This window comes from Clostridium pabulibutyricum (genome assembly GCF_058242705.1).
Map to the genome: position 1 here is coordinate 1 of NZ_JBZAYZ010000017.1, position 57,671 is coordinate 57,671.

A 57,671-nucleotide genomic window follows, 5' to 3' on the forward strand; every position below is an offset into this window, starting at 1 on the left:
AACTGAAACATCTAAGTACCCGGAGGAAGAGAAAGAAAAATCGATTTTCTAAGTAGCGGCGAGCGAAAGGGAAAGAGCCCAAACCAGGAACTTGTTCCTGGGGTTCGGGCGGACATAACCGGATAATAGGAAAGTTGAAGAGAGCTGGAAGGCTCCGCCAAAGAAGGTAAAAGCCCTGTAGGCGAAAGCCGAAAAATCCGAGTCCGTACCAGAGTACCACGAGACACGAGAAACCTTGTGGGAATGAGGGAGGACCACCTCCTAAGGCTAAATACTACCTGGTGACCGATAGTGAAGCAGTACCGTGAGGGAAAGGTGAAAAGAACCCCGGAAGGGGAGTGAAATAGAACCTGAAACCGTGTGTCCACAACCGATCGAAGCACTTTAACGTGCGACGATGTGCTTTTTGTAGAACGAGCCAGCGAGTTACGGTATGCAGCAAGGTTAAGCACTTAAGGTGCGGAGCCGGAGGGAAACCGAGTCTTAATAGGGCGGGAAGTTGCATGCTGTAGACCCGAAACCGAGTGACCTATCCATGGCCAGGTTGAAGCGGAAGTAAAATTCCGTGGAGGACCGAACCACGTTGGTGTTGAAAAACCATGGGATGAGCTGTGGATAGCGGAGAAATTCCAATCGAACTCGGAGATAGCTGGTTCTCCTCGAAATAGCTTTAGGGCTAGCGTCGTGAATGAGTAGTGGAGGTAGAGCACTGAATGGGATAGGGGCTGACAACAGTTACCGAACCCTATCAAACTCCGAATGCCATATACTTGAATCACGGCAGTCAGACTGCGAATGATAAGGTCCGTAGTCAAAAGGGAAACAGCCCAGATCATCAGCTAAGGTCCCAAAGTGTAAGTTAAGTGGAAAAGGATGTGGGATTTCTAAGACAACTAGGATGTTGGCTCAGAAGCAGCCACTCATTTAAAGAGTGCGTAACAGCTCACTAGTCAAGAGGTCCTGCGCCGAAAATGTCCGGGGCTAAAACTTACCACCGAAGCTATGGACCCGAAAGGGTGGTAGAGGAGCATCCTGTACGGATTGAAGCAGCACCGGAAGGAGTTGTGGACTGTACAGGAGAGAGTATGCTGGCATAAGTAGCGAGAAATAAGTGAGAATCTTATTGGTCGAAGACCTAAGGTTTCCTGGGGAAGGTTCGTCCGCCCAGGGTTAGTCGGGACCTAAGCCGAGGCCGAAAGGCGTAGGCGATGGACAATCGGTTGATATTCCGATACCGCAGTCATGCGTTTGACAGATGGGATGACGCAGAAGGATAGGATGTGCACACTGTTGGATGTGTGTCTAAGCACTGAGGCAGGTAGAGCTGGAAAATCCGCTCTATCAATGCTGGGGTGTTACAGGGATCCAATTTTGGAGAAGTATCCGATTTCACGCTGCCAAGAAAAGTCTCTATGGAGCAGGGCTGCGCCCGTACCGCAAACCGACACAGGTAGGTGAGGAGAGAATCCTAAGACCATCGGAAGAATTGTTGTTAAGGAACTAGGCAAATTAACTCCGTAACTTAGGGATAAGGAGTGCCCCGAAAGGGGCCGCAGAGAATAGGCTCAAGCAACTGTTTATCAAAAACACAGGTCTCTGCTAAAGCGAAAGCTGAAGTATAGGGGCTGACGCCTGCCCGGTGCTGGAAGGTTAAGGGGAATACTAAGCCGCAAGGCGAAGGTATGAACTTAAGCCCCAGTAAACGGCGGCCGTAACTATAACGGTCCTAAGGTAGCGAAATTCCTTGTCGGGTAAGTTCCGACCCGCACGAATGGCGTAATGATTTGAGCACTGTCTCGACAACAAATCCGGCGAAATTGTAGTGCAAGTGAAGATGCTTGCTACCCGCGATTGGACGGAAAGACCCCGTAGAGCTTTACTGCAGTTTAGCATTGAGTTTCGGTATTGTCTGTACAGGATAGGTGGGAGGCATGGAAACCAGGGCGCTAGCCTTGGCGGAGCCATCCTTGGGATACCACCCTGACAGTACTGGAATTCTAACCGGCGGCCATCACCTGGTCACGGGACATTGTTAGGCAGGCAGTTTGACTGGGGCGGTCGCCTCCAAAAGAGTAACGGAGGCGCCCAAAGGTTCCCTCAGAAGGGTCGGAAATCCTTCGAAGAGCGCAAAGGCATAAGGGAGCCTGACTGCGACACATACAGGTGGAGCAGGGACGAAAGTCGGGCTTAGTGATCCGGTGGTACCTCGTGGGAGGGCCATCGCTCAACGGATAAAAGCTACCTCGGGGATAACAGGCTGATCTCCCCCAAGAGTCCACATCGACGGGGAGGTTTGGCACCTCGATGTCGGCTCGTCGCATCCTGGGGCTGAAGTAGGTCCCAAGGGTTGGGCTGTTCGCCCATTAAAGCGGCACGCGAGCTGGGTTCAGAACGTCGTGAGACAGTTCGGTCCCTATCCGTCGCGGGCGCAGGAAATTTGAGAGGAGCTGTCCTTAGTACGAGAGGACCGGGATGGACTGACCTCTGGTGCACCAGTTGCTCCGCCAGGAGCACAGCTGGGTAGCTATGTCGGGAAGGGATAAACGCTGAAAGCATCTAAGTGTGAAGCCCACCTCAAGATTAGATTTCCCACAGCGTAAGCTGGTAAGACCCCTTGAAGAACACGAGGTTGATAGGTCAGAGGTGTAAGCATGGTGACATGTTAAGCTGACTGATACTAATAGGTCGAGGGCTTGACCAAATAAATTATGATACTGCTGTGCAATTTTCAGGGAATAGAATGATCCCTTGAAAACTACATAATCTGGCGGCAATGACGTGAAGGCAACACCCTTTCCCATTCCGAACAGGCAGGTTAAGCTTCATAGTGCCGAAAGTACTGCAGGGGAGGCCTTGTGGGAGGATAGGTAACCGCCAGGTAAAGTTTTATGGATCTTTAGCTCAGTTGGTTAGAGCAACCGGCTCATAACCGGTAGGTCTGGGGTTCGAGTCCCTGAAGGTCCACCATATGGGGGTATAGCTCAGCTGGGAGAGCATCTGCCTTGCACGCAGAGGGTCAAGAGTTCGAATCTCTTTATCTCCACCATTAAGAAGTGACTAATATATTTATTAGTCACTTCTTTTATTTTAATAATAAAAGAAGTGATGTACAATTGTTTTCATATAGAATAAGACAATTTTATTGGGATTTATTTTCTAAAATGACTGATGAGGATTTAAAATTTGCGCAGGAGGTTTTAAATTTAAATGAATTAGATTTGTTTAAAAAACTATCTATATCTGAACAAAAACATTCAGTAAGAGTTGCCTATGATGTGAGAAGAATTTGTCAAAGAGAAAAACTGGAAAGTGATGAACTTTTGAAAGCTGCTCTTTTGCATGATATAGGAAAAATATTTAAGAGGCTTAATATAATTGACAAATCTTTATTTGTTCTTTTTGATAAATTTTCATTCGGAAGTGTAAGAAAGCATTTTGCAGATGATTATAGAATATCAAAAATAAGCGTATTTTATAATCATCCTTCGCTTGGTGCTTGTATTTTAGGTAAAATAGGATGTAGCCCGCGTGTAATTTATCTTGTTAAGAATCATAGCAATAAAAATATTGAAGGTGATAGACAGCTTGATATACTTCAATACTGCGATAATACAAATTAATGGCAATTATATGGTAATTTTAATGCAGACTGTTTTGTCTTTTATGATATAATTGTATTTAGGCTATGTTTTTGAATTTGGAGGTAGATATGAATGCAATTCAAAGAAGAGATAATATAGAAAGTATACTTACAATTAGTACAAAACCTTATAAAGGTCATATTCTGGCAGAAAAGCTTGGAGTTACGAGACAGGTTATAGTAAGGGATATAGCTATTTTGAGAGCTGAGGGAAAAAATATAATAGCTACACCTGAAGGCTATCTTATACCAAAATCTCAAAGCAATAAAATAAAGCAGGTTATAGCAGTTTCTCACAAACCTGAGGAAATGGAAGATGAATTGCTTATAATAGTTAAGTTTGGTGCGGTAATTGAAGATGTTATAATAGAACATCCTATATATGGTGAAATTAAAGGTATGCTAATGATAAAATCACTTTATGATGTTAAGAATTTTATAAATAAAGTTAATGAAACTAAATCAGAACCTCTTCTGGTTTTAACAGGTGGCATACATCTGCATACAGTTTCTGCTGACAGCCTTTCTATTTTTGAGAATATAAAGCGTGAACTTGGATTGAAAAATTATTTAATATCCGATTAGAATACATTTATAGTATAATGTTTCAAATATATAAAAAAAGAGGTGAATTGTATGAAAAGAAAAAAAGTCATAAGCTTGACAGTATTGGTTGTTATATTGGCTGTTATATTTACATTCTTGAGCAGAATTGTTAATCTTATAGTCAATATTGAATGGTTTAGTGAAGTTAAATATCTTTCAGTTTACTTTACACAGATAAAAGCTATGTTGAAGCTTATGATACCTACTTTTATAATATGTTTTTTATGTATATGGTTCTATTATAAAAGTATTAAATTAAGTATAATGAAATATAGACGTGTTATTGAAGTGAATAAGAAAAAGGAAAATATTCAGAAAAAGATTGCTTTGTTTATTGATATTATAATATCGATTTTCGTTTCTTATGGATTTTCTTCAATATATTGGTATAGAATCTTGCAATTTACGAATTCAGTACCTTTTAATACCAAAGATCCTATTTTCCATCTTGATATATCTTTTTATGTATTTAGATTGCCACTTATCGAATCAATTTACAATGCTTTTGTAAGTCTTATTGTTTTTTTGATGGTACTTACCTTTCTTGTCTACATATTCTTGAATATAAAGGATAAGTTTCTTACAGGAGAGGATTTTAGAAAAAACTTTAAAAATGGATTCAGTGGAATTGACATAAAAAGTGGTATTACGAGATTCGCAGGCAAACAGCTTGCAGTTCTTGCTGCACTTATAATGCTCTGTGTTGCAGTTGGCTATGCTCTTAGAGCGATTAAACTGGTATATAGTACAAGAGGAGTTGCTTTCGGTGCAGGTTATACTGATATTCATGTAAGTCTTATCTTTTATGGAATAATATGTATAGTGTCAATAATATCTTCTATTGTTATATTTATAAATGTAATGAAGTTGAAGATAAAACCTATAGCTGCATCTATAGCTATAATTATAGTTCTTGTGGTAGCTGAAAATGTAATTGCAACAGTGATGCAAAACTTTGTTGTTAAATCCAACCAGAAGACATTTGAGCAGCCTTATATAAAAAATAATATTGATTATACAAGGAAAGCGTTTAATATTGAAAACGTAGATGCAGTTCCATTTGAAGTTAAAGATACGCTTACTCAAAACGATATAAAAAACAATATGGACACTATAAATAACATAAGAGTAAATTCATATGAACCTACTCTTGAGTTTTATAATCAAGTTCAGATTATAAGATATTACTATAATTTTAATAATATCGATATAGATAGATATAACATAAATAAAAAACTTACACAGGTATTTCTTGGTGCCAGAGAGATAAACAGCAGTTCTGTAGATCCACAAACATGGCAGAATAAACATCTTATTTATACACATGGATATGGAGCTGTAATGAATAAGGTTAACTCTGTAACATCTTCAGGACAGCCGAATTTTGTTATAAAGGATATGCCTCCTCAGAATTCAACAGATATAAAGATAGATGATCCAAGAATATATTATGGAGAAAATACGAAAGACTATGCAGTAGTTGATACGAAAATAAACGAATTTGATTATCCAAAAGGCAGTGACAATGCAACAAATAAATATGATGGTAGTGCTGGAATAAAAATGAACTTTTTTAACAGACTACTATTTTCATTAAAGGAGAAGAATATTAATTTCTTGCTTTCACGTGATATAAATAGTGAAAGTAAAATACTTATAAATAGGAGTATAAAAGAGAGAGTTGAAAAAATAGCACCTTTCTTGAAATATGACTCTGATCCATATATGGTTATAAGTGGTGGGAAATTGTACTGGATACTTGATGGTTATACTACATCTGACAGATATCCTTATTCACAACCTCAAAGCAATGGAGTAAATTATATAAGAAATTCTTTTAAGGTTGTTGTAGATGCTCTTAACGGAACGACTAATTTTTATATAGTTGATAAAACTGATCCTATAGTTGAAAGTTATTCAAAAATATTTCCCGGGTTATTTAAGAATGTAAATGAATTATCTTCAGATTTGAGGAGTCATTTTAAATATCCTGAAGATTTATTTACAATACAGTGTAATGTTATTGGAAAATATCATGTAACTGACCCTAGTGTATTTTACAATGGTGAGGATATATGGGAAGTAGCCAAGAATCAGAAGGAGGTCAATGGACAAAAAAGTTCTATGAATTCACCTTATGTGGTTATGAAGCTTCCGAAAGAGAAAAAGGAAGAGATGATTCTGATCCAATATATGAATATAAGAAATAAAGACAATATGGCAGCGCTTTTTGGTGCAAGAATGGATGGAAATAATTACGGAAAACTTGTATTGTATAAATTTCCACCTGAAAAAACGGTATATAGTCCGTATTTGTTTAAACAGCAGCTTAATCAAGATACTACAATATCACAGCAGCTTTCGCTTTGGAACAAAGATGGTTCAAATGTGCAGTTTGGTGATACTATAATAGTGCCTATAAATAATTCGCTTTTATATATAGAGCCTGTCTATTTAAGAGCCAGTGGTAAGGATAGTATCCCTGAAATGAAAAGGGTAATAGTTTCATATGGTGATAAGATACTGCTTTCCCAAAATATTGATACGGCAATGTCTGAAATGTTCAATTATAATCAGAATAATTCAGAAGAAACTAAAAGTGACAGCAATAAACCTCAAAATAAAGGTTCAACTTCAAAAGATCAATCACAAAAACTGAAACAAATCCGGGAGTTATATGACAATGCTATAAAATCTCAGAAAGATGGTGATTGGTCGAAATACGGTGATTATATAAATCAACTTGGGAAATTAATAAATGAATTGAACAATTAGTAAAGTAAAAGGCTGTCTATATTTTATTAGGCAGTCTTTTAAATTCCAAATAATATCTATGATTAGTCAAGGAAAGGTAATATAATATAGTTGTTGATATAAACTAAATTTGTTTCTTTGAAAGGAAGTTTATACTATGGATTATGATGTACTTATTTTAGGTGGAGGTATTGTTGGATGTGCTACTGCCTATGAGCTTTCAAAATATAGTTTAAATATAGCTCTAATAGAAAAGGATTATGATATAGCGGATGATGTTGCTCTTATAAATTCATGTGTTGTTTATGATGGCTCAGATTGTCAAAGTACATTGATTTCAAGATTGGAATCAATGGGAAATAGTATCATAAGGGAAATTGCGCCTAAGTTCAATATAAATTTTAAGCAGAAAGGTTATCTTATAATTCCTGACAATGAAAATCAGCAGGATAAGATACCAAGTATGTATACGAGAGCAGTAAACCACGGAATAAAAAATATAAATATGTTGGATAGAAAACATATTAAAAGTTTATATCCTGCCTTTAATATGGAGTCAGGTTTATATTCTCAAAATACAGGTATTATATCCCCGTATGATCTGGCAATAGCCTATGGAGAAATAGCATTTGATAATGGAGTTAATTTTAAGCTTGGTGAAGAAGTGATTGATATAGAACCTATGGCAAAAGGGTTCAGAGTCATAACAAATAAAAACAAATTTACATGCAGTATGGTACTTACTACTATACCAGGTGAAAATTATAGTATAGGAAATAATCACAGTAAGTCAAGAAACAAAAAATATATATATTATTTTTTTATAGATAATATTGGGGAGTTTTATAAAAGCGATGATATATTGTCTATATTGATAGGTCATAATAACAAGATATCAATCATTCCTACTGGAAATAATCAGGTAATGGTAGAGATAAGCAGTCAGAAGGATATTAGCTATGAAGCTGGAATAGGGCTCATAAAAAAATATATAGGGCAAATTGATGAAAATAATGTAAGTATATTTTATAAATCGAAATACTATGATGACGAACTTATTATAGATGACAGTTTAATTGATAAAGGTTATATAAAAGTTCTTGAAAAGCATAAGGGGCAGATTACAATAACTCCGTCTATTGCTAGGATTATTTGTGAGACTATAGTAAATAATTTTAAATGTACCCGCAAGAAGGATTTTGTTGATAAGAGAAGAGAATTTTATAGGTTTAGAGATATGACTAATGATAAAAGAAATGAAATTATAAAAATGAATAAGAAATATGGAAAGGTCATATGTTATTGTCAGAAGATAACTGAAGGTGAAATTATAGATGCTATAAGAAGGCCACTTGGCGCACGTACTATAGAAGGTATAAAGAGAAGAACAGGTGCATCCTCTGGAAAATGTATGGGGTCCCAGTGTATGTATAAGGTCGCTGGTATACTTTCACGCGAGATAAATAAGAGTATGATAGATGTTGTAAAGGATTCTAGAAATTCAAATATAATACTTGGAAGGGTAAAGGAATTTGATAGTATTTAAAGGGAAGGGATATTTTTGAATATTTATGACGGCAGCGGGGATGGGTTAAAAAGTAGCGAATGTGAAACAGGTGTATTTACATCGATAGTGAGAATAGAGGGAGCGGAATGTAATGTTATACCTGTAAAGAGTATAAGAGCTATAGATAAGGATTTATGGATAGAATGTTCAAAGGCGCTTAGCAGACTTCATATAGGTGCACCTGTGAATATGGGGGATATTATATGCAAAAATCTGCTCAACACTGGAGTTGATATAGTTGCAACAAGGACTATATACAAGAAAAAATATTGAGGATTAAGCACTATTGATTAAAATTATTTGACTATGGATTATATATATAATATAATTAGAAATGATGTACGTATGGATTTAATTAATTTTGCGTCAGTAGCTCAGTTGGATAGAGCAGTTGGCTACGAACCAGCGTGCCGGGGGTTCGAATCCTCTCTGACGCACCATAAACCGTTGAAAATACTAAGTTTCAGCGGTTATTATTTTGCTCATTTTTAGAAAATTGTCCCCATTTTGTCCCCAAAGTTTTTAATAGATATTTATTTCATGTTGAATATGGAATTTATTTTATCAATTGCTTTGAATTTTTCAGGCGGCATGACGTGAGTATAAATATTAGCGGTTATATTTATATTGCTATGGCCTAATAACATTTGAACTGTTTTTAAAGGTACACCATTTTCAAATAGACGTGTAGCAAAAGTATGTCTCAAGCTATGAAATTTTTTATATGGTATATTGTATCTTTTTAATAACCTTTCATAAGAACGTCTTAAATTGCGTGGATCTGTAGGCAAACCTAATTCAGTACAGAATACGTAATCATTTTTTGTATATGCTGATCCTGCCTTAATTCTCTCTTCTTTTTGCTGCAATCTATGTTTCTTTAATATTGGCACTAAGTTTTCAGGGAAAGGAATAGTTCTTACGGAGTTTTTAGTCTTTGGAATTTGTTCTATAAGGTGATACTGCCTCTTGTTACCTTCAATAAGTGTTACACCCTTTATTGCCCGTTTAACTGATAAAGTGCATTTCTCAAAGTCTATATCACTCCATTTAAGGCCTAGTATTTCGCCTTCACGTAATCCAGTACCTAAGTCCAGAAGAAACAAAGCTTTTAATCTATGACCCTGTACTGCATTTATAAACTGATTTTGCTGATCTAATGTAAATACAGTTATATCATCCTCTTTGTTTTCATCTACGGAATTGCTTTCAGGTATAGTTATAGATTTCCCTACACAGTAATTTCTTACAATGTACCCTTCATTAACGCAATAATTAAAAAAAGCCTTAAGTAATTTATTTAAGTTTCTGATTACACTGCTGCTTTTACCTGAATTAAATAGATCATTGTAATAACGCTGTATATCAAGTGATTTAAGGTCTTTTAACCTTATAGGGTATAATGGTGAATTGTTGACATAAAGTCTGTAAACGCCCTCATATCGTTCAAAAGTAGAAGGCTTTACGGTATTTTTAATCTTTTCAAATAGCCATAATTTACATACATTACCAAGGGTAAGTTTATCGTAGTCAGTGGCTAGACCTGCATTTAATCCATTTTTATATTTTTCTAGCTTATTCTCAGCATCTTTTTTACTTTGGCCATAGAATGTTTTTCTAATTCTTTTTCCATTGGAATCTCTACCTAGATCAACACGAAGTCTATAATATTTTTTACCGTTACGGATACAGTTTGTTTTATTTGCCATAGTATCACTTCCTTTCAATCCATAATTTTTTGGTATGAGGTGGGCAGAAAATTCTGCTGTCCTTTCATTTAACAATTTTTAGTTTAAACGACATTTCAAATGTTACTTAAACCATTTTATGTAAGCACGGATTTTAAATCCGACCTTTGAGTTATCCAATATTTGCTACCCTATAATATCGGAGTACGAATATCATACAACGAATTTCGTCGAAAGCAGTTACACCTGAGTTTATCGGATAATTCCGAAAAACCTATAACAAGGTAGCCTTTAACGCCCTAGTTATGCAATTCGCCTTTAAAGACGAATACGATATTAGCGTAGTCGCAGGGTATCATTTCAAATGTAATCCTTATGGAAAATTTAGGTTTACTCATTTGAAATGAGAAAACTTAATACTAAGCTCAAAAGTGAGTTCAGTATCCCTCAAAGTGAGGTATACTTATTGATATATTTTGTAATTTATTAGGTTTATGCGTTTCAAACGTAGAAACCACCACCATTTGGTTGGCCTAGTTCAAATTGAACGGAGTGCCGTATATTTGACGGTGGGAAATCCCATGTTCAGAAATGCAAATTTCGGACAGCAGGAATACTATTTATGTTGTTCATCATGTACAGTTTTATTTCTTAAATTCTTTAAATATAATATTTCTTTTTCAATTTGAACTTTGGTTTTAGGGAATATATCATCAGAGTAATTCTTTATATCATCATCAGAATAATCAAGCTGTTTCAATAGTTCCTTGAATGTCTTAAATGCTGCATAGTCTTTATCAGTGTAATTTTGTAAACCTCCAAAGGCATCAGAATTATTCATAAGTTCAAGTTGCTTATAATCGTCAATACTTTTTATATCTTTATCATCTAAAAATGTATAATTGGCCTTTTTATATAAATTTGAAATATTTTTATCAAATGGTTTTTCAATATGTAAATCGTTTAGAATATTTAAATATGTTTTATATCGATTTTTAGCATCATCAGGGAAAATATTAAATGCCTTTTCTTTGTCTTTAATTGGCAATATTGTTCCTACAGTATTATCAAATTTAAAAAAACAAAATCCTAACTTATTGAGTATTTTTTGATTTGAATCAAAATCATTATATGGCAACGTAGAATTTACGTATTTTTTAATTAATGAATAATAATCAAGTTTTGTATTTTTTTTATAAAAATTTATTATTTCATTATAAAAGTTATGAGGATGGAAAATAATTTCTTCGATTAAACTACTTTTCATTAATTCTAAATCATTGCTACGAGTTAATTTTTCTAGTGGATCATAGTGGATATCAGCATAAATTGAACAACTTATTAAGTCAATATATTTAAATGGGGCATAAATTGCAATAAGTTTTAAATCTTCTAAAGTAGGTAACTGTTCTCCATTGACTATTCCGTTTAATCTTTTTATATCAATTTTAGTTAAATTAGATAGGTCTTCTATGTTTGATATTTTAGCATCATTTATATGATCATTAACATAATAATATAGCTCTTTAGTTATTGGTGATAACTCATCCTCACATACTTTTACTAAGTATTCTAGTGATACATTAAATATTTCGGATATTTGAATTAATGTATCATGATCTGGTGATCTATCACCTATTTCATATCCTGATATTGTTGGCCTACTTTTATGAAGTTCTTTAGCTAACTTTTCTTGAGTATATTTTTTGTTTTTTCTTAGAAATTTAAGGATATAGCCAAATTCCAAGTTAATCACCCCTATAAAATTGTAACATATAGCGAACAAAAAATAAACAAACAAATAATTAGTTAAAAAATATCGTACAAACCTATTGAAAATGTTCGTCAATGAGTCTATAATAAAATTAAAGTTCAGTTAACGAACACAAATAAACATATAAGGAGTATGATTTTAATGCTAGAAGTTAATCAAAATAAGTTTTTATTAGCATTAGCAAAAGCTGGAATGACAACCACAGATTTAGAAGCCAAGGCTAAAGTAGGAAGGACTACTATATCAAAGATTGCAAATGGCAATACTAAAATAAGACCGGCATTAGTGGGCAAGCTTGCCAAAGCTTTAAATGTTGATGTAGAACAGATTGTTGATTTTAAATAGTGAGGAGGAATAAGATGTTAAAGTTTATACCACCAGATGATTTGAAGAAAATAGACAGGCTGTTAAACAAATAGGAGGTGTGATTATGGACAAACCAATAAAGAAAAATAAACATGAAACATTGAACAGTCAAGAAGTAGCGAAGATGGTAGGGAAAAGACATGATAATTTAGTTAGAGATATTGATGGTTATGTTAGTATTTTAAGTCAAAACTCAAAATTGAGGACTGATGATTTTTTCATAGAAGATAGCTATACAGCAGGCACAGGGAAAAATTACAGATGTTATCAAGTTACTAAAATGGGATGTGATTTTATAGCCCATAAGTTGAATGGAGTTAAAGGGACAGCTTTTACAGCAACGTATGTAAAAAGATTCTATGAGATGAAGCAAAAACTAATTGAGGTTAGACTAAATTATAGGGTTAAACGTGAAATATCAAAAATTGAAAGGAGGTCTTTGACGGACAGTATAAAAGAACTTCCACCGTCTCCACATAAGGAATTTAAATATAAACACTACACAGATTTATTTTATAAAATAATCTTTGGTAAAAATGCACAACAATTAAGGGCACAATTTGGAATAACTAAAAAAGAACACTTGAGAGATTACTTTACACCTAATGAACTTCACAGAGTAACAATGTTAGAAAAACAAGCTGGTACATTGATAGATTTGGGCCTATCGTACCAGCAGATTAAGAAAATATTAATCAATAAGTATTGTATCACGGCGTAAGGGGGATTGTAAATGGAAGAATACAAGGTTTTACAGAGTAAACCAAGCCCTAAGAAGGTGATGGATATTGACGAGTTTAGAGCTGAATATGAGTTAGGAAAGTCGGCGGCGTATACCCTGGCTCACAAAAAGGGGGCACCTGTAATATTCAATGGCCGCAAGATATTATTTATTCGTAGCAAAGTTGATGAATTCATGGAGAGTTTAATTGGGAAGCAAATATAAGATACAGAATTTTCAATCAGTAGGTGATGCACATGGGTAGGAAAAAGAAAAATCTATATTTACGGCCATATCAATATGCAGGGGAACAGCATCCTAGAAATGCAGGCATATACATAAGCTTGGTAACCAGTCCTGCATGGTATAGCCTAAAGGATAGTAGCAAACATTTATATATACAATTAATAGCAAAAATGAATGTAGGTGATCCGTTTGTATTCTTTTATAGAGCTGAACTTAAGAAGATACACATAGACAACAAAACATATATAAGAGCACTAGATGACCTGACATTCCATGGATTTATTAAGGTTGCCGGATATATGTATATGAATAAATTTAAGCCTACAGTGTGTGTCAAGCCTACGGATGCATGGAGAAATTGGACAGGTAATATCAGTGCTGATGAATTTATAAAAAAATATATACCGCATGAAAATACCAGGACAGGTAATAAGGTTTTTGATTTAAAGCCCTTTAAAACGGGCAAAGTTATAGACTTAACTGAACAGTATAAAAAATAAAAGATAGGGTCAAAATTCCTCACACTAGTATGAGTCAAATTTCCTCACACTGGACTTAAAAAAGGGGAAAAAAGTTACCAGCTTAGGACAAAAATCCTCATACTGGTTTTATGGGTTAGCTTAACCATATCAATGCTTACAGGGTATTCTAATAATGATTATCCATCGGGACAAAATTCCTCACTTATTAATATATTACCATACCAGTGTTTTTAAACTAGCACTTTTATTACAGAAGTTCTATAAATAACTGACCAACTTACTTACTGTAGATTTAAGAATTAATTATAGATTAGGAGAGTGCCTTTAAGTGAAGAAGCACTTTATAAATATATAAAGAGATTTGATATATTTACTAAAAATACTTTAGGGGAGGATTGAATATGCCAGAAAGCTAGAGAAGATAGAGAGGGCTAAGGCTAGGGAAAGGCAATTAAGTACCTTAAAGCAGAACGATACCGTTAGGCAGAATTCTGCACAACGGGAAGAGGGTAAATCATCAGAGATAGTAGCTAATAAATCAGGCTTTGGCAGTAGAGATACTTTTAATAAAGCTAAATATATAGCAGACAATGCAAATAATGAGATGATAAAGTCTCTTGATGAAGGAGAGTTAAGTATCAATAAAGCCTACAATCAGCTTAGACAATATGTCGGAAAAAAGTCTAAAAAGAAGGTAAAAATAATGATGTCACACCTATTGTTATGATGTGTTTGGAGTTCTGAGAAATAAAGAGTATTTAGGAGAACTTCAGTCGGCTTATAAAGCAAAACAGAAATCCTATGAATATTACAGTAGTTACTATGAAAATTTTAAGAGTAACTACAGAAATAATAATGATAGTAGTTACTCTGCTATTGGATATGGTACCTACACAAAAGACGAAAAAGTTAAGCTTAAAAAAATATATAAAGTATTGGCATTGAAGTTCCATCCGGATATGAATAACGGTGATGCCGATATGATGAAATTTATAAATAGACTAAAAGAACAATGGGGAATTTGATTAAATTATTGAAGAAAAAGGAGGTGAGTAAAAATGAGTAATATAAGTGAAAAAAAGGAAAATTTATTAAAGAATATAAAGTTTGTTGAAGAAGTTCTTCACAAATATGGAGTGGATACTTTGACTGGGGAGGAAGCTGAAAGATTTGCAGATAGTGTAGTAAATCGTGTTAAGGAGGAATTGAAACATGGAGACAATACCAAAGTCAGAAGCTGAAAGGTTGTCAAATAGTGTCATGGAATATATTAAAAAGGCTAGATTTTTTAGAATTAGAGTAGATTTACCTTGTATCACAAATTCTGAACTGGAAAAGGAAACTGCGATTGAAGGGCTTAAGAAAGGATTTACTGTACTAAGTACATCAAAGGTAACTGGAAAAGGCTCACATAAACGAATTTACGTGAACCTTAGAGTAAAGAACTAGAACTATTTGATACAAAAATTCAGAGCCTTTGATGAAAATCAATACAAACTGTAAGCATAAATATTTACTTACAGTATTAGAATACCATAACAATAGTACTGAATCAAGGAGGTGTTAATATGTCAGTGCCAGTATTTTTAAGTTATATGGACTATTGCAGAATCAGGCATAAGAAGCCAACTTTGAAAGAGCTGCATCAATGGAAGAGGAAATATAATTATAGATAAAAATATATAATAAGGGGGGTTGATATTGAATTAATGTTATAGTACACTAGTATTATAGAAGAATATGTTAAGTACCCTACTTCTAAGAAGTGGAAGCTGTAAAAGGCACGGGAAGTTTGAAAACGGAGATATTCCGTTAGTAGATTTCTTGTGCCTTTTTTATGTTGTGAAAGGAGAATGTATGAACTTATTAGATAAATTGTTCCATAGAAATAAAAATCCTGCTGATAAACAGAATACCCAGAGAGTTGAAGTTATGAGCGGTAGCCCTGCAGTGTTTACACCATTTTCGGGAGATGCCTATTCAAATGATTTATACCGGAGTGCAGTTGATAGTATAGCAAAGAATTTTTCTAAGTTAATTCCAAGTCATGTAATTATGAATGGAGAGCAGCGTAAAGATGGGGATTCAAGGCTTAACTACATACTGCAGTCAAGGCCTAACCCTTATATGTCAACCTTTGATTTTCTATATAAAGTATCAACACATTATTTTTTATATAATAATGCATTTGCTTATTTGTCTTTTGATGATAAAGGGAGCCTTGAGGCTATATATCCATTGAGTCCCTTACAGGTAGAATTCCTTACGGATGCAACAGGGGCATTGTATTGTAAATTCTTATTTTCAAGAGGCAAGGCATTTATATTCCGTTATGATGATGTGATGGTATTAAGGCGGTTCTATAATTCAAATGACCTTCTAGGTGACGATAACAGGGCAATAATGCCGACACTTGATTTGGCACATACTCAAAACCAAGGTATGGAGAATTCAATAAAGAATTCAGCACAAATTAGAGGGTTATTAAAATACAATCAAGTCCTATCAGGTGAAAAACTAAAAGAGTCGAAAGAGGCATTTATAAATGATTATTTGAGTATCGAAAACAACGGGGGTATTGCTGCACTGGATACTAAGATGGACTATCAGCCTATAGAAAACAAACCTGTATTTATAAACGGCCAGCAGTTAACTGAGATTAAAAATAGGATATACAGTTATTTGGGTATAAGTGAAAATATTGTAAATTGCACATATTCAGAAGATGAATGGAGTGCGTTTTATGAATCCACAATAGAACCACTGGCAACACAGATGAGTCAGGAGCTTACAAATAAGTTATTTACACAGCGTGAACAGAGTTTTGGCAATAGTATAATGCTTGAAAGTGATAAACTTCAGTTTACATCAAATTCAACTAAGGTAACGGCATTAAAAGAATTGATGCCACTGGGATTACTTACTATAAACCAGGCATTAAAGATATTGAACTTACCAGGTATAGAAAATGGCGACACCCGTTACCAAACTTTAAATGTAGCTGATACAAATATTGTTAATCAATACCAGATGAAGGGAGGAAACAACAATGCAGGAGAACAGGGAAATCAGGTCAGCCGAAATCAGGACGGACAAGGCACAGAACAGCAAGAATAGTATACTTCTAGGTACTCCAATAGTGTTTGATAAGCCCACAACTATAAACGGGCGATATGGCAGTTATACGGAGATTATTAAAAGGGATGCTGTAAGTGAAAATTTGCTTAAAGATGTTCCACTTTTATACAATCATGACGTAAACTCAATCCCACTGGCCAGAAGTCCTGAAACCATGGAACTGAGGAAAAGCGGTGTAGGTATCGAAATGAGGGCTACACTTCCAGATACACCGAAGGCAAAGGAAATATATTCAAGTGTGTCACGTGGTGATATAAAGGGCATGAGTTTTGCTTTTAAGGTTCCTAAGGGCGGAGATGAATATGATTCTAAGACCAATACCAGGACAATAAATAAGATTGAAAAATTATATGAGGTTTCAATAACTCCATTTCCAGCATATCAGGAAACAAGTATTGAAGCACGGATGGAAGATATATTCAAAAGAAATACATTAGTCCAGGAAGCAAGGGCCAAAGTAAATGACATTTTAAGGGTACAGCTTAAAAGTAAAGTAAATCAAATTTTAGGAAAGGATGATAAATGATGAAATTTGCAACAGTACAGGAAGCATTTAATTATTATAATTCAAAAGATGTTGAGGAAATTGAGAAAAGGGCAGCAGAGATAGGAAAGTTAATAGATGATAATGAGGATGCAGATATTCAGTCATTGAATATTGAGCTTGATGGATTGAAGCAGGCCAAAGAAAACATAATTGAAAAAAGGAGTAAATCAAATAAAGGTTTCAACCCTGTAACAGGAATGAGATTCAGTAAAGGTGTTGATATTCCAGAGGGGATCGATTTATTTAAAACAAAAGAGTATAGAAGTGCATTCTTCAAGGAAATGTTAGGTCAGAAATTAACTGAAGCCGAAAAAAATATATATGAGCGTGCAAGAATGGAAAAAAGGGCAGATACTTTCAATGCAATGAGTAATAGTGCGGCAGTACTTCCAACCCAGACACTTAATGAAATAATTGAGAAGGCAAGAACGCAGGGCGGATTGATATCGGCAGTAAGGCAGTTCAATATACCATCTAATCTATCGGTTCCAATAGGAACACCAGGCACAAAGGCAAACTGGCATGTAGAAGGTGTGGCAGTTGAATCTGAAAAAGTAGATACGGTATCAGTTAGTTTTTCAGCATATGAAATACTTAAAGTATTTAGTATGTCAGCAATAGCAAATAAAATGAGCATAGGAGCATTTGAAAGCTATCTTGAAACAGAGCTGACTAATTGTGTGATGGATACACTAAATGAAGCCATGGTAAGTGGTACAGGCTCAGGACAGGGCACTGGATTAATTACAGGTATTACATGGGATGCAACCAATAGTTTCACATATGCAGATAAGCCGGCATATACAGACTTTACTAAAATGTTGGGAATGTTAAAAAGAGGATACGGGGCCAATGCAAAGTTTGCTATGAATAACGCATCACTATATAACTTGGTATATAGCTTGGTAGATAATAATGATAGACCTTTATTTATAGCAGATGCACAACAGCAGCAGATAGGATATATACTGGGTAAGCCAATAATTATAGACGATTATATACCAGATGATACTATACTCTTAGGAGACTTTAATTATATGGGATATAACTTACCACAGGGTGTACTGTTAGAAGTATCCAGAGAGTCAAGCTTTAAATCTGGATTGATAGACTACAGGGCACTGGCAATAGCAGACTGCAAACCATTGGTACCAGAAGCATTTCTCAAACTATCAAAGACAGTAACACCTTAGTATATAGATGTAATGGTGTAGTACATAATACAGTACTGCACCTTTTTAATTAGGAGTGTGATGTATATATGAATATACTTACAATGGATGAAGCACATAACATATTGAGGGTTGATGGTAATGAATTAGATATAGAGATAAAGGCATTGATAGATGCTATACCACCATACCTAGAGGCAACAACCGGCCGGACATGGACAGATGATGATACAATACATCCAATGGCAAAGACAGCAGCACAGTTCATATTGATGTTGTGGTTTGATCCAATGGACAGGGATATAGATAAATTAAGAAAGGCAATAGATTCATTACTGACTGCACTGGAAGCAGTGGGAAGAAGTATGAATAATGGCTAGAGAATTTAGCAAAGCATTTTATCACAGTAAGGAATGGGTTAGATGTAGGGATGGATATATAAGGAGCAGACATTATATATGTGAGAGGTGTGGGAAGCCTGCAACAATAGTTCATCATAAGAAATTCATAAATCCGGGGAATATAAATAATCCAGAAATAACGTTAAATTGGGATAACCTAGAAGCCCTATGTATAGATTGCCATGACCAGATACACAATAGAAATCATCAAATAACCACAAAAGAAACTGTATTTGATGAAAATGGGAATCTTATCAAGTCCCCCCAGGTCAGTAAAAACAACAGCTGACGCGGAGACCACATGGCCCCCATTTCTTAACCTCTCTCATGTATATCCACGCGAAAGGTATAATAAATTATATAAAGAGTTATTTAATACTATATAATAAGGAGATAGATTTTAATGGAAAAAGATAAAGTTATAGATATCTCAACTGATATGAAAAAACTTAGAGCGATATTGAGGAAGTTACCCAAAGATAAACTTACAGTCGCAGAGCCACTATTTAAAGAGTTGGAATTTATGCAAAGGACTCTTGAATCATTAAAGAAAGAAATTGAAACTATAGGAGTTGTAACTGAATTTAAAAACGGCAGACAGGATTTTTTAAAGGAGAATCCAGCATTAAAGAGCTATACAGCATTGATACAGAAATACGGTAATATATACAAACAAGTTATTAGTTTATTGCCTAAAGATGATGGCGAGTCTAAAGATGAGCTAATAAATTTTATAAAGAAGTGATTACATGAATTATGTACAACAATATTATGAAAAAATTAAATCTAGAAAGTATATTGTATCAAAGAGAGTGGAAAAGCAATATAAAAGACTTGCATATGATATTGAGCACCCAGTTAAATATATATTTGATGAAAATAAGGCTAATAGGCCTATAGAGTTTATAGAAGGATTTTGCAGACATTCAAAAGGTGAATGGGCAGGAAGAACAGTTAAATTAGAACTGTTTCAAAAGGCCTTTATATCGGCTTTATTTGGGTTCATTGATAAGGACACAGGGTTAAGGCGTTATCGTGAAGCTATGTTTTATGTGGCCAGGAAGAACGGTAAAACAACAATGTTGTCTGGTATAGCCTTATACATGCTTATGGCAGATGGCGAAGGCGGTGCGGAGGTATATTCGATAGCATCTAAAAAAGACCAGGCCAAGTTATGTTTTGACGAGGCGTTAAACATGGCAAGGCAGAGCCCTTATCTATCAAAGCATTTAAAGAAGCGTAAAACTGACTTGTATTTTCCCCTTACAATGTCAAAGTTTCAAGCACTGGGGAAAAATTCAGATACCTTAGATGGATTAAATTCCCACTGTGTTATTATTGATGAACTTCACAGCATCAAAGACAGGAATATATATGAGGTTATGAAACAGTCACAGAGTGCCAGAAGAGAGCCTTTATTAATCATGATAACTACGGCTGGGACAGTAAGAGAGAGCATATTTGATGATATGTATGAATATGGCTGTAAAGTAGCTGACGGTACTATTGAAGATGATACATTTCTTCCCATACTTTATGAATTGGACAGTAAAGAAGAATGGAGAAATCCAAAATGCTGGCCTAAAGCTAATCCAGGTTTAGGAGTAATTAAAAAAGTTGATGATTTAAAGATTAAAGTTAAAAGGGCAAAGAGTAATCCTAATGATATTACGGGAATACTTACAAAGGATTTTAATGTAAGGTGTACCGTATCGACTGCATGGCTTACTTTCGATGATATAAACAATGAGGAAACCTTTAATATAGATAAATTTCATGATTGTTATGCCATAGGTGGGGCAGACCTTAGTATTACTACGGATTTAACAGCGACTACACTTCTAATGATGAATCCGGAAACTCAAAAAAGATATGTAACTCAGATGTACTGGCTCCCAAAAGAAAGCTTTAATGAAAGGGTTCACCATGACAAAATACCATATGATAAATGGCTTGAGCGTGGCCTATTGAGGTTATGTGAAGGCAATAGTATTGATTATAGGGATATTACAGCGTGGTTTCTTGAAATGCTAAATGACAAGGAGATAACTCCATTATGGATATATTATGATTCTTACAGTGCTAAATACTGGGTTGAGGAAATGAAGAATAACGGCTTTAAGATGGAAAGGTGTATCCAGGGTGCAAAGACTTTATCACTTCCAATGCAGCAGTTAGGGGCAGATTTACAGGCTAAGAAAATCAACTATAACAATAATCCGATATTGAAATGGTGTATGACAAATACAGGAGTTGAAACAGATAGAAACGGAAATATAGTACCTATAAAAAATCAGGCTGCAAAGATGAGAATTGATGGACTAGCATCATTACTGGATAGTTATGTAGGGCTGTATGAGCATTATGAGGAATTTTTAAGAGCTATACAATAGGAGCTGATCTTATGGATAATATGAAAAATAAAAAAATAAGTATATTGCATTATGTGGAGGGCACGGATGATGATGGTTTCCCGGTACAGCAGTGGGAGCCATTAGCAGAGAATATATGGGCTTATTATAGAAGTGCATCAGGAAATGAATTTTATGCTGCGGCAGAGGTTCAGCAGAAAGTTGAAGCTATATTCCAGATAAATTACAGAGATGATATTGATGCAAGCATGAAGATTTTATATAAAGATAAGGAGTATAATATAACACGTATAGATGATTTTGAAGGGAATAAAACAGATTTAAAAATATATGCTTATTATACAGAAACAAGCGGTAATTAAAAGGAGAGGATAAAAATGGATATTAATAAGGATCAGAATTTAAGAAATCTGGATGAAAAATTGGAATTGATAGTGAATGAATTTTCAGAAAATATACAAGACATAACGGACAAAGTCATATGTGAGAAAAGACCTGCTAATGATAATGAGTTACAAAATACGTATGCAAACATATCTGATGCTTTAACTAATTTTCAAAAGAATATTATTAGTTATTTAGAAGTTAAATATAAAAAAGAATCTGCTAATGGTTATGATTTACAAGATGTATGCAGGAGTGTATCCTATGCTTTAACTGATTTTAAAAAGACGGTTATTAGCTATTTAAGAAATAATGAATAGGAATAATGAATATGGTTTTAACTGAAAATGAAGCCTTTTTACTTGCATCAGGATACACTTTTGATGTATCGAATGTAAGGATTAAGACCATTTGCCATAAGATACTGGATATAAGGGATATGAAGGTTAAAGACATATACATGATAGCTGACTATGAAGAAGCATTGGAATTATATAGGCACTATAAGAAAGGTTATATGCGTAAAATAGGTCTCCATAGGAAAACTGAATTCGTAAATAATACTTTAATGGTTCAACTTGATAAGGAAAGGTGTGGTTAAAATAACCATACCTTTTTATTTGTATATTAGGACAACGCAAAATTGCACAGTCCTCAATTTTGATTGATTCGAGTAAAAATTCGAACCAACCTACTATCAGTCAGTCAGTTTACCCCTTTAAAGGGGAATTGCATAAAATCAGGGGTTCAGTATCTACATGGGTAGGTTATAAACTAGAGCTATGTGTACAAAATTTCACACAGCTCAAGGGTTCAGTATCTACATGGGTAGGTTATAAACGAATTTAAAGCCATTCATCTGAATGATGAAAGCCTAAGTTCAGTATCTACATGGGTAGGTTATAAACCTAGACAACCAGGGAAATTTTTCGCCCGTTAAATAGTTCAGTATCTACATGGGTAGATTTAAAACTTCCAACTGGTTGGCGATTTGACGTTTCCTTGCGAGGATACGTGGATTTAAAGCTTAGCAAGACGGGCAGAAAATTCTGCTGGTTATTTAACCGGCTTAAAATTTAGCTGGTTGTGATATATATGATGACGGCTGAAAATTTAGCTGTCCTCTTTTTTTATCTGTATAATTTTTAAATTCTATGGTATAATATCAGTAATAAGAGGGTGGATTATGAATTTAGTCTGCTTTATAAAATTTACATTTTGGAAATAATAGATAGTTTGAGCAAAGGGCTATCTATTATTTTATATTGACTTTAATAGTGTGTATTGTATAATTAACTTAAGAATAGAGATAATAAAAACAGGATGCTGTCAACATCCTGCAGTATACAACTCAGTTGCTAAGGCAACTAGTAAAGCGAACTTATAAAAAAGTGGCCATACCAATCGCGTCGGTGGGCTACTTTTTTATATTATTTATTAGCACGATAATTAGATTTATCAAAGCTATCAAAAACGATAGAGCAGCAAAAACTACTATAAACATTTCGCACATATGTATCACCTCCCTTCTTAAAGGGATGGCAATACCAGTTGCCCACACACAACTTATTGAATTGTACATTTCACATTATATCATAGAATGTGGATGCTGAAAACGTAAATTTATTTATGTAGGTGGGTAGCAAAATGCGACGTACCTTTAAAACGAATGTAGAGCCATTTTAAGATAGGGTTTATATTAAGACATGTAATTATACTTCTAGACATGTAAAAGTTAATTATACGGGGAATATGGAGCATGAAGGTATATGAATATGAAATAATATATCTGGGGTTAAATATTTTGTGTATACGGTGTTTTGCCGCCTACCTAAAAACATTGATATTACTGAAGTTATGTATATAAAAAATTGTCCCCATTTTGTCCCCAAAGTTTTAGATAAACATAAAAAATAATGATATTTAACAATATACTATAAGACATAAACCATTGATATTAAGCCATTTTGAAAAATGATGGAAAATATTAATTTATAAAAATCGAACCAGCGTGCCGGGGGTTCGAATCCTCTCTGGCGCACCAGAAAGCATTGAGAACACTGATTTTCAGTGTTTTTTTATTTTTGCCTATAAAGTATCTTTTCTATTGCATCATCAATGGAAGTAATCTTTTTAATACGCGGATTGCGGATTATATGACCTTTTGAAATTACCATAGAGGGATGGGATAGTACGCCGATATATTTTACAATGTATTCAAGCTCACGACAGGTATCGTATTGTGAGACAAATGGACAAGAAGCGCGTTACCTAAGCCGACCTGGATTCCATTTGCGTAGGCTTGCACATTTATGGCCTTTCCACGGGGAGTCGCAAACCTGAGAAAAACTTCCGTATCCATGACCTCCAGTTACCGTTATTGCCGGTCCTGAGACAATGAGTCTTGGCCCGAAAAGTTTGCCACTGTTAATTTTATCGCGTATTTTTACGTCGGAATAAAAAAGGTCACCAACTGCTCTAATTGTTGTAACACCGGAATATAATTCAGTCATAACATGCTCTTGTACCATTTTATCTAGAAGTATACGGCCAAGTTTTGTGCCCAACAACTTTACGAGATGCTTCTGAGAACTTCCCCCTCCTATTGCTTTCATTGGTTTGCCGCTGCCAAATAAATGTACGTGGGCATTAATAAGACCTGGCATAACATACTTGCCGTTCAAATCAATTACGGAATAGTCGTCGGGTATTCTCACTTCCTTAGAAGATAAAATTTTATATATTTTATTGCCGTCTATCAGGATTGTCATATTTTATTGATTGGAAACAACAGAAAAGTGGAAAGTTGATATTCTTGCTGCTTTATGGCAAATCTTTGTACAAGTTAAACCATGCTAAAATTATACCTACATATTTAGCTCGACTGGTTCGTATATAGATTGTCCACACAAATTTTCATGAAATATGTGCTATAATAGATAAAGATTATATAGATTTTAAAATTATTGAAGGGATGTGAATTATTATAGATTGACACAAAAAAATAGGTTAAAGGAAATTGACATATTAAAGGCAATAGCATTTATTTTTATAATAGAACAGCATACATTAGGGGATGCTTCCAATTTAATATTATTACATAATGCTTATTATTTTTATTTTAACAAGCTTTTTTTTATTATTGCCAAGTCAGGTGTACCAATATTCTTATGCATTAGTGGTATATTATTGTTTTACTCATACTCGCAGGAGTTTGATGTAATAAAGTATTATAAAAAGAAGATACTTTATTTATACATACCATATGTAATTTGGTCACTTGTATATGTGATATACAAAGGCAATTATAATTATATATTTATGCAAATACTGACTGGAGGAGCATCGTATCATCTATGGTATATGGGAATGATTTTGAGGCTGTTTATATATGTTCCAATTATTCTTTGGATAGCTAAAAAGATACATAAGCAAAATATATATTTGAGGATAATGGTGTTTATAATATTAATGCTGGTTTTTTATAAAATTTTAAGATGCAATTATTTAATAACCAGTACTCTTATTAAGGTTTTATTCAATAATCCTACAGAGCTGCAAGAAAGATTTATAAATATAACGCCTATTATTTGGATAGGATATTTTATAATTGGTATATATATAGCCACTTATTATGAAAAGTTCAGAACTATATTACTAAAATTAAAGGGTTTTGTTATTAGCTCATTTTTATTATTGATTTCATTAAAATTAATATTGGAGATAAATCCTGATGTTTTTAAGATAGACAATAATATCTCGGTTTTACTGTGGTTAGGTTGCTGTGTAAGTACTATTTTATTTTTATATATAATTTCTTTGAAGCTGGTAAATAATAAAAGGTTGTATAATGTGTTTAAGTTTATCAGCAAGTATTCTTATATAGGATACATAATTCAAATCATAGTAATTAAATATACATACCGTATGTTAAACATATTCACAACAAATAATACATTACTTCACATAATGCTTTGGATTTCAGTTTCATTTTTATCACCTTTAATAGTTAAAGTAATAAGTTTAATTCCACATACCAGTCTTGTAACAGGAATAAAAGTAAAAAAGACTATAAAAAAAGAGAAAATTGGAGTTAGTATTTTACTGAAGTAAATAGCAAAGTTATTTTGATCTTATAAATTTTTAGCTTTTGGATGTAAATAAAGCGTAAAAAATTACGAATTTATTAGTGGATGAGATGTATTCAAATATTAAAGTTTAAGGGGAGAATAGTATGATTAATATAAACGCAGTCGAATTTATAAAAGAAATGTGTAACACTCAGGCGGATCTAATACCGGGTGGTGTTATATACATTACGAGTGACGGAGATACATATAAATGGAAGAAAGCATCTTCTGAATTTGATATGGATATATTTCAGATAGGTGAAAAACTCAATCGGGATGCTATAGCTGTGAAAGCCATGCAGCAAAATAAGACTCTTGTACAAAATGTACCACGTTCTTTGTATGGAATAAGACTTAAAATTATAGCTGAACCTATAGTAGATGATGATGGAAAAACGATTGGAGTATTTTCTACTGTATTTCCGATTATGCATCCTTTAATGAAAGCTTTTGATGATTTTGCACCTATACTCACTGAGATGTTTTCAGATGGTGCCGTTATGTTTACTACAGATCTCAATAAGTTTATTAGTGTACAAAATTCAAAAAAGTTCCAGCTCCCCCAATTGAAAATTGGAGAGGCTTTTGGAAAAGATATGAATGCATACAAGGCAATTCATGATGAAAAACCGATTTCTATAGAACATGACGCTTCGATGTATGGTGTTCCAGTTTTATGTAATTGTTATCCACTTTTTAGTGATGATACAGGAAAGATTATAGGAACATTTGGAATGATAGTACCTAAGGTGGCGGCAGAAGATTTAAAGGGTATGTCTAAAAATATTGAAGACAGCTTAACTCAAATATCTTCTACAATAGAAGAACTTTCTTCGTCTGCTTCAACAATACATGAAAATGAGAAAGGTTTAAACAATACAATAAGTGAAATAACCAAGCTATCTGAAAACATAAACAATGTATCATTGTTTATAAAAGAAATAGCGGATCAGACTAAGATGCTTGGATTAAATGCTGCGATAGAAGCTGCAAGGGCTGGTGAAGCTGGAAAGGGGTTTGGTGTCGTGGCAGATGAGATAAGAAGTTTGTCGGATCAGTCAAAGAGTACAGTTTCGAAAATAAAAAAATTGACAGATGATATTGCGGCAAAAGTTAAGGAGTCAGGTGAAAAAAGTCAGGAGTCACTCTCCTCAATTCAAGAACAAGCTGCAGCTACACAGCAAATAACAGCTAGTATAGAAGAAATAACTTCTATGTCGGAAAGATTGAATGAAATTTCGTTAAGACTGTAATAATAATATAGTAGAAAAAAGTGGGTTCTTAATTAAAGTTTGGAACCTATTTTTTCTCCCATTAATACCTTTGTTTCAAAACCAGACTTGGTTTGTTCAAGTATGTCAGCATCTATTTTTATTTTATTTTTTTCAAAAAACAGTATTATTGTTGAACCGCCGAATTTGAAAAAACCTTTTTCTTCCCCCTTTTTTACATATTTATGTGGATTGTAGGTTTGAATTATTGTTCCAACGCAGGTTGCACCTACTTCTACATACAATATATCACCGAAGTTTTTTGAATGAAGTATACTCCACTGACGTTCATTTCTGCAAAATAGATCAGGTACCCTTACTAATGCAATTGGATTTACGGAGTAATAATTTCCATTTATTGTTTTTGGAGTGCTGCAAAATCCGCTGTCTATAAAATGAAATCTATGATAATCCACAGGTGAAAGCCTCAATGTAATTATAGAACCATTTTCAAATTTTTTAGAGATGACTTCGTCGGAAACAAGGTCTTTTAATTTATATGTAATTCCTTTTACTTGAATAATATTATCCATGTCTATATTTTGATGTGCTGATATACGTCCATCGCCTGGTGAGATCAGATGATTTGGGTTTTCTTCAATTGGCCTTGCATTTGGTTTAAGTTTTCTTGTAAAGAATTCATTGAAGTTTTTAAAATCAGTTTCATTTTTAACTGATTCATTCATATTTATTTTGAAGTTCTTAATAAATGGATGTATTTTTTTTTTGCTTAAACGAGAGTTACAATATTCTCCGTATAATTTGGAAAATATTTTTTTCTTTATTATAAGTTCAAGCAACTTCATTCCTACAGGAGATGAATATGTCCATTTCAAATAAGAATATCCTGCAATATTTTCATTTTCGTATTTTTTTAGATTTCTATTATAACATTTAATCATATTTTAACTCCTGACTCAATAAACTATATCCATATTATAGTTCCATGCTTTTTTCAGGTCAATATTTGTTTATACTTTTGTATAGTATTAAAATAGGCAATAATTATTGAGATATTTTCATATTATGAGTATAATTATACTGACTGGTCAATTAATTTATAATAGAAACCTGGAGTGGTATTTATGAATAATACTAAAACTATAATTTTCAAATCTTCAATAAAAATTTTTTCCCAGAATGGCTATGATGGAGCTACAATGGATGCAATAGCTGCAGATGCAGGAGTTGCAAAGGGAACATTATATTATCATTTTAAAAGTAAAGAAGAGATATTTAAGTATATAATAATAGAGGGAATGGATATTATAAAAGATGAAATAGAGAAAATAGCTAATAATAAGCAGGATTCCCTGTCAAAATTGAAGGTACTTTGCAAGATACAGCTTGGGCTTGTATATGAGAGAAAAGAGTTTTTTAAGGTAGTAATGAGTCAACTTTGGGGACAGCAGGGCAGACAACTTGAATTGAGAGAGGCTGTAAACAATTACATAGTATATATACAGAAGTATCTTGAGAATGCGGTAAAAGAGGGTACTATAAAAAATGGAGATACCTGTTCTATGGCATATACACTGTTTGGGACCATATGTTCAGCTGCAGTCTATGAGTTGATAAATGAAGACAAACAGCACATTAATAAAGATAAGAAGAAATACACAAATATGATAGATAATATTATAAATTGTGTACTTTGTGGAATTACCGAGTAAGCGACCGGATACTCGCTTGAGAAGGTATCCGGTTACAGCTTATCTGATTTGATTATGGATATCAGTATTACAAAGGTTAATAATACTGATATTGCTATTCCTATAAGCCCGATTACTGGGAGGTTATATAATCTTGGATTAATATTTGAGTTTAAAATTAAACAGGATCCCATAAATATAGAGCATGATATGAATGAAAGAGAAAGTCTGTTTGTCATTTTATTGAATTGTTTTATATAGACATCTATTTTGTTTATTTTTATCTGGACTTTTGCTCTTCCGTTTAAAATTCCATTTATCAAAGATACTAATTTTGATGGAATTTTAAATGAATCTTTTGTAAAGTTGTAGTAATTTATTAGAATGTCATCAGGATTTAGGCTGTCTAGAATATAAGATTTACTGCTTCCCTTTACGAAAGGTATTGCTATATCTAAAATTTGAATATCTGGAGCTATTTCACTTACAAGACCCTCCACTATAATAAAACTTTTGGTTAGGAGAATAAGATCTTTTGGAAATTTTATATTGTTGTTTTTTGCGCAGTTGAAGATATCCAGAATCATTGAAGATATTTTTATGTTTTTAAGAGATGTAGATAAATAATTATCCATAAGAGTGCTTATGTCTTCATACAATCTATTTTTATCTACAAGCCCATTTTTTATGCCTATGGACATTATATTTGAGACAAGTTCATCCATATCTTTATATACTATTGAAATTATTATTTTATTTAATGAAGTTTTTAATGATGGTGATATATTTCCCATTATGCCGAAATCAAGAAAGCATATTTTTTTATCATGTATCAGTAAATTCCCGGGATGAGGATCGGCATGAAAGAAACCATCTGTAAAAACCTGTTTGAAAAAAGATTCAGCAAGTTTTTCGCCGGTATCTTTTAGATCGTATCCATTGTCTTTTAATTTCTTTATATCGTTTATTTTAAACCCGTCTATCTTTTCCATGGTTATGGTTTTGCTTTTTGACAAATTTTCAATTATATAGGGCACATGACAGAAGGCGACATTTTTGTTCAACCTTTTGAATTTTATCATGTTTTCAGCTTCGAGGTTAAAATCAAATTCCCTGTTTGTTGAGTATTTTAATTCATCGAGTACTTCTTCCGGATCTATTATGGAATCTTGAAATTTATTTTTAGCAATGTTTATTATTTTGTACAAGATTGTTATATCTATGTTCATTTTTTGTTTTATATTAGGTCTTTGAATCTTTACAATAACATCTCTTCCATCTTTAAGAACAGCATTGTGAACTTGTGCTATTGATCCGGATGCGAAAGGGTGCCTTTCAAATTCAAGGAAGCAGTCATCTATATTTTTGTTGAAATCACTGAAAAAGACTTCGTTTATAGCTTCAAATTTTTCGGGAGGTACATTATCTTGTAGTTTTGACAGTTCATCAATAAATTGTGAAGGTAGTATGTCAGGTCGTGAACTTAAAATCTGGCCTATTTTTATAAAGGTAGGTCCGAGTTCCTCAAAGGCCATTCTGAGATTTTGAGGTGAGTTTTTTCCTCGTGTCCTTATAAATTTAAAACCATATTTACTTAGTACCTTCACAATTTCTTTAAATCTTTTTGATGTTTTTTGTTTCATTCTTTATTTTACAACTAACAAATATAAGTTAGTTGTCTTTGAGCTTTTCCTCTATTTTTGTCAATCTTTCATTTATTGATGATATGTCGTCTTTTGAAGCGAAGTTCAAATCTTTTAAAGTTGAAAAAAGGTCTTCCTTGGTAAGTGGTTTTATCTGATCTTTTTTTGTTGATATGCTTTTCTTTAATTCTTCCGAAAGTTGCCTGCCTTCATCTACAGTCAGTTTGCCCTTTTCCACCATTTCCTGAATCAGTTTTGAAGCTTTTTCGTAGGTGCATGCGGCTGAACCAACACCTGCTAGAAATAAGTTTTTTAGTTCATTTAACATAAAACAAAACCTCCCTGATTTATTTTTTTATACTGTATATAAATATATTATGTTTTTATTGAATTATTATCATAAAAAATTGACAACAAAGACAATCTATAATAGAATATTAAGGTAGTCTTTGTTATGCACTCGTAGCTCAGCAGGATAGAGCAGCGGTTTCCTAAACCGCGTGCCGGAGGTTCGACTCCTCTCGAGTGCACCATAGTTAAAATTGTAATAGTGTATTTGTCTGTGATTAATCCTGTAAAATATATTTTATGGGATTTTTTATATGATAATTATATTTTTAGTTTAAATGAAAATAATATGAATTTCAATGTTATGATAAAAAGTTTACATTATGATAATATGTGGTGAAAACATGGATTTTATTAATGAAGCAGTAAATGAAGCATATTTGGCATTTGACATGGATGAAGTTCCTGTTGGGGCTGTGATAGTTAAAGATAACAAAATAATATCAAAAGCTCACAATATTAAAGAAAGTTCAAAAGATGTTACCTGTCATGCGGAAATACTTGCAATAAGGAAAGCTTCAAGAATTATAGGAAACTGGAGGCTTGATGGATGCAGTATGTATGTGACATTAGAGCCATGTCCTATGTGTGCAGGAGCCATAGTACAGTCAAGAATAAAGCATCTTTATATAGGTACGTTTAATCCTACATGTGGTGCTTGTGGTTCGATTATAAATATTGTACAGAATAGAAGATTGAACACTTTTATACATGTAAACTGGATTTATGACGAGGATTGTAGCTCTATTCTCGAGAAATTTTTCAAAATCAGGAGATTAAATTCGTAAATTAATTTGATTTATTTATAATGCTTTTGTATAATAAACTAGTGAGTGTTTTGGAGACGTATCGAAGTGGTCATAACGAGCCTGACTCGAAATCAGGTTGTCCGCAAGGGCACGTGAGTTCGAATCTCACCGTCTCCGCCATAAAAAAGGATGCCGCATTAACATATTTTTATGTTAATGCGGCATCTTTTTTTATAAATGAAATCAATGTTGAAGTATGCATACTTATTTGACACAATTAATATGCTGTAATATAATTGATATATCAATTATATTACAGTCAATTATATAAAGAAGAGGGTTGTTGCATGGAAGTTTCTTTTGATCAAACAATTGGTTTGAAATCAAGCAGGATGAACAGAAAAATGATAAGATTTTTGAACAGAAGTCTTGAATGGTATGAACTTACACTTGAACAATGGGTTGTTTTATCAACTTTGGCAGAGCAGGAGAGCATTAATCAGAAAACATTATCGATAAAAGCTGGAAAGGATCCAGCTTCACTTCTAAGAATATTAGATATTTTAGAAAGAAAAGGTTTTATAGAACGAAGGCAGTTTCAAGGAGACAGACGAGCGTCCTCTCTTTTTATCACAGATGAAGGTAAAAAATTACGAAATGAAGTAGCACCATATATTGAAGCACACTTTAAAAAAATTACAAATAATATTTCAGAGAGGGACATTGAAATCTATGAACAGGTTTTAAAAAAAATAGACCATAATCTCGATGAATTAATGGACGAGCAAAGAATCTAGCAATTTTTTAGTATTTTTAAACGCATTTTAATGGAGGCTATAAAGTAATGACAAGTTCGAAGACTATTTACGCTACAAACAAAAAGTCCTATAATATAGGGGCAATTAGTGCAGTATTAACAGTATCGGGATTTTTCTGTATGTTGAATGAAACAGTACTTAATATGGCACTTAAAAGTATTATGGTTCAATTCAATGTTTCGGCAATCACAGCTCAGTGGCTAAGCACTGGATATATGTTGATTATGGGAGTATTCATTCCTATATCGGCATTTTTTATTCAGACAATAAAGACAAGGCAGTTGTATATTGTATCCATGCTGATTTTTATTTTTGGAACATTGGTTTGCGGGTTTGCACCATTTTTTTCAATAGTTTTAATTGGACGTTTGATTCAAGCGATTGGTACTGGAATGTTGATTCCTAATATAGTAAATACAATTATTATAATCAATCCGGAAGATAAACGTGGAAAAGCATTAGGAATCTTTAATCTCGTAATGTTTTTTGCACCGGCGGTTGGTCCCGTCCTCTCAGGCGTTATTGTTCAATATCTAAATTGGAGATGGCTTTTTTTCATCATTTTGCCTTGTGGTATTGCAGCCATGATTATGGGAATTATTCATCTTGAAAATGTAACTGAATTATCAAAGCCAAGGCTTGATATTATTTCAATTCTGATGTCTACTATAGGTTTCGGTGGTTTGATTTATGGAGCGAGCAATCTTGGGTCGAATGATATGGCATTAATTTTGAGTCCACTGCTTGTTAGCATTGTTTCATTAATTTTGTTTTCTTTAAGACAGTTACGCCTTGAGGAGCCAATGCTTAACATGGGAGTTTTTAGATATCCGATGTTTACGATTGGAACGTTGCTGATTATTATTATGCATATGGTTAATTTTGCGATTATGCTGCTACTTCCTCTTTTTATGGAAGGAGCGATGGGATTAAGTGCATTTACGGCTGGATTAATTATGCTTCCAGGTGGAATTGTTAATGGAATTGCAGCTCCGATTTCAGGAAGTATTTATGACAAGTACGGGCCAAAGGTTTTGATTTTTCCGGGCTTCTTGATTTCTGCAATTGTATTTTTCATATTTTCACATGTAATAACTGTTTCAATTTCGATTTCTATGATTATAATTTTACACTGTATATCTTTAATTGCTGTCGGGATGATAAATACGCCTACCCAAACAAATAGTTTGAATCAGCTGTCGCATGAATTGTATCCCCATGGGACTGCAATTACAAATACACTGCAGCAAATTGGCGGAGCATTTGGGACGTCGCTTTTTGTTGCAATTATGACTGCCACACAAAAGAACTATTTGAACGATATCGGAAGAAATGACGCTGTAAGTCAGACGATGGGCTTAGCTGCAGGAGTAAGACAATCTTTAACAGTAGCATTTTTCGTTCTGATTGTAGGACTTGTTCTTTCTTTCTTTGTAAAACGTAATTCCAACAAAGATATAGAAAGCGATTTTAATGGAAAAGATATTTCTGAAAAAAAAGAAGCTTGAGAAGAGAAATTACCAGCTGCTAAGGAAAGCTGGTAATTTTTTATGCCTCTTAAGATTTATTTTAAGGGCGTTTTTTTCTTTCATGTAAAGATATTTGCGTGAATTGCTCCACAACTAGAAAAATATCCTAGCGAACTGTCTGGTGGACAACGCCAGCGTGTAGCTGCCGCACGGGCAATGGCAAAACGTTCGCCACTGATTTTCGCAGACGAGTCAACCGGAGCATTGGATTCAAGCTCTGCAACAGAATTGTTGTCATCACTTTTCGAGGTAAATCATACCATTGGAACAATTATCCTGATGGTAACCCATGATCCGTATGCTGCAAGCTATACCGACAAAATCTTGTATTTTAAAGATGGTCGTATCATTTCTGAACTGAAAAAGAATAATCGCAGTCGCCGCGATTTCTATGGAGAAATCATAAAGGAAGCCGTGCATCAAGATGAGAAACGGTAAGGAGGTCAGCATCATGAAATTATCAGTAATAGCATTGAAAAATCTAAAAAAGAATTTTTAATTTTATTCCATTTATCTATTCTCTGTATTATTTGTGCTAATGATTTTCTTTTGTTTTACTGGAATTAGTTCGTTTGGAAAAGAAAAGCGAAAGGCCAGTAAAAATATATGCACCACTGGCAGTTTGGGGAGCGTTATTTCTTATTGCCGGATAAGACCAAGGCCGATATTGGTGCTGTATATACTTTAGAACTTGGGAATGGAGAGAAAGTTTCTGTTACGGTTATGGATACTAGTCTGCAAAATCCCATTGGATTTGCAAATAGTGTAGGTACATTGATTATATCTGATGATCTTTATAAGAGATTATTGGACAGTGGATTGTGATGATAATTTTTGCTAAAGACAATTTTTTAGTTGAAGATTTAACAGCAATTGCAAATAAACTTTATAGTAGTGAACCTACTGTTTCCAATCACTTGCAGCATATATTTGAAAAATTGGAAGTCAGTTCATCCGCTGAAGCTGTGACAAAGGTGTTGACAATAAAACTTGTATTGGAGGCTTTATTGTAGACGAAGAAAAAATTTAAAAAAGAGCCGACATTACGGTATCATAGGTTTTGCTTTTGTTTTATTTCTATTAAGATTAAAAATACTCTGCTGAAAAGAATCAATTATAGTTATCAGGCTGAAGCAGATGCAGTTTTGTATCTGTTTCGGCCTGACTTTTTAGGTATATAGATAATGGAATTTATGATTTTAAATGCAGTTAGAAGATATGTTTTACTGAGAAACGGTAAATAATGAATAGAAGAACTTTTTCTTTTCCATCAACTCATCAAAGGTTCCCTTTTCTTCTATTATTCCGTTTTTGAGAACAAGAATCTCATCATATTTGCGAAGCAAGATTTTCTCAAGCCTATGTGTTACAATAATGCGGGTTAATCCCGATATGTCCAGAATGGAGTTGCTGACCGAAAAGGCTGTTTTAGTATCCAGTGCCGCTGTAGCCTCGTCAACAAGCATTACAGGTGTTCTACGCAGCAGACAGCGGGCAATGGAAATACGCTGACGCTCTCCTCCGGACAAGCCACTTCCGTTTTCGCCGCAGGCATAATTTTCTCCCTTATCGGCAATAAGTTCAGACAATCCAGACAACTTTCCAACTCTTTCTACATCCTTTTTTGCAAACTCTTTAAACATGGTAATATTATTTCCTACAGTGCTGTTGAATACAAATACATTTTGCTGTACAAGGGAAACAATATCATACAGCGAAGAGGAATCGATATTACGCAGCTCATTTCCGTCAAACAGAATTTTTCCAGTATAATCTTCTCTGCTTCCCATAAGTAGGTTCAGCAAGGTTGATTTTCCGCTTCCAGAAGCACCTACTACAGCATAACTTTTGCCAGCTTCAAAGTGGAGGTTGAGATTTTTAAGTACTGGTGCATTTTCGTCATAGCCAAAGCTGAAGTTCTTCAATTCAATTCCCGTCTTCAAAACAGGAGAGAGTACAATACCTTCTTTGCGAAAATTTATGTGTACGGCTTCAGCCAGTTTGTCAATTAATGCGTATGCTGCTTTCCTGTTGGAAAGAATCCTTGGAACCTCGGCAATTGGAGCAAGCACATAGTTCATAAGCTGAACAAATACAATGACTATACCGGCTGTGACGCCTGAGCCAGAGATTGCCAAATATGCGCCGAATAAAAATACACCAAACTGAGATAATACGCCTGCCATAAATCCTATTATCTGGATGATGCTTTCTGTTCTACGTCGTCTGCACTTGGCTTCTTCTGCATCAGTGTTGCTTCTTCTAAAAATACGAGTAACCTCGTTCTCTGCTTTGAAGCTTTTAATTACAGAGAATCCGGACAAAAGATCTTTTACCATACCAACGAAGCTTTCATTTCGATTGGAAACAATTTTTTCCTTTTCAGCAAGATGATTCCCCGTAACAAGAGAAGCAATTACCGGAATAATGGAAAGCAAAAAGGCTGTTAATGTCAGAAGCGGACTATAATACAGCATAAGTGCAAAGGCACCTGCAAACGTAAGTATTTGCTCAAACAGTGTCAATATCTGTGAAAGATAATTATTCTCTATACTTAAAGCGTCGTTTGATAATGCAGAAATGTAGGATGAGGTGTTCTCACTGGAAAACGCGTTGATACTTTTCTTTGACAGCTCCTTAAAGGCATATTCTTTATATTGACACATTGCCTTTTTTATAAAACGTGGTCTGGCGTAGTAATCCAGGGCTGAAGCTATAAGCAGTTCTACTACAATTACTGCTAGAATAAAGGCAAGCTGCAGAAGTGAAAATCTCTTTTCAACACCTGATGCAGCATCTATAATTTGCTGCATTATCCAGGAAGTAAGCAGAGTGCCAATAGAAGTGAGTACCACTCCAATGATTGCTATACAAAGGTTAAGTTTATTATGTTGATAAAATTTACTTGTAAATTCGCTTCGATAGGTAGGAAAAGTTTTATTCTTCATTTTCAATTTTCCTCCATAGCTGCATCAGAACTGTGCCGCTTTTTTTATCCAAAGACAAGCAGTTCTTAATTCCATCCACAATATTTTCACCAAAACCGTCTCCAGCGGTTTTATCATCTCCACAGTAAAATTTTATATTTTTTATACTGTAGGCCTGCCCACCATGTAGTAGCTTTTCTGTTTCCCAAAGTAGTCCCAAGTTCAATGCCCGCCTAAGGTATTTCTCTGCAGTTTCAGTATCGTTCACTACTGTGGCTGACTGGGCACAGGCGGTAAGCAGGATTACTTGCATTCTGTCCAGATAAGAAATCTGACCGGGAATTTTTAAGCCATCCAACAAATGATACATCCAAAGAATGACTTCTCTAGACAAGTCTTCCTTTCCAACATTGTGATGGCAGATGGAAAGTCCTAATGTTGATAGGAACAATTTTAGAATATTATCAGAAAAAGCATCCGAAAGATAGGGAAATGCTTCTTCGCACTGGTCGTTTTGAGAAAGAATCATTCCAATAGTTTCGTTGTTGATTCCACAGTCATTATTCTTTTTTAAATGCGTAAGTGCCAAATCTATCTTCCCCATGGATATATAAAGTTCTGCTATAGCGATATTAATCGATAGTTCACTGACTTTCTCGTTTGTATTCTGGGAAATTAAGGCACAGGATTTGTTATACAAATCCAAAGAGCGCTTGATTGATGCTTTATCTGATCTTTCTACTCCGATAAAATTAAACAAAACAGCACTTTGATAAACGATATCAAAATTGTTTGGATATCTCTGAAGTGCTTTGTTTGCCTCTTTTTTACCCTCATCTATTTTCTTTTTCATGCGCAGTTCGTATATTTTCTCTGAGGTTTGTTTTGCTGTCTTGCAATTAAGCTGATATCCCAAAAGAACATCTACTGATACCTCGAATAAATCTGCCAGCTCCGGCAGCATAGCGATATCTGGATTTGAAAGACCGCTTTCCCATTTTGACACGGCTCCAACAGTGACATTTACTGCCTCTGCAAGCTTCTCCTGTGTCAATCCAAGCTGCTTGCGGTATATGCGAATGTTTCTACCAATTTTCATATTCATATCTCTGCTCCTTTTATGTTTATTGCTATCATTATAAATGCTTAATTAAGAGTATGGAAGATACTAATAATCAAAATAGTATAATTATTTTTTTACCATTAGTATAATTTTTCGCAGGTTGGTATTTTTTAGATAAACCGTGGAATTACTATAAATATCAAAATGCAGACTAGATACAGACTGTTTACTCCAAGAGCAATTTTTGTATTGCTATCTCTTAATTTGTATCCACCAAACAGTAAAAGCGAGTAGCAGAAACTGATTAAAATAAGGATGCAGTAGCCGATTATGACAGCAGTGGCATTTGGATCAGTAGGACTCCAAAAGAAGACTATTGTAAAAGGAATCAAAATGGTTATCAATGCAATTGTACTTAATATTTTATTTTTCATGTGGATGTACCACCTTTCCATTTAAAAATTAGTATCGTTTTTGTCCATTTCTCAGAAATATGCCTGCTGTTTTTCGTTTCTTATGGCTAGTGGTTGATTTCAGGGGATTTGTCAACATAACAATTGAGAACGTAAGCAAAAGCATGACGCAGAGGGACAAAATAGACAAAGTAAGATTTCCAAATCCGGAAGTATTCATGAATGTTCCTGTATCAAATCTAACAAGCGTAAAGCCGGCTAGAATCGGGTACAGGCTGCGCATAGTGATATTTTTAATAAACATGGAACTATATCCGAGTAGAAAGGATACAATAACACCTCCCATGAAAATTCCTGGTTTCCTGCTTGTAAAAGCAACGATTGGTAAAATGGCGATGTATGTGAAAACTGACATTCCAAGTGTTTGTAGAAGGCTTGTGAGCAAAACAGCAATGCTTAAACCTGAAATTCCATACAATGTTCCTACAATCAGCGTTACCGTATAACTGTAAAGTCCTAGTATTATACTTAAGATTCCCATTGTCAGCAATTTTCCAAGCAGCAGACTTTGAAAGCTTATTGGAACAGGCAGAATGTTTTTCAAAGTATTATCCGTATATTCCCTGCTAATCAAATACCCGCCGATCAGTGTAAAAATTACAGGCATGAAAATTGTAGTGCTGTTCCAGATGGAGCTGCTCATGAGGGCTGTAAAATCAAAATTCTGTACCTTGCCTTCTTCGGTAATAACTGCTTGTGTAAATATGGACAGGATTGTTGGAAAAACCATACCGACAAAGCCTATAATTAAAATATGAAGCCGTTTTAATTTTTTAAATTCAGTTTTTATAATGCTTAGCATCATAGCTATTCCCCCTTTTATATTTCTCTGTGCTCATAGATGCGAATCATCAAAAATATACAAAACGCCGCTTCCATAAGAAGTATGCAGAAGCATACCGGTGTAGATACAAAATGCTGGCTGAAATGATTATAAAATTCCGTTTGAATTTTGCCAACCGGAGTACTGAACTGATACAACCAGCGGAAAATGATTGGAATTGGCATGAATGTTCCAACATTGAATCCTAGAGGCTGCGTCAAAATCGTGTTGCTTAAATGCATGGCATAATTCAGAAGTGTGTAGAAGAACACAATAATTACAGAAAGAACATAGCTTTTGTTGAACCAGACAACGAAAACAATGCATGGAAGCGCAGCTGCCCATAGAAGTATTCCCGTAGCTGCTGTCAATACGAATTCAAAAGGAAGATTTACAAGCGGAATATGATGCATGGATGTTATTACTGCACAGATGGTAAATCCAACAATTTGAAATGCTGTTGAAAATATAAGCAGTACCAGAAGCTTTGCAAGCACAAGACGATTTTTTGACACGGGGATGCAAAGCAGATTTTTTAGAGTGTCATTGTCATGTTCCGAGAAAAACAGGCTGGAGGCCAGGATAACCAGCAGGGGCATCAGCAGTAAAAAGCCGCTGTCCTCACGAACGAAGCTTATCATATCGGAAAAATTCACATTTGATACTCCTGAAACTAAAGCTGAACCCAAAATAGGAAAAATAAAAGAAGCCAGCAGGGCAAGAGAAAAAATTTTCTTTCGCTTCAATTTTTTAAATTCGCAGAGAATCAGGTTACGCAATTCCTTCACCTCCGGTTATACGCTTAAAATAGTCTTCCAGGGTATCTTCACAGGTGTGCGCTTCGGATACTTCCAATCCACTTTCAATAAACGCTCGATTTAGTGATGCTGCAGATAAAGTATTGTCGTATATACGAAGACTGTGATCATCTTCAATTGTAAATTTTTTTATTCCAAAAGTTTCTTCTATAATCCTGCCGGCCTGTGCTGTGTCGGAAACAATAAAGTGAATGTATTTATGATTATTTTTTTCCAGCGTGGCAAGGCTTTCTTCTTCGAGCAATACGCCATGGTCAATTATTCCAATATCATCTGCAAGTAGGGATATTTCTGATAGAATATGGCTGGATATCAAAATGGTTTTCCCTTTTACATAACAAAGATTCCTGATAAATGAACGTACTTCGGCAATTCCAATAGGATCGAGGCCATTGATTGGTTCGTCTAAAATCAACAGTTCAGGATCGTGCATAATAGCTAGTGCAATGGCAAGGCGCTGTTTCATGCCAAGAGAATAATTAGAAAACAGTTTTTTGTCTTTAAAGGGGAGCCCTACAACATCCAGTGCTTCTTTTACAGCGTTGCGCTTGGAAACGCCACGGAGTTCGGCAAATATTTTAAGATTTTCTGTGCCTGTAAGGTTTGGATAGAAACCTGGTCCCTCAATCAAGCTGCCTATGCGGGGAAGAATTTTTCTTTCATTTCCCTGAATATTTTTACCAAAAATTTTAACTTCTCCGGAAGTAGGTTTTGTTAGACTTAAGAGAATTTTCATGGTAGTCGTTTTTCCAGCTCCGTTTCTGCCGAGCAGGCCATAAATACGACCTTTTTTTACATGTATATTAAGATTTGCAACGCTTTTTTGTTCTCCATATTGTTTAGTAAGATTTATTGTTTCAATTATAAAATCACTCAAATTAGTAACCTCCTTTTCTTGTTAAAATTAGTCTATCATATCAATCTTGCAAAAACCTTGTGAAAGCCTTGCAAAAACCTTGCAATTCATATAAAATAAATCCCTGCTGTAAGACAGGGATTTTATCAATTACATAAAGGAAATAAAAGGGTAAAAATAGTGTATTTATTTAATTCACTTTGTACAGTGATTTTGCCGTTCATTTTTTTTGTCATTTGCTGGACAATGGATAATCCTAGGCCACTTCCTTTATTGGATCTTCCTGTGTCACATTTGTAAAGTCTTTCGAAGATGTGTTTCAGGTGTGACTTTTCAATGCCTGAGCCATTATCCTGCACCACAATTTGAATTTCCGCTTCTTTTTTTGACATGTGAATTTGAATTTGTGTAGCTTGACTGTGGGTGATTACGTTTTGGATTAAGTTGTTTATAATGCGTGAATACCCATCACAATCTACTTTTGCCTGCAGTGGTTTTTCAGGGAGTTCGATTTCATAATCAAGATGCTTTTCTTCGAAAATGGGAATCCAGTCTTTCAGTATATTTCGAGTCAGTTCTGCAAGTTCTATCTGTTCTACAGACAGGGAGAATTCACTGGAGTTAAGTTTAAACCAATCAAATAAAACATCGATGTATTCCTTTAGATCATGTGCTTTGCGTCTTGCAGTTTCAATATAATCATGTTGACTTTTCCCCGTTATGACTCCTCTATGAACGGCATCCAGATAGCCAATGAGAGTAGTAAGTGGTGTTCTTACATCATGAGAAAGGCTTGTCATAAGCTGGCGGTTGTTTTCATCTGCAGATTTAAGCTTTGAAAGCTGCTCTTCGTAGGAATAGATAATTTCGTTTATTTTATAGGAAAGGTCTGCAGTCAGTTCACTGTTTGAAGCAAGGATTCTTCGGCTTCCGTTTCCGCTTTGAATATCGACGAGGATATTTGTCATATCCTTGAGCTGACGTTTTACACCTATTAGTTTTGTAAAGTAAATTATGCTGGATAAAAACGAAAGGAAAAATAATGTTACTAAAATTATGTATACGAGCATTATACTACACCTCTCTATTGAAACGATAGCCAATTCCCTTTATCGTCTGGATATAAAATGGTTTACTTGAGCTAGGTTCGATCTTTTTACGCAGCCTGCTTATAATTGCCATAATGTTGCTGTCGTCATAAACATAAGGTTCTCCCCATACCTCTTCGTAAATCTGTTGTTTGGTTAGAATCTTGCCTTGATTTTTTGCACAAAAGAGCAGCAGGCCAAATTCTTTTGGAGGCAGCTCGAAGGTGCCGTTTTTCGTGGTAACACTTCGGTTGTCGAGGTCTATGTCTAGCCCTTTATAGGTAAGAGAGGAAGGGCTGCCTGACGCATTAAAACGTGTGTATCTCCGTATAAGTGAAATTATTCGTGCAATTAGTTCTTCCATATCAAAGGGCTTTGTCAAGTAGTCGTCTGCACCGGATCGAAGTCCGTGTACTTTTGACGTACTGTCACTTTTAGAAGTCAGCATGAGAATAGGAAGACTGCTTTGCGATCTTATTTTTTCCATCGTTTGAAAGCCATCCATTCCAGGCATCATTACATCTAAAAGAATAAGCTGGTAATCATTCTTTTCAAGCATTGCAAGTCCGTCCGTGCCGGAATAGCAGTAGTCGGCATTTATTTTTTCTTTTAATATACTTTCTTTAATGAGGATGCATAACTCTTTGTCATCGTCAATTATTAAGATATTATAATTCAATTTCGACCTCCTTATGTTATAATTAAGGTTTAAAGATAATAATATAACGTAGATATGTATGTAATAGTTAACCAAAATTATTACGATCTCATATAATGTTTTAGAATCTATATAAATGAGGTGGCAATTTTAATGTATATTTATATGATACCCTTTTTTATAAATAAAGAAAATTATAATGAAGATACCGTTTAATAAAATAAAGTCACAGTACGGAGCGTGTGAACATGTATAAAAAATGTAATGCTTATATTGGAAAAAATAACCCTGAAATAAAATCTTCAAGATTTATAGTTAATACAGATGAGAAAAAAACAGAATGTCTCTTGAAATTTCCTAATTATTGGTGGAGCAGAGGTTATGAATATGCCTGGGCATCAAATTTTTTGGAGAAAAATGATACCTGTCTTGATGCAGCTTGTGGAATTCCTCATCCTTTTAAATTTTATTTAGCAAGTGTATGTAAAAATGTGTATGCCTGTGATATTGATACTGATATTTTGGATGAAAATAAAATTTTATCAGAAGTTGGGAAATGTTTTGATGAAGAAGATGTCAAGAAAGCTGCAAATTATATAAGTAAAATAAATTTTTCGAATAGCAACCTGACAAACCTTCCCTATGGGGATAATAAGTTTGATAAAATTTATTGTATTTCAGTACTTGAGCACCTTTCAGATCATGATAAGGAAAATGGAATAAATGAGTTTTACAGGGTTTTAAAAAAAGATGGCTTACTTGTATTAACGGTTGATTATCCAACAGTTGATTTGAATTTATTAACTAGTAAATTAAAAAAGGCAGGATTTAAATTTGTGGATTCAATTAATTGTGATATATGTCATAATGCTATATATTCTAAAGTATCAGGTGGATTATATTGTTTTAGATTATTATTGAGAAAATAATTTAATAACTTTAGCAAAAAGTAAAATAAATGCGACCAAATAAATGGCCGGCATTTATTTTTGTTTATTTGCAAAAAATATGTGACTGTTTATTATAAAAGAATAAAGTCATACTGACTTTTTTTAAGCTAGGATGTTATATAAAGTGTATGGGTAGGGGAGGAGTTTGGCAGTGGAGGATAAAAAACTTGTTAAAAAGATAAAATCCGGGGATACGGAAGCATTAAACGAACTTATCTTGAAATATTATAATGATATTTATTCCTATTGTTACAGAAGGCTTTGTAACAAGGAAAATGCTCAAGATATCACGCAGGATGTGTTTCTCAGCTTTTGCCGCAATTTCAAAAATTATACTGAAAGGGGAAAATGCAAAAATTATTTATATGTGATAGCCCATAATCTATGCATAAATGAATCTCGTAAAAAGACTCCAATTCCTGTAGAAAATATTGAAATAGGAGATTCCTATGGAAATAATACTTTAGAGAACAAGTTTGAGACTGAAGGTTCTGTTGAAGCTGCCTTAAATCAATTACCCGAGGAACAAAAAGATGTCATTTTGCTTAGATTTTATCATGATTTTAAGTTAAAAGACATTGCTAAAATTATGAATTCTGGATTGTCTGTTACAAAATATCGTCTTGGTAGGGGTCTTAAAATTTTAAGCACACTGCTGTCAAAGGAGGATTGGATATGAAGATTAATGATGAAAAGATGCATGAAACACTTAAGCAATTTTCGGTTCCGGACTATGACAGACATAAACTTCAGGAGACTATAAAGGTTTCAATAGAAGCATACAAAGGAAACTTTTTTTCAAGAAGAATTGATTTTGGGGACTTCATACGTATGCAGGTTCGGTTTATTGGAGGTTGGATCTGGATAATACAGGCTATGATTTTAATAGGATTTCTTGTTTTAATTTCACAAAATAATTTTGAAGGAGATAACCTGAAAAATATTGTAGTGCTTTTCTCACTTGCGGCTCCAATGATTGCTTTTGTTGGGTTTCCAGAACTTTTGAAGAGTTATGCTCATGATATGGAGGAAATTGAGTTATGTACTCGTTTTTCTATGAGAAAATTGATTGCAGCCAGAATGATTATTCTTGGCTTTGTGGATTTATTTTGTCTTACAATAATTCTTGCAGTATCTGCTTTTCATAATGACAGTGTATTTATTTTTAGAATGATATTGTATCTTGTTGTGCCATTTAATGTTACCTGTTGTGGATGTATTACTGTGATGAATCATGTAAAAAGCAGACAGGGTGGATATTACTGTGGAATAATCTGCTTTTTGTGTATGGCTGTTTTCGGATGGTTGTCTTTTGTAAAAAGTTATTATGAGACGGTATCCCAGGGAGTTTGGTTAATAATGTTTTTAATTACCACTTTTTATTTTGCGTCAGCGGTTATAAAGTATTTTAAAGGTTTTGCTGGTGATTTAGAGAAAGAACACACAATTTCTATAAGGTGGTAAATAGGTTTAAGGAGGGAATAATCATGAAGCTTACATTTAGTAATGTAACAAAACAGTATAAAGATAAAAAGGCGGTAGATTCTATATCTGTGACTCTTACATCTGGCATATACGGGCTTTTAGGTGCAAATGGAGCTGGAAAGACTACACTTATGCGTATGACCTGTGGAATTTTGAATCCTACCTCGGGAGATATTCTTCTGGATGGCAAGAATACTGTTTCCATGGGTGAGAGTTATAGGGAAATCCTTGGCTATCTTCCGCAAAATTTTGGGTATTATCCTGGATTTACGGCTGCTGACTATTTGATGTATGTAGCTGCATTAAAGGGTTTAAGTGCGGAAGCTGCAAAAGTTCGTTCAAATGAGCTTTTAGAACTTGTGTCTCTTGAAAGTGTATCCAAGAAAAAAATAAAGACATTTTCAGGAGGCATGAAACGGAGACTTGGTATTGCACAGGCTCTTTTAAATGATCCTGGAATACTTGTCCTTGATGAACCAACTGCAGGTCTTGATCCAAAAGAACGTGTTCATTTTAGAAATTTGATATCACAGATTTCCAGGGATAAAATCGTGATCCTCTCAACACACATAGTGTCTGATGTGGAATATATCGCAGATACAATTTTGATGATGAAAGATGGAAGAATTATTAATAAAGGTCAGCCAAGTGAAATAATTTTAGCCGTTAATGGATGCGTATGGGAGTCAAAGGTGGAAACAGGACAGGCAGAAACGTTAAGAGCACAATATACTATTTCGAACTTGAGGCATGGACAAGATCAGGATATTTTACGTATAGTTTCAAAGAATAAACCTGATAAAAATGCAATACAGGTTCAGCCAACTCTTGAGGACTTGTATCTTTCCTATTTTTCAGAAGAATCACAAAATAGGCAAAGGAGATAGGATATACATGAGAATATTTATTTTAGAGCTTAAGCGTCTTGTAAAAACACGTGCTGTGTGGATTTCCATAGCCATTGGAGTTATATTGTCTATTGCACTTTCCTTTTCAACAATTTCAAGTAATGAATATGAGTATGCAGGCAAAAACAATAGTATGGAAAAAATCACTGGAATATCAGCAATTAAGGCAAACAAAAAACAAGCGAAACCTTTTGAAGGCGAAGTTACTGTAGAAGATTTGCAGTCAGATTTGGAGGTGTTTCACAGCCTGGTCAAACAATATGGAAATGATATTCCGTATAATTTATTCTGCAAAGAAATAATTCCAAGATGGATGCATCTTAATTTGATTACAAGTGTTTATTCAGGGGATGATTCAAATATATTTGAAGGATTGAAAAATGTTTATCCAAATGATATTACAAATATTTATTCCAATAGAAATGAGGTATTAAAAAATAAATTACTGGTGAAGTATCCGAACAACGTAGCTGCACAGAGTAAAGCTTTGACGCAAAATGCCAGTGTAAAAACTCCATTTATTTATAAAGGTGGAATACAGAGTACAAGAGGTTTTACTGATATTGACTTTCTTAGTTTAATTTTAGCTATTCTTTGCATTTTTATGAATTCACCTATTTTTTCAGGAGAGTATCAAACCGGTTCAGATGATATTTTAAGATGTACCAAGTATGGACGCGGCCGTCTTGGATTAAGTAAAATATGTGCCTCAGTACTTATAGATTTTATTTTGTTTGTTATTTGTATTTCTACTTATTTAATTATAATAGAACATGCCTATGGTATGGAAAGTCTAAAGAGTTCTATACAAATGTTTATGCCGTTTAGCATTCTTCCAATGACTATAGGACAAGCAGGAGAATTTGTTATTCTGGCAGGATTTATCAACGTCTTTGCTGTTTTATGTTTTACCATGTTCTTATCTTCTGTATCAAGTAATTCCACGACTACACTTATAATTGCAATTGCAATTTTTATATTTCCTGATATTTTTTTTACAATTACACACTGGAATGGGAATTTAACAAGTTTACTTGGAAGTATCCTCCCATCTGGCGGGATTGGCATTACAAATAATTTTTACCACCAGATAAAGGATTTAAATTTTATTACTATAGGTAATTTTAGTATTTGGTCACCATATCTTATTATAAGTGCATCAGTTATAGAAATACCTCTATTTTTTCTCCTTTCAGTGAGAGGTTACTGTAAACATCAGGCGGTGTAAAGAACTACCTTATTTTAAGGTTTCTATAGCGGTTTATGGCAGCACATACTTCGTATTTTCTTGGAAGAGCCATGAATCCGGGATGAGAGGTGTAGGGGGCAAGCAAACTGAATCCGGATTTTTCTATTTTGATAAGCAGTTCATCTATGCATTTGTAAATAGGCTTTGTGCCGTCAATTACATTTTTAATTAGAAATTGCAGCATGGCTGCAGTGCAGTTTGTCTGGCTGGCAGTACATAACTGTTCAAGTCCTGCAAGTTCTATTTGAGACTTTCCACATAGTATAGAATATTTTCCCTTTGATTTTATTCTGTCCCTTGGACCGAGAGGTATTTTTGCTATGACCCTGTTTGAATTTGTGGTAAATTTTATATCGTCTGCGGTTATTTCAGGTGCCGGGTCAGATGATATAATTTCTTTTGCCCGTTTAGTTACATCCTTTGGAATATATTCATCCATCATTATAACGTGATCCGCCACATTAAAGTAGTCTCCAGATCCACCCATTACGAGTATAGCTGATACATTGTTTTCACTATACATCTGTTTTATTCTTTTAATAAACGGGGTAATGGGTTCTTTGTCTTTTTTTACAAGTTGCTGCATTTTTTCATCGCGTATCATGAAATTTGTTGCAGAAGTATCTTCATCTATTAAAAGGAGTCTGCTTTTCGCTTCAAGAGCCTCTATTACATTTGCAGCCTGGGAGGTGCTACCGCTTGCATTTTCAGTGGAAAATTTGCTTGTGTCTTTATTGTTTGGAAGATTATTTATAAATGGAGATATATTTACCTTTTCTATAGATCTGCCGTCTTCAGCCCGTATTTTTACAGCGTCATCACGTGTAATCACAAATTCCCGTCCATCATTTTTTATATGATCGTAGATTCCAAGTTCAAGGGCTCTTAAAAGGGTGGATTTTCCGTGATATCCTCCTCCGACTATCAAGGTTATGCCTTCTGGAATGCCCATTCCACGAATAGTTTTATGGCTTGGCAGGTTAAATTCAACTTCTAAATTTTGAGGGCTTTTGAAGGATACTGCATCTTTTAAAGGTGTATCTGATATTCCGTTTTGACGAGGAAGCACAGAGCCATTTGCAATGAATGCAACAAGCTTTTTTTCTTTTAACGTGTGTCTTATATAATTCTGATCCAGTACGAGCTGTATTTGCTGTTCGAGGCCGGCTTTGTCTATATTTTTCATGATCAACGATTTATCTATAATAAAAGGAAGTATTTCATTAAAAATTTTATCTGCAAGTTTTCCAAGAACTTTTCTTCCTGAGGCTGGCATTCCAAGTTCAAATCTTGTTTCAATAGTGTTATTTGATATTAAAGTCGACGTTCTTTGAAGAATTTCCTGACCACAGTGATCTATACTTATTGAACCGCTTTTGCCGGATGCTTTTGTAACTGCATGGCTGTTCTTTATGTTCCTTTCGAAGGTCCTTGTTAGAAAATCACAGACAGCTGTAATTTTCAGTTTTGAATCTATAAAGTCGCGGGGAATTTCGCTTTCTTTTAAGGACATTGTTATTTTGCACCTTGATGGTGGGGCAAAGGGATCTGACTGAATGTGCTCTATTGAAAGAATGTATTTTTCAAAATTATATTCTCCCGTTAATTTTTTATAAGAGGAATATCCTCTTCCATCTATTGATAATAATAGTTTTTTGAGTTCGCTGTAGTTTTTCACAAATATATCCTCCATAGTTTATATTTTAATCATATAAAAGTATAAACCCTAGATTATTCTGTTTGCAATAAATTTTAATTAAACTATTGAAATGTTATGTTTTTGATAGTATAATATTGATTGTTGTTGTGGCATTTGATGTATAATTAAACAGTAATGTATTTCATGAGTAAATCTATGGAGAGGTGTTCGAGAGGTTTAAGGAGCACGCCTGGAAAGCGTGTGTAGGGGAAACTCTACCGGGGGTTCGAATCCCCCTCTCTCCGCCATTTAAACTTTGTCGTGCTAGATGGGGAGTTAGCGGTGCCCTTTACCTGCAATCCGCTATAGCAGGGTTGAGTTCCTTGCTTAGGCTTCAAACTTGTAGGGCTGGCCTGTAAAAGTGGTGTTGATAACCGGGTCCCACGCAATGAAAACTCATGAACCCCGTCAGGTCCGGAAGGAAGCAGCGGTAAGTGATAATTTTCGTGTGCCGTGGAAAAACCTGATTTGAGCTAACTGTATAGGTAACGCCTATGGTTTGTTAGACGAAGCAAGGTGCACGACTTTAATATTGATTTTTAAGATACCTTTAGGGTGTCTTTTTTTATTTACCTATTCCTTTCATAGGGTATAATATAAAAAAGAAGGTGATTATATGGCTTATACGGCACTTTATAGAGAATGGAGACCTAAGACATTTAGTGATGTTGTTGGTCAGGAACACATAACCGTAACTTTAAAAAATCAGGTGGTTAATCATAGAATAGCTCATGCCTATCTTTTCTCCGGAATGAGAGGTACAGGTAAAACATCTACCGCCAAAATTCTTGCAAAGGCAGTTAATTGTGAGGATCTGCAAAATGGAGAACCTTGCAATGAATGTGACATGTGTAAGAAGATAAATCGTGGAATTGCAATTGATGTGATTGAAATGGATGCAGCGTCCAAGAGACGTCTCGAGGACATAAAGGATGTAATAGAAAATGTAAAATATCCACCACAGGAAGGAAAATACAAAGTTTACATAATGGATGAGGTTCATATGCTTACGCAGGAAGCGGTAAACGCATTTTTGAAAACTCTTGAGGAGCCTCCTGAAAATGTAATATTTATTCTTGCAACTACCGATCCTCAAAAATTACCTGTGACTATATTGTCAAGGTGTCAGAAATTTGATTTCAGAAGGATAAAAAGCAGTGATGTTTTTAAAAGATTAAGGTATATAGTGGATATAAAAGGTGTATTTGCAGATGACAGGAGCTTGAATCTAATTTCAAGAATATGTGACGGTGCCATGAGAGATGCACTTAGTGTTCTTGATCAGGCAATATCAATGGGCGGCGGTAAGGTAAAATATGATGACGTAGTTGAGATGCTGGGGCTTGTTACAAATGACAATCTATTCAAACTAACTGAGAGTATAATAGATAAGAATGTTGAAGATTCAATGAAAGTAATTGATGATGTGGTTTTGAGCGGGAAAGACATATACAATTTCATAAGAGACATGATAACTCATTTTAGAAATTTATTGATGGCGAAAGTTTCTAATGCACCGGAAGAGGTTCTTGATATGTCTGAAGAAAATATAAAGCTTGTAAAGGATCAGTCTGAAAAAATAAGAGTAGAAGAAATAATGAGGGATATCAGGATACTTCAGGATGCCGAGGAACAGTCAAAATGGGTAAAACAAAGCAGGATATATCTTGAGCTTTCCGTTATAAAAATGTGCAAAATAGAATACGACACTTCAAAAGAGGTAATGCTGTCAAGAATCAATAGATTGGAAGAAGCATTTAAGGGAGGCTATGTTAAAAAGCCTCAAGACACTAAAAAAGAGGTAAAAAAGAAGAACTTGGAGAAAACTTTTGAGCAAGGTAATGAGACATCCAGAGACTTGAAGGCTGAAAAAGCTGAAAAAATCAAGAAAAATACTCCTGAAGAAGAAGTGTATGAAGAAAATATACATTCAAAAATAACTCTTGATATTGTAAAGAAAAAATGGCAGGATATACTTGAAGCTTTCAAGGCAAGGCATCAAATGGTTATATTTGCAGCACTTACTACAGGCGAAGCATTTAAGTGTGAAAATGGAATTATAACTATAAAATATGCCAAAGACTATTCCTTTCATAAACAGAGGCTTGAAAAAGGGGAGAGCAGCAAAATTGTTGAAAGTGTATTTTCAGAGGTATTAAAGGAAAGAGTAAGATTGAAGTATATTATTGAAGACGAGGAAATTCCTGAGTCAAAAGAGCAGATACTTAAAAATACCTTTGGAGAAGATATTGTGGAAATACTTGATGAATAACAAATTTATAGATGATGGCAAATATGATATAATTAAAATCAATATTAGTTGAGTTTAAGGAGGAAGTTATATGGCAAAAGGCGGGTTCCCTAATTTTGGTGGTGGAGCAAACATGAACAATATTATGAAACAGGCTCAAAAAATGCAAAAACAGATGAAAGACATGCAGGAAGATCTTGAAAACAAGGAATTTTCAGCTGCAGTTGGTGGTGGAGCTGTGACTGCTGTTGTAAATGGAAAAAAAGAAATAAAAAGTATAAAAATAAAACCGGAGGTAGTTGATCCTGACGATATAGAAATGCTTGAGGATCTTGTACTTAGTGCATGCAACGAGGCACTTAAAAATGCTGACGAACAGTCTGCAGCTGAAATGAAAAAATTAACAGGCGGACTTAATATTCCGGGAATGTTTTAAAAAATGCCCCATCTTCTAAAGGTGGGGTATTATAGTAAAGTGGGTGACAAATATGGATTTTTATCCGATAGCCATAGAGAAGTTAATAGAGGAGTTTGCGAAACTCCCAGGAATAGGTTATAAGACGGCGCAGAGATTAACACTTTATGTGCTTAATTTACCGGGAAATGAAGTTAAAGAGTTTGCAGAAGCTTTAATGAAAGCAAGAGGAACTATAAAGTATTGCTCCGTTTGTGGAAATTTTACTGATTCAGATCCATGTGGTATATGTTCCAATCCCAATAGAGACAAGAATATTATATGTGTTGTGGAGCAGCCAAAAGACATAATGGCAATAGAAAAAGTAAAGGAATATAATGGAGTTTATCATGTATTACACGGCAATATATCCCCGATGGCGGGAAGAGGACCTGATGATATAAAACTCAGAGAACTTGTAAGAAGGATAAACAAAGATGTAAAAGAAGTAATAGTTGCAACAAATCCGAATGTGGAAGGTGAAGCCACAGCTATGTATATATCCAGGATATTGAATCCTCTTGGAGTCAAAGTTACAAGGATCGCACATGGAGTTCCTGTCGGCGGAGATCTTGAATATTCGGATGAAGTTACTCTATCCAAGGCTTTTGAAGGAAGAGTAAAGATATAGGCAGCATGTATATTAATCCTAATTTATGTCAAGTATTTATATGACAATATAAATTAGGAGGATTTTTTTATGAACAGAAAAAATATAATAAAGTTTTTACTTGCAAAAAAATCTACGTACACTAAAGAGCAGAAAAAACTTTTGAATGATATAGAGGAAGCAAGACAAGAAATAACAAGGTGCGAAATTTACTTTAACAAAGTAAAAGATCCGCATCTTGTTGACTATGCTATACATATGGAAGAAGCTGCAAAGTCAAAATATATGTATCTTCTTAGTCAGGCCAAGAAAAGTAATATAAAGATAAACACAGGAAATATATTTGAATGTTCCAAGCAAGTTAAAAAGTCTTCTTAAAAAAAAGTTAACAATGTCTCTTTTGTATTAATACTTTGTTACTGTTAGAATATAAATTAATAGTAGTGGGTAAAAAAATGCGGGGGAGACGATGATATGTTTCATTTTGAATATATAGGATACTTTTTAATCGCAATTTTGGGACTTTATATAATCGTAAAAGTATTTTCATGGCCTATAAAAATACTTTTTAAATTAATTGTAAATGCTGTATTGGGTGCATTTTTTCTAATAGTGCTTAACTTTGTAGGGAAATATTTTGGATTATATATAGGGATAAATGCAGTTACATCGCTTATAGCAGGATTCTTTGGTATACCTGGAGTTATATTTTTGATAGTGTTTAAGTTGTTTTTCTAGTGGATTTGTTCTGTAATTATTTTAGAGGTGATTAGTTGAATTTTACAAAGGCTGTAGTAAGAGGAAGGTTTATAAAGAGAATAAACAGATTTGAGGCATATGTAAACATTGATGGACAAGTGTGCCTTGTGCATGTGCCGAATACAGGAAGATGCAAGGAGATACTTTTGCCTTCAGCAATTGTATTGCTTAGATGTGAAAATGGTGAAAAACGAAAAACCAAGTATGATCTTATAGCAGCATATAAGGATAATATCTTGATAAACATAGATTCGCAAATACCAAACAGAGTAGTTGAGGAAGCACTAAAATATCAGAAAATAGTTATGTTTGAGAAATATACAAATATTGAAAGAGAAAAGACATTTGGAAATAGCAGGTTTGATTTTAAACTTTCAGGCGGGGAGAAAGAAGTATGCTATCTGGAAGTAAAAGGAGTTACGCTTGAGAAACATGGGGTGGCCAAGTTTCCGGATGCACCTACTGAAAGAGGCAGAAAGCATGTTTTAGAACTTATTGATGTAAAAAAATCAAAAATGGAGGCGGCCATTTTGTTTTTGATACAGATGGAAAATATAAAATATTTCACACCTGAGGATGATATTGATGAAAAGTTTGGACAAGTACTTCGACTCGCTTTTAAAGCAGGAGTAGATGTACTTGCATATAACTGTAAAGTTGGTGAAAATTTTATAGAACTCATGAACAGGATAGAGGTAAAATTATAATAATATAGGCCTCGTCAAGTGGTTCATATTAAGTGTATTTTTGTTTGAAAAATATTACATATATATTATAATATAATAAAGACTTATGCTTTTATTTAAAATGATACTCTTTATTTGTTAAGGGGGTGCAAACTGTTTATAAAACAGTGAAATTATGAAATTTAATTATTGTCCCATATGTGGAAGAAAATTAGATGAAAAGGGCAGCTGGGATGAAGGAGTAGTACCATATTGCCCGGTAGACGATGTATTTTATTTTGACACTCCTAAACCATGTATCGTAGTTGCGGTTTTAAATGGCAGTAAGATATTGCTTCTCAAGCAGAGCTATATATATAAAAATTCTAAAGTGCTTCTTTCAGGATATGTTTCAAATGGAGAAACGGTTGAAGAAACCGTGCATAGGGAAGTTATGGAAGAGTCTGGGCTTAAAATTAAAGGTTTGAGATATCTTGGAAGCGATTATGTTGAGGAAAAAGGACTTGTTATGCTTACATTTATGGCAGAATATGATGGGGGAAAGCTAAAAAAATCCTGTGAAGTTGAAGGGATAAATTGGACGGATATTCAAGATGCAATATCTGAAATGAGTGAAGATTTCATAGGAAAACGTGTTGTAAACAAGATCCTTGATATATTGGAAAGTTAAACTTGAATTTAAGGAGGAAAACGGAGTGGCTAAATATGTACCTGAAATAAAGGGAATTTTAAAAAGACATGTTATTCAACTGCCTGAAGTTATAAGAGAAGCAAGTGGTATAAAGATATTTGGAAAAAGACTTAAGTCATTTGTATTTACAACGGATGTTGCGGTTATAAAAAATACAAATGCGGATGCAGTTATAGCAGTATATCCGTTTACACCACAACCACTTATAACACAGGCTATTGTGCTGGCGGCTGATGTTCCCGTTTTCTGTGGAGTTGGAGGTGGAATTACATCGGGCAGGAGAATTGTTAATCTGGCACTCGATGCTGAGTTCAAGGGGGTCATGGGCATTGTTGTAAACAGCAGCACTTCTAACTCTGTAATAAGACAAATAAGAGATACAATTGATATTCCGATAATAGTTACTGTAATATCGGAGTATGAAAATATACATGAAAGAATAAAAGCTGGTGCCTCAATAATAAATGTATCCGGTGCAGACAAAACCGACAAAATAGTTGAGTATATAAGAAAAAATTACCCGGAATTTCCAATAATAGCTACTGGCGGAGTTTCGGAAGAGAGCATAAGAGATACTATAAAAGCCGGCGCGAATGCAATAACGTTTACTCCTCCTACAGCAAGTGATATATTAAAGAAAATTATGGATAAGTATAGAGAAGAATATAAAAATAGGGGAATTGACAAGTGATTTTTTATATGTTTTTTAGATAAACAATAAATTAATTATTAGAGGGAGCTAGTATGAAGGGTGTTTTGTATTATTTTAGTGGTACTGGTAATACTAAATGGGTTGCGGATAGATTCAAGACGGATTTTAAATTATACAATGTAAATTTAAATCTGGTAAATATAGAAAATAAGGAAATGGTAAAAGAGGAATGTATGAAACAGTATGATTTCATGGTATTTGGTTCACCTGCACATGCTGAGTTTCCGCCAAGGATTATGTGTGACTTTCTAAGAGATTTTAAGTCAAAGAGTAATGAAATCAGAACAATAGTTTATTCTACACAGGGGGGGAAAACTTCATCTTCCTCGTGTTTTATGTCAAAATGTCTGAAGAAAAAAGGATATAGGATTGATGTACAAACGTGTATAAGAATGCCAAACAACTTTTATTTTTGTTTTGGCAGAAAGCCGCTTAAGAAGAACATTGATGCATTACTTTCTGATGCTGAACAAAAAATAAAGCATATTGTAAAAAACTTTATAGAGAAAGATACTGTGATAGAATCAAACAATGAACTCAGGCTTTACACGGGTAAAATTTTATCCAGAGCGTTTAAAAGTAGAATTCCTAAAATATCAAAAAACATGGTATCTACTGATGCTTGTAATAAATGCGGTTTGTGCCTTATGAACTGTCCACAAAATAATATAACTTTTGAAAATGGGCATGCTGTTTTTCACAGCAAGTGTTTGTTATGTATGAGGTGTATACATATCTGTCCTTTGAATGCAATAACTTATAAAAACAAGGTTATAGATCAGACTCAAAAAAATATTATAAATTCTCTGGAACTCAATACATAAAATTAATTTTGACATGAACATTCTATAACTATATTTCATATAGTATAGTAAAGCATGGTTCAAAATTAACTATCTTTAAAAGATAGAAAACGGAAAAAATTTTTTAAAAGGGTATTGACATATTGAAAATTAAAATCTATAATAGGTTACAATCTTATAAATAAAGCTGAATTAAAAAAATTAATATGTCCTATGATGAGAATAGTAACTTGAAATTAGCTTTAGAGAACCAATGACTGGTGAAAATTGGTGTTATGTTTTAAGTGAATCCGCCTTGGCAGGACTATTACGATGAGTAATACGGGAGTACCGTTATATATATGAGTGGGTTGTAGCTGATTTTACTACAGCCAATAAGGGTGGCAACGCGTTCAATCGTCCCTAACAGGAGATTGAAGGTGTTTTTTTTATTTTAAATTCTATATTTGGATTTGAAAGTCAAGCTGTTATACCAGTTTGACTTTAGCAATATAAAACAGTAAATCATTAAAGTAAATTATATTTGGAGGTAGTAAAATGCATAAAAAGTTATTTGTTCCAGGACCAGTAGAAGTATCAGAAGACGTACTTCAAAAGATGGCAACACCTATGATAGGACATAGAAGCAAGGAGGCGTCGGAGCTTCAAAGAAATATAAGTAACAAGTTAAGAAAAGTATTTCATACAAAAGAAGAAATTTTGCTTTCAACTTCATCAGGTACGGGCCTTATGGAAGGGGCTATAAGGTGTAGTACAGCTAAAAGAGCAGCAGTATTTTCAGTTGGGGCGTTTGGAAGCAGATGGCATAAAATTGCAGAATGTAATAATGTACCTGCAGATTTGTTCGAGGAAGAATGGGGAAAAAGTGTTGATGTAGATAAAATAGACAAGGCTCTTGCTACTGGAAAATATGATGTACTCTGTGTTACACATAATGAAACTTCTACAGGAGTTATGAATCCGGTAGAGGAAATATCCAGGGTATTGAAGAAATATCCAGAGGTTGTATGGTGTCTTGATACGGTAAGTTCCATGGGAGGTACAAAAATAGAAGTTGACAAGCTTGGAGTTGATATATGTCTTACATCTACACAAAAAGCTATAGGTCTTCCACCGGGAATGGCAATATGTTCTTTTTCCGAGAAGGCAGTGGAAAGAGCCAAGAAGATAAAGTTTAGAGGATACTATCTTGATTTGCTGACTTTATATAATTATATTCATAAAAAAGATTATCAATATCCATCAACACCTTCACTTTCCCACATGTTTGCCATGGATTATCAATTGGATAAAATGCTTGATGAAGGACTTGATAATAGATATAAGAGACATCTTCAAATGGCTGAATATGTTAGAGAATGGGCTAAAAAATATTTTGAACTTTATTCGGATGAAAAATATCTTTCAAACACTGTTACAAATATAAAAAATACGAGGGATATAAATGTGGCAGAATTAAACAAGAAGCTTGGAGAAAGAGGATTTCAAATATCAAACGGATATGGAAAACTCAAGGAAAAAGCTTTTAGAATAGCTCATATGGGCGATTGTACTTTGGACGAAATAAAGGAACTTTTGAATACTATAAATGACATTTTAAAGCTGTAAAATATTTGTTTATTAGGGGGGTCAAAATTGACTAAATTATTAATTGCTGATGGAATGGATAAAAAAGCCATGCAGAAACTAATTGAAAATGGATTTGAAGTT

At 34.2% G+C, this 57,671-nt stretch carries 62 protein-coding genes, 6 tRNA genes, 2 rRNA genes, 1 other RNA gene and 1 other annotated feature (1 of these 72 running past the window's edge); of the genes, 56 read left to right on the forward strand and 15 right to left on the reverse strand.

What is annotated here, in order from left to right; all coding sequences use genetic code 11:
- The 10 genes from AC4CVH_RS14235 to AC4CVH_RS14280 all read left to right on the forward strand — a co-directional run.
- Positions 1-2,701, forward strand: a 23S ribosomal RNA gene (locus AC4CVH_RS14235); the annotation flags it as partial.
- 62 nt (positions 2,702-2,763) lie between these two features.
- Positions 2,764-2,880: ribosomal RNA gene (rrf, locus tag AC4CVH_RS14240) — 5S ribosomal RNA — on the forward strand.
- Positions 2,881-2,890: 10 nt separating this feature from the next.
- A tRNA-Ile gene (locus AC4CVH_RS14245) sits at positions 2,891-2,967 on the forward strand.
- A gap of 3 nt (positions 2,968-2,970) precedes the next feature.
- Positions 2,971-3,046, forward strand: a tRNA-Ala gene (locus tag AC4CVH_RS14250).
- 115 nt (positions 3,047-3,161) lie between these two features.
- A complete protein-coding gene (locus AC4CVH_RS14255; protein ID WP_490788411.1) occupies positions 3,162-3,620 on the forward strand; it encodes an HD domain-containing protein in 459 nt (152 codons plus the stop codon).
- Between the two features lie 89 nt (positions 3,621-3,709).
- On the forward strand, positions 3,710-4,225 hold the full coding sequence (locus tag AC4CVH_RS14260; protein WP_490788412.1) for a transcription repressor NadR: 516 nt from the start codon (positions 3,710-3,712) through the stop codon (positions 4,223-4,225).
- 51 nt (positions 4,226-4,276) lie between these two features.
- The gene (locus AC4CVH_RS14265; RefSeq protein ID WP_490788413.1) at positions 4,277-7,021 is read left to right on the forward strand and encodes a UPF0182 family protein; all 2,745 of its coding nucleotides are present in this window, start codon (positions 4,277-4,279) and stop codon (positions 7,019-7,021) included.
- 136 nt (positions 7,022-7,157) lie between these two features.
- Positions 7,158-8,546: an NAD(P)/FAD-dependent oxidoreductase gene (locus tag AC4CVH_RS14270; protein WP_490788414.1), complete on the forward strand. Its 1,389-nt coding sequence runs from the start codon at positions 7,158-7,160 to the stop codon at positions 8,544-8,546.
- A gap of 15 nt (positions 8,547-8,561) precedes the next feature.
- Positions 8,562-8,840: a DUF1667 domain-containing protein gene (locus tag AC4CVH_RS14275; protein ID WP_490788415.1), complete on the forward strand. Its 279-nt coding sequence runs from the start codon at positions 8,562-8,564 to the stop codon at positions 8,838-8,840.
- 90 nt (positions 8,841-8,930) lie between these two features.
- Positions 8,931-9,007: transfer RNA gene (locus AC4CVH_RS14280), tRNA-Arg, on the forward strand.
- A 93-nt stretch (positions 9,008-9,100) separates the two neighbouring features.
- Here the strand turns inward: AC4CVH_RS14280 and AC4CVH_RS14285 are convergent.
- Positions 9,101-10,276, reverse strand: coding sequence for a tyrosine-type recombinase/integrase (locus tag AC4CVH_RS14285; protein ID WP_490788416.1), 1,176 nt, complete (start codon positions 10,274-10,276; stop codon positions 9,101-9,103).
- 595 nt (positions 10,277-10,871) lie between these two features.
- Positions 10,872-12,002 carry a helix-turn-helix domain-containing protein gene (locus AC4CVH_RS14290; protein WP_490788417.1) on the reverse strand — a complete coding sequence of 377 codons (1,131 nt, stop codon included), beginning with the start codon at positions 12,000-12,002 and terminating at the stop codon, positions 10,872-10,874.
- Between the two features lie 168 nt (positions 12,003-12,170).
- Between AC4CVH_RS14290 and AC4CVH_RS14295 the strand changes: the two genes are divergently transcribed.
- From AC4CVH_RS14295 to AC4CVH_RS14375, 17 genes are all read left to right on the forward strand, one after another.
- Complete coding sequence (locus AC4CVH_RS14295) at positions 12,171-12,374, forward strand: helix-turn-helix domain-containing protein (RefSeq protein WP_490788418.1); 204 nt, start codon at positions 12,171-12,173, stop codon at positions 12,372-12,374.
- Between the two features lie 85 nt (positions 12,375-12,459).
- Positions 12,460-13,116 carry a Rha family transcriptional regulator gene (locus tag AC4CVH_RS14300; protein WP_490788419.1) on the forward strand — a complete coding sequence of 219 codons (657 nt, stop codon included), beginning with the start codon at positions 12,460-12,462 and terminating at the stop codon, positions 13,114-13,116.
- A 12-nt stretch (positions 13,117-13,128) separates the two neighbouring features.
- Positions 13,129-13,341, forward strand: a complete 213-nt coding sequence (locus AC4CVH_RS14305) for a helix-turn-helix domain-containing protein (RefSeq protein ID WP_490788420.1) — start codon at positions 13,129-13,131, stop codon at positions 13,339-13,341.
- 32 nt (positions 13,342-13,373) lie between these two features.
- Positions 13,374-13,862 (forward strand): hypothetical protein, encoded by a 489-nt coding sequence (locus tag AC4CVH_RS14310; protein WP_490788421.1) that lies wholly within the window; start codon positions 13,374-13,376, stop codon positions 13,860-13,862.
- Between the two features lie 710 nt (positions 13,863-14,572).
- Positions 14,573-14,869, forward strand: a complete 297-nt coding sequence (locus AC4CVH_RS14315; protein ID WP_490788422.1) for a hypothetical protein — start codon at positions 14,573-14,575, stop codon at positions 14,867-14,869.
- Positions 14,870-14,902: 33 nt separating this feature from the next.
- A complete protein-coding gene (locus AC4CVH_RS14320) occupies positions 14,903-15,085 on the forward strand; it encodes a hypothetical protein (RefSeq protein ID WP_490788423.1) in 183 nt (60 codons plus the stop codon).
- Positions 15,057-15,293: a hypothetical protein gene (locus tag AC4CVH_RS14325; protein ID WP_490788424.1), complete on the forward strand. Its 237-nt coding sequence runs from the start codon at positions 15,057-15,059 to the stop codon at positions 15,291-15,293. Before AC4CVH_RS14320 ends, AC4CVH_RS14325 begins: the two co-directional genes overlap by 29 nt.
- A gap of 408 nt (positions 15,294-15,701) precedes the next feature.
- Positions 15,702-16,961, forward strand: coding sequence for a phage portal protein (locus AC4CVH_RS14330; protein ID WP_490788425.1), 1,260 nt, complete (start codon positions 15,702-15,704; stop codon positions 16,959-16,961).
- Positions 16,894-17,508: an HK97 family phage prohead protease gene (locus AC4CVH_RS14335; protein ID WP_490788426.1), complete on the forward strand. Its 615-nt coding sequence runs from the start codon at positions 16,894-16,896 to the stop codon at positions 17,506-17,508. Before AC4CVH_RS14330 ends, AC4CVH_RS14335 begins: the two co-directional genes overlap by 68 nt.
- Positions 17,508-18,722: a phage major capsid protein gene (locus AC4CVH_RS14340; RefSeq protein ID WP_490788427.1), complete on the forward strand. Its 1,215-nt coding sequence runs from the start codon at positions 17,508-17,510 to the stop codon at positions 18,720-18,722. The genes AC4CVH_RS14335 and AC4CVH_RS14340 overlap by 1 nt, the downstream gene beginning before the upstream one ends.
- Positions 18,723-18,790: 68 nt before the next feature.
- The gene (locus AC4CVH_RS14345; RefSeq protein ID WP_490788428.1) at positions 18,791-19,081 is read left to right on the forward strand and encodes a head-tail connector protein; all 291 of its coding nucleotides are present in this window, start codon (positions 18,791-18,793) and stop codon (positions 19,079-19,081) included.
- On the forward strand, positions 19,074-19,391 hold the full coding sequence (locus AC4CVH_RS14350; RefSeq protein ID WP_490788429.1) for an HNH endonuclease: 318 nt from the start codon (positions 19,074-19,076) through the stop codon (positions 19,389-19,391). The genes AC4CVH_RS14345 and AC4CVH_RS14350 overlap by 8 nt, the downstream gene beginning before the upstream one ends.
- A 114-nt stretch (positions 19,392-19,505) precedes the next feature.
- On the forward strand, positions 19,506-19,847 hold the full coding sequence (locus AC4CVH_RS14355) for a hypothetical protein (RefSeq protein WP_490788430.1): 342 nt from the start codon (positions 19,506-19,508) through the stop codon (positions 19,845-19,847).
- Between the two features lie 4 nt (positions 19,848-19,851).
- On the forward strand, positions 19,852-21,495 hold the full coding sequence (locus AC4CVH_RS14360) for a terminase large subunit (RefSeq protein WP_490788431.1): 1,644 nt from the start codon (positions 19,852-19,854) through the stop codon (positions 21,493-21,495).
- Between the two features lie 11 nt (positions 21,496-21,506).
- Entirely contained in the window at positions 21,507-21,836 is a 330-nt protein-coding gene (locus AC4CVH_RS14365) for a phage head closure protein (RefSeq protein ID WP_490788432.1), read from the forward strand.
- Between the two features lie 15 nt (positions 21,837-21,851).
- A complete protein-coding gene (locus AC4CVH_RS14370) occupies positions 21,852-22,178 on the forward strand; it encodes a hypothetical protein (RefSeq protein ID WP_490788433.1) in 327 nt (108 codons plus the stop codon).
- A gap of 5 nt (positions 22,179-22,183) precedes the next feature.
- On the forward strand, positions 22,184-22,459 hold the full coding sequence (locus tag AC4CVH_RS14375; protein ID WP_490788434.1) for a hypothetical protein: 276 nt from the start codon (positions 22,184-22,186) through the stop codon (positions 22,457-22,459).
- A 1,666-nt stretch (positions 22,460-24,125) separates the two neighbouring features.
- Here the strand turns inward: AC4CVH_RS14375 and AC4CVH_RS14380 are convergent.
- Positions 24,126-24,629, reverse strand: coding sequence for an amidohydrolase family protein (locus AC4CVH_RS14380; RefSeq protein ID WP_490788435.1), 504 nt, complete (start codon positions 24,627-24,629; stop codon positions 24,126-24,128).
- Positions 24,630-24,834: 205 nt separating this feature from the next.
- Between AC4CVH_RS14380 and AC4CVH_RS14385 the strand changes: the two genes are divergently transcribed.
- Together AC4CVH_RS14385 and AC4CVH_RS14390 are read left to right on the forward strand one after the other, a co-directional pair.
- Positions 24,835-25,971 (forward strand): acyltransferase, encoded by a 1,137-nt coding sequence (locus AC4CVH_RS14385; protein WP_490788436.1) that lies wholly within the window; start codon positions 24,835-24,837, stop codon positions 25,969-25,971.
- Between the two features lie 121 nt (positions 25,972-26,092).
- Positions 26,093-27,241 (forward strand): methyl-accepting chemotaxis protein, encoded by a 1,149-nt coding sequence (locus AC4CVH_RS14390; RefSeq protein WP_490788437.1) that lies wholly within the window; start codon positions 26,093-26,095, stop codon positions 27,239-27,241.
- A 32-nt stretch (positions 27,242-27,273) separates the two neighbouring features.
- On the opposite strand, the gene AC4CVH_RS14395 is transcribed toward AC4CVH_RS14390, so the two are convergent.
- A complete protein-coding gene (locus AC4CVH_RS14395) occupies positions 27,274-28,161 on the reverse strand; it encodes a phosphatidylserine decarboxylase (protein WP_490788438.1) in 888 nt (295 codons plus the stop codon).
- A 183-nt stretch (positions 28,162-28,344) separates the two neighbouring features.
- On the opposite strand from AC4CVH_RS14395, the gene AC4CVH_RS14400 reads away from it, so the two are divergent.
- On the forward strand, positions 28,345-28,932 hold the full coding sequence (locus tag AC4CVH_RS14400) for a TetR/AcrR family transcriptional regulator (protein ID WP_490788439.1): 588 nt from the start codon (positions 28,345-28,347) through the stop codon (positions 28,930-28,932).
- A gap of 32 nt (positions 28,933-28,964) precedes the next feature.
- On the opposite strand, the gene AC4CVH_RS14405 is transcribed toward AC4CVH_RS14400, so the two are convergent.
- Entirely contained in the window at positions 28,965-30,554 is a 1,590-nt protein-coding gene (locus tag AC4CVH_RS14405; RefSeq protein ID WP_490788440.1) for an ABC1 kinase family protein, read from the reverse strand.
- Positions 30,555-30,582: 28 nt separating this feature from the next.
- Positions 30,583-30,882, reverse strand: coding sequence for a phasin family protein (locus AC4CVH_RS14410; protein WP_490788441.1), 300 nt, complete (start codon positions 30,880-30,882; stop codon positions 30,583-30,585).
- Between the two features lie 128 nt (positions 30,883-31,010).
- Between AC4CVH_RS14410 and AC4CVH_RS14415 the strand changes: the two genes are divergently transcribed.
- The 8 genes from AC4CVH_RS14415 to AC4CVH_RS14450 all read left to right on the forward strand — a co-directional run bounded on the left by AC4CVH_RS14415 (position 31,011) and on the right by AC4CVH_RS14450 (position 35,011).
- Positions 31,011-31,087: transfer RNA gene (locus AC4CVH_RS14415), tRNA-Arg, on the forward strand.
- A 159-nt stretch (positions 31,088-31,246) separates the two neighbouring features.
- Positions 31,247-31,690: a nucleoside deaminase gene (locus tag AC4CVH_RS14420; protein ID WP_490788442.1), complete on the forward strand. Its 444-nt coding sequence runs from the start codon at positions 31,247-31,249 to the stop codon at positions 31,688-31,690.
- A gap of 52 nt (positions 31,691-31,742) precedes the next feature.
- Positions 31,743-31,831, forward strand: a tRNA-Ser gene (locus tag AC4CVH_RS14425).
- Positions 31,832-31,998: 167 nt separating this feature from the next.
- Entirely contained in the window at positions 31,999-32,448 is a 450-nt protein-coding gene (locus tag AC4CVH_RS14430) for a MarR family winged helix-turn-helix transcriptional regulator (RefSeq protein WP_490788443.1), read from the forward strand.
- Positions 32,449-32,495: 47 nt separating this feature from the next.
- Entirely contained in the window at positions 32,496-33,977 is a 1,482-nt protein-coding gene (locus AC4CVH_RS14435) for an MDR family MFS transporter (RefSeq protein ID WP_490788444.1), read from the forward strand.
- Between the two features lie 102 nt (positions 33,978-34,079).
- Positions 34,080-34,436 carry an ATP-binding cassette domain-containing protein gene (locus AC4CVH_RS14440; RefSeq protein WP_490788472.1) on the forward strand — a complete coding sequence of 119 codons (357 nt, stop codon included), beginning with the start codon at positions 34,080-34,082 and terminating at the stop codon, positions 34,434-34,436.
- 204 nt (positions 34,437-34,640) lie between these two features.
- Positions 34,641-34,823, forward strand: coding sequence for a hypothetical protein (locus AC4CVH_RS14445; RefSeq protein ID WP_490788445.1), 183 nt, complete (start codon positions 34,641-34,643; stop codon positions 34,821-34,823).
- Positions 34,823-35,011 (forward strand): LuxR C-terminal-related transcriptional regulator, encoded by a 189-nt coding sequence (locus tag AC4CVH_RS14450; protein ID WP_490788473.1) that lies wholly within the window; start codon positions 34,823-34,825, stop codon positions 35,009-35,011. Before AC4CVH_RS14445 ends, AC4CVH_RS14450 begins: the two co-directional genes overlap by 1 nt.
- A gap of 210 nt (positions 35,012-35,221) precedes the next feature.
- On the opposite strand, the gene AC4CVH_RS14455 is transcribed toward AC4CVH_RS14450, so the two are convergent.
- The 8 genes from AC4CVH_RS14455 to AC4CVH_RS14490 all read right to left on the reverse strand — a co-directional run bounded on the left by AC4CVH_RS14455 (position 35,222) and on the right by AC4CVH_RS14490 (position 42,725).
- A complete protein-coding gene (locus AC4CVH_RS14455) occupies positions 35,222-36,946 on the reverse strand; it encodes an ABC transporter ATP-binding protein (RefSeq protein WP_490788446.1) in 1,725 nt (574 codons plus the stop codon).
- A complete protein-coding gene (locus AC4CVH_RS14460) occupies positions 36,936-38,030 on the reverse strand; it encodes a helix-turn-helix domain-containing protein (RefSeq protein ID WP_490788447.1) in 1,095 nt (364 codons plus the stop codon). Before AC4CVH_RS14460 ends, AC4CVH_RS14455 begins: the two co-directional genes overlap by 11 nt.
- A gap of 128 nt (positions 38,031-38,158) precedes the next feature.
- Complete coding sequence (locus tag AC4CVH_RS14465; protein WP_490788448.1) at positions 38,159-38,422, reverse strand: hypothetical protein; 264 nt, start codon at positions 38,420-38,422, stop codon at positions 38,159-38,161.
- 28 nt (positions 38,423-38,450) lie between these two features.
- Positions 38,451-39,266 carry an ABC transporter permease gene (locus AC4CVH_RS14470; protein WP_490788449.1) on the reverse strand — a complete coding sequence of 272 codons (816 nt, stop codon included), beginning with the start codon at positions 39,264-39,266 and terminating at the stop codon, positions 38,451-38,453.
- Between the two features lie 14 nt (positions 39,267-39,280).
- Positions 39,281-40,072, reverse strand: a complete 792-nt coding sequence (locus AC4CVH_RS14475) for an ABC transporter permease (protein ID WP_490788450.1) — start codon at positions 40,070-40,072, stop codon at positions 39,281-39,283.
- On the reverse strand, positions 40,056-40,979 hold the full coding sequence (locus tag AC4CVH_RS14480) for an ABC transporter ATP-binding protein (RefSeq protein WP_490788451.1): 924 nt from the start codon (positions 40,977-40,979) through the stop codon (positions 40,056-40,058). The genes AC4CVH_RS14475 and AC4CVH_RS14480 overlap by 17 nt, the downstream gene beginning before the upstream one ends.
- A 125-nt stretch (positions 40,980-41,104) precedes the next feature.
- On the reverse strand, positions 41,105-42,031 hold the full coding sequence (locus AC4CVH_RS14485; RefSeq protein WP_490788474.1) for a sensor histidine kinase: 927 nt from the start codon (positions 42,029-42,031) through the stop codon (positions 41,105-41,107).
- Between the two features lies 1 nt (position 42,032).
- A complete protein-coding gene (locus AC4CVH_RS14490; RefSeq protein ID WP_490788452.1) occupies positions 42,033-42,725 on the reverse strand; it encodes a response regulator transcription factor in 693 nt (230 codons plus the stop codon).
- Between the two features lie 227 nt (positions 42,726-42,952).
- On the opposite strand from AC4CVH_RS14490, the gene AC4CVH_RS14495 reads away from it, so the two are divergent.
- The 5 genes from AC4CVH_RS14495 to AC4CVH_RS14515 all read left to right on the forward strand — a co-directional run bounded on the left by AC4CVH_RS14495 (position 42,953) and on the right by AC4CVH_RS14515 (position 47,275).
- Positions 42,953-43,633, forward strand: coding sequence for a class I SAM-dependent methyltransferase (locus AC4CVH_RS14495; RefSeq protein ID WP_490788453.1), 681 nt, complete (start codon positions 42,953-42,955; stop codon positions 43,631-43,633).
- 172 nt (positions 43,634-43,805) lie between these two features.
- Positions 43,806-44,333 carry an RNA polymerase sigma factor gene (locus tag AC4CVH_RS14500; protein ID WP_490788454.1) on the forward strand — a complete coding sequence of 176 codons (528 nt, stop codon included), beginning with the start codon at positions 43,806-43,808 and terminating at the stop codon, positions 44,331-44,333.
- Positions 44,330-45,118, forward strand: a complete 789-nt coding sequence (locus AC4CVH_RS14505; protein WP_490788455.1) for a hypothetical protein — start codon at positions 44,330-44,332, stop codon at positions 45,116-45,118. The genes AC4CVH_RS14500 and AC4CVH_RS14505 overlap by 4 nt, the downstream gene beginning before the upstream one ends.
- A 23-nt stretch (positions 45,119-45,141) precedes the next feature.
- The gene (locus tag AC4CVH_RS14510) at positions 45,142-46,026 is read left to right on the forward strand and encodes an ABC transporter ATP-binding protein (protein ID WP_490788456.1); all 885 of its coding nucleotides are present in this window, start codon (positions 45,142-45,144) and stop codon (positions 46,024-46,026) included.
- 7 nt (positions 46,027-46,033) lie between these two features.
- A complete protein-coding gene (locus AC4CVH_RS14515; RefSeq protein ID WP_490788457.1) occupies positions 46,034-47,275 on the forward strand; it encodes an ABC transporter permease subunit in 1,242 nt (413 codons plus the stop codon).
- A gap of 4 nt (positions 47,276-47,279) precedes the next feature.
- Here the strand turns inward: AC4CVH_RS14515 and AC4CVH_RS14520 are convergent, their stop codons facing one another.
- Positions 47,280-48,974, reverse strand: a complete 1,695-nt coding sequence (locus tag AC4CVH_RS14520) for an ABC-ATPase domain-containing protein (RefSeq protein WP_490788458.1) — start codon at positions 48,972-48,974, stop codon at positions 47,280-47,282.
- A gap of 179 nt (positions 48,975-49,153) precedes the next feature.
- Between AC4CVH_RS14520 and AC4CVH_RS14525 the strand changes: the two genes are divergently transcribed.
- The 13 genes from AC4CVH_RS14525 to AC4CVH_RS14585 form a co-directional block, all read left to right on the forward strand.
- Positions 49,154-49,243, forward strand: a tRNA-Ser gene (locus AC4CVH_RS14525).
- A gap of 11 nt (positions 49,244-49,254) precedes the next feature.
- Positions 49,255-49,519, forward strand: an RNA gene (gene ffs / locus AC4CVH_RS14530) — signal recognition particle sRNA large type.
- 92 nt (positions 49,520-49,611) lie between these two features.
- On the forward strand, positions 49,612-51,267 hold the full coding sequence (gene dnaX, locus AC4CVH_RS14535) for a DNA polymerase III subunit gamma/tau (RefSeq protein ID WP_490788459.1): 1,656 nt from the start codon (positions 49,612-49,614) through the stop codon (positions 51,265-51,267).
- 70 nt (positions 51,268-51,337) lie between these two features.
- On the forward strand, positions 51,338-51,682 hold the full coding sequence (locus tag AC4CVH_RS14540) for a YbaB/EbfC family nucleoid-associated protein (protein WP_490788460.1): 345 nt from the start codon (positions 51,338-51,340) through the stop codon (positions 51,680-51,682).
- A 52-nt stretch (positions 51,683-51,734) separates the two neighbouring features.
- Complete coding sequence (recR, locus tag AC4CVH_RS14545; RefSeq protein WP_490788461.1) at positions 51,735-52,331, forward strand: recombination mediator RecR; 597 nt, start codon at positions 51,735-51,737, stop codon at positions 52,329-52,331.
- A gap of 69 nt (positions 52,332-52,400) precedes the next feature.
- Positions 52,401-52,688 carry a DUF2508 family protein gene (locus AC4CVH_RS14550; protein ID WP_490788462.1) on the forward strand — a complete coding sequence of 96 codons (288 nt, stop codon included), beginning with the start codon at positions 52,401-52,403 and terminating at the stop codon, positions 52,686-52,688.
- A 96-nt stretch (positions 52,689-52,784) separates the two neighbouring features.
- Positions 52,785-53,048, forward strand: coding sequence for a pro-sigmaK processing inhibitor BofA family protein (locus AC4CVH_RS14555; RefSeq protein WP_490788463.1), 264 nt, complete (start codon positions 52,785-52,787; stop codon positions 53,046-53,048).
- A gap of 35 nt (positions 53,049-53,083) precedes the next feature.
- Positions 53,084-53,776, forward strand: a complete 693-nt coding sequence (gene sfsA, locus AC4CVH_RS14560) for a DNA/RNA nuclease SfsA (RefSeq protein WP_490788464.1) — start codon at positions 53,084-53,086, stop codon at positions 53,774-53,776.
- A 154-nt stretch (positions 53,777-53,930) separates the two neighbouring features.
- A complete protein-coding gene (locus AC4CVH_RS14565; RefSeq protein WP_490788465.1) occupies positions 53,931-54,425 on the forward strand; it encodes an NAD(+) diphosphatase in 495 nt (164 codons plus the stop codon).
- Positions 54,426-54,450: 25 nt separating this feature from the next.
- Complete coding sequence (locus AC4CVH_RS14570) at positions 54,451-55,137, forward strand: hydrolase (RefSeq protein ID WP_490788466.1); 687 nt, start codon at positions 54,451-54,453, stop codon at positions 55,135-55,137.
- A 53-nt stretch (positions 55,138-55,190) separates the two neighbouring features.
- Positions 55,191-55,982, forward strand: a complete 792-nt coding sequence (locus AC4CVH_RS14575; RefSeq protein WP_490788467.1) for an EFR1 family ferrodoxin — start codon at positions 55,191-55,193, stop codon at positions 55,980-55,982.
- Between the two features lie 183 nt (positions 55,983-56,165).
- Positions 56,166-56,368: a binding site (T-box leader), on the forward strand.
- Positions 56,369-56,498: 130 nt separating this feature from the next.
- Positions 56,499-57,569: a pyridoxal-phosphate-dependent aminotransferase family protein gene (locus tag AC4CVH_RS14580; protein ID WP_490788468.1), complete on the forward strand. Its 1,071-nt coding sequence runs from the start codon at positions 56,499-56,501 to the stop codon at positions 57,567-57,569.
- Positions 57,570-57,596: 27 nt separating this feature from the next.
- Positions 57,597-57,671 carry the beginning of a D-2-hydroxyacid dehydrogenase gene (locus AC4CVH_RS14585; RefSeq protein ID WP_490788469.1) on the forward strand. The gene runs 834 nt beyond the window's last position, so the window shows 75 of its 909 coding nt (coding positions 1-75); its start codon is at positions 57,597-57,599; the stop codon falls past the right edge of the window.

Bases quoted from the DNA above. Each gene is read 5' to 3' on its own strand.
- AC4CVH_RS14255 (WP_490788411.1), top strand. From the start codon at position 3,162: ATGACTGATGAGGATTTAAAATTTGCGCAGGAGGTTTTAAATTTAAAT.
- AC4CVH_RS14260 (WP_490788412.1), top strand. From the start codon at position 3,710: ATGAATGCAATTCAAAGAAGAGATAATATAGAAAGTATACTTACAATT.
- AC4CVH_RS14265 (WP_490788413.1), top strand. From the start codon at position 4,277: ATGAAAAGAAAAAAAGTCATAAGCTTGACAGTATTGGTTGTTATATTG.
- AC4CVH_RS14270 (WP_490788414.1), top strand. From the start codon at position 7,158: ATGGATTATGATGTACTTATTTTAGGTGGAGGTATTGTTGGATGTGCT.
- AC4CVH_RS14285 (WP_490788416.1), bottom strand. From the start codon at position 10,276: ATGGCAAATAAAACAAACTGTATCCGTAACGGTAAAAAATATTATAGA.
- AC4CVH_RS14295 (WP_490788418.1), top strand. From the start codon at position 12,171: ATGCTAGAAGTTAATCAAAATAAGTTTTTATTAGCATTAGCAAAAGCT.
- AC4CVH_RS14300 (WP_490788419.1), top strand. From the start codon at position 12,460: ATGGACAAACCAATAAAGAAAAATAAACATGAAACATTGAACAGTCAA.
- AC4CVH_RS14305 (WP_490788420.1), top strand. From the start codon at position 13,129: ATGGAAGAATACAAGGTTTTACAGAGTAAACCAAGCCCTAAGAAGGTG.
- AC4CVH_RS14310 (WP_490788421.1), top strand. From the start codon at position 13,374: ATGGGTAGGAAAAAGAAAAATCTATATTTACGGCCATATCAATATGCA.
- AC4CVH_RS14320 (WP_490788423.1), top strand. From the start codon at position 14,903: ATGAGTAATATAAGTGAAAAAAAGGAAAATTTATTAAAGAATATAAAG.
- AC4CVH_RS14325 (WP_490788424.1), top strand. From the start codon at position 15,057: ATGGAGACAATACCAAAGTCAGAAGCTGAAAGGTTGTCAAATAGTGTC.
- AC4CVH_RS14330 (WP_490788425.1), top strand. From the start codon at position 15,702: ATGAACTTATTAGATAAATTGTTCCATAGAAATAAAAATCCTGCTGAT.
- AC4CVH_RS14335 (WP_490788426.1), top strand. From the start codon at position 16,894: ATGCAGGAGAACAGGGAAATCAGGTCAGCCGAAATCAGGACGGACAAG.
- AC4CVH_RS14340 (WP_490788427.1), top strand. From the start codon at position 17,508: ATGAAATTTGCAACAGTACAGGAAGCATTTAATTATTATAATTCAAAA.
- AC4CVH_RS14345 (WP_490788428.1), top strand. From the start codon at position 18,791: ATGAATATACTTACAATGGATGAAGCACATAACATATTGAGGGTTGAT.
- AC4CVH_RS14350 (WP_490788429.1), top strand. From the start codon at position 19,074: ATGGCTAGAGAATTTAGCAAAGCATTTTATCACAGTAAGGAATGGGTT.
- AC4CVH_RS14355 (WP_490788430.1), top strand. From the start codon at position 19,506: ATGGAAAAAGATAAAGTTATAGATATCTCAACTGATATGAAAAAACTT.
- AC4CVH_RS14360 (WP_490788431.1), top strand. From the start codon at position 19,852: ATGAATTATGTACAACAATATTATGAAAAAATTAAATCTAGAAAGTAT.
- AC4CVH_RS14365 (WP_490788432.1), top strand. From the start codon at position 21,507: ATGGATAATATGAAAAATAAAAAAATAAGTATATTGCATTATGTGGAG.
- AC4CVH_RS14370 (WP_490788433.1), top strand. From the start codon at position 21,852: ATGGATATTAATAAGGATCAGAATTTAAGAAATCTGGATGAAAAATTG.
- AC4CVH_RS14375 (WP_490788434.1), top strand. From the start codon at position 22,184: ATGAATATGGTTTTAACTGAAAATGAAGCCTTTTTACTTGCATCAGGA.
- AC4CVH_RS14380 (WP_490788435.1), bottom strand. From the start codon at position 24,629: ATGACAATCCTGATAGACGGCAATAAAATATATAAAATTTTATCTTCT.
- AC4CVH_RS14390 (WP_490788437.1), top strand. From the start codon at position 26,093: ATGATTAATATAAACGCAGTCGAATTTATAAAAGAAATGTGTAACACT.
- AC4CVH_RS14395 (WP_490788438.1), bottom strand. From the start codon at position 28,161: ATGATTAAATGTTATAATAGAAATCTAAAAAAATACGAAAATGAAAAT.
- AC4CVH_RS14400 (WP_490788439.1), top strand. From the start codon at position 28,345: ATGAATAATACTAAAACTATAATTTTCAAATCTTCAATAAAAATTTTT.
- AC4CVH_RS14405 (WP_490788440.1), bottom strand. From the start codon at position 30,554: ATGAAACAAAAAACATCAAAAAGATTTAAAGAAATTGTGAAGGTACTA.
- AC4CVH_RS14410 (WP_490788441.1), bottom strand. From the start codon at position 30,882: ATGTTAAATGAACTAAAAAACTTATTTCTAGCAGGTGTTGGTTCAGCC.
- AC4CVH_RS14420 (WP_490788442.1), top strand. From the start codon at position 31,247: ATGGATTTTATTAATGAAGCAGTAAATGAAGCATATTTGGCATTTGAC.
- AC4CVH_RS14430 (WP_490788443.1), top strand. From the start codon at position 31,999: ATGGAAGTTTCTTTTGATCAAACAATTGGTTTGAAATCAAGCAGGATG.
- AC4CVH_RS14435 (WP_490788444.1), top strand. From the start codon at position 32,496: ATGACAAGTTCGAAGACTATTTACGCTACAAACAAAAAGTCCTATAAT.
- AC4CVH_RS14450 (WP_490788473.1), top strand. From the start codon at position 34,823: ATGATAATTTTTGCTAAAGACAATTTTTTAGTTGAAGATTTAACAGCA.
- AC4CVH_RS14455 (WP_490788446.1), bottom strand. From the start codon at position 36,946: ATGAAGAATAAAACTTTTCCTACCTATCGAAGCGAATTTACAAGTAAA.
- AC4CVH_RS14460 (WP_490788447.1), bottom strand. From the start codon at position 38,030: ATGAATATGAAAATTGGTAGAAACATTCGCATATACCGCAAGCAGCTT.
- AC4CVH_RS14465 (WP_490788448.1), bottom strand. From the start codon at position 38,422: ATGAAAAATAAAATATTAAGTACAATTGCATTGATAACCATTTTGATT.
- AC4CVH_RS14470 (WP_490788449.1), bottom strand. From the start codon at position 39,266: ATGATGCTAAGCATTATAAAAACTGAATTTAAAAAATTAAAACGGCTT.
- AC4CVH_RS14495 (WP_490788453.1), top strand. From the start codon at position 42,953: ATGTATAAAAAATGTAATGCTTATATTGGAAAAAATAACCCTGAAATA.
- AC4CVH_RS14505 (WP_490788455.1), top strand. From the start codon at position 44,330: ATGAAGATTAATGATGAAAAGATGCATGAAACACTTAAGCAATTTTCG.
- AC4CVH_RS14510 (WP_490788456.1), top strand. From the start codon at position 45,142: ATGAAGCTTACATTTAGTAATGTAACAAAACAGTATAAAGATAAAAAG.
- AC4CVH_RS14515 (WP_490788457.1), top strand. From the start codon at position 46,034: ATGAGAATATTTATTTTAGAGCTTAAGCGTCTTGTAAAAACACGTGCT.
- dnaX (WP_490788459.1), top strand. From the start codon at position 49,612: ATGGCTTATACGGCACTTTATAGAGAATGGAGACCTAAGACATTTAGT.
- AC4CVH_RS14540 (WP_490788460.1), top strand. From the start codon at position 51,338: ATGGCAAAAGGCGGGTTCCCTAATTTTGGTGGTGGAGCAAACATGAAC.
- recR (WP_490788461.1), top strand. From the start codon at position 51,735: ATGGATTTTTATCCGATAGCCATAGAGAAGTTAATAGAGGAGTTTGCG.
- AC4CVH_RS14550 (WP_490788462.1), top strand. From the start codon at position 52,401: ATGAACAGAAAAAATATAATAAAGTTTTTACTTGCAAAAAAATCTACG.
- AC4CVH_RS14555 (WP_490788463.1), top strand. From the start codon at position 52,785: ATGTTTCATTTTGAATATATAGGATACTTTTTAATCGCAATTTTGGGA.
- AC4CVH_RS14565 (WP_490788465.1), top strand. From the start codon at position 53,931: ATGAAATTTAATTATTGTCCCATATGTGGAAGAAAATTAGATGAAAAG.
- AC4CVH_RS14575 (WP_490788467.1), top strand. From the start codon at position 55,191: ATGAAGGGTGTTTTGTATTATTTTAGTGGTACTGGTAATACTAAATGG.
- AC4CVH_RS14580 (WP_490788468.1), top strand. From the start codon at position 56,499: ATGCATAAAAAGTTATTTGTTCCAGGACCAGTAGAAGTATCAGAAGAC.